At 62.0% G+C, this 57,671-nt stretch carries 43 protein-coding genes and 3 tRNA genes (2 of these 46 only partly in view); 28 read left to right on the plus strand and 18 right to left on the minus strand.

All coding sequences use genetic code 11. From position 1 onward, the window contains the following. Together AC07X6_RS02855 and AC07X6_RS02860 are read left to right on the plus strand one after the other, a co-directional pair. Positions 1-53 carry the final stretch of an NAD-dependent epimerase/dehydratase family protein gene (locus tag AC07X6_RS02855; protein WP_494790044.1) on the plus strand. Its footprint begins 913 nt before the window's first position, so only the last 53 of its 966 coding nucleotides appear in the window; the start codon falls outside the window, past its left edge; the stop codon is at positions 51-53. A gap of 48 nt (positions 54-101) precedes the next feature. Further along, the gene (locus AC07X6_RS02860) at positions 102-1,514 is read left to right on the plus strand and encodes an L-serine ammonia-lyase (protein WP_230538156.1); all 1,413 of its coding nucleotides are present in this window, start codon (positions 102-104) and stop codon (positions 1,512-1,514) included. Positions 1,515-1,680: 166 nt separating this feature from the next. On the opposite strand, the gene AC07X6_RS02865 is transcribed toward AC07X6_RS02860, so the two are convergent. Further along, entirely contained in the window at positions 1,681-2,421 is a 741-nt protein-coding gene (locus AC07X6_RS02865; protein ID WP_494790045.1) for an AAA family ATPase, read from the minus strand. 94 nt (positions 2,422-2,515) lie between these two features. Next, a complete protein-coding gene (locus tag AC07X6_RS02870) occupies positions 2,516-3,988 on the minus strand; it encodes a hypothetical protein (protein ID WP_494790046.1) in 1,473 nt (490 codons plus the stop codon). Between the two features lie 237 nt (positions 3,989-4,225). On the opposite strand from AC07X6_RS02870, the gene thrC reads away from it, so the two are divergent. The 3 genes from thrC to moaD are packed head-to-tail and all read left to right on the plus strand — an operon-like array spanning position 4,226 to position 7,225. Next, on the plus strand, positions 4,226-5,722 hold the full coding sequence (gene thrC, locus AC07X6_RS02875; protein WP_494790047.1) for a threonine synthase: 1,497 nt from the start codon (positions 4,226-4,228) through the stop codon (positions 5,720-5,722). Further along, positions 5,722-6,948 (plus strand): molybdopterin molybdotransferase MoeA, encoded by a 1,227-nt coding sequence (locus AC07X6_RS02880; RefSeq protein ID WP_494790048.1) that lies wholly within the window; start codon positions 5,722-5,724, stop codon positions 6,946-6,948. The genes thrC and AC07X6_RS02880 overlap by 1 nt, the downstream gene beginning before the upstream one ends. Positions 6,949-6,958: 10 nt before the next feature. Beyond that, positions 6,959-7,225 carry a molybdopterin converting factor subunit 1 gene (gene moaD / locus AC07X6_RS02885; RefSeq protein ID WP_474291051.1) on the plus strand — a complete coding sequence of 89 codons (267 nt, stop codon included), beginning with the start codon at positions 6,959-6,961 and terminating at the stop codon, positions 7,223-7,225. 47 nt (positions 7,226-7,272) lie between these two features. Here moaD and AC07X6_RS02890 read toward each other — a convergent pair whose 3' ends face one another. Next, positions 7,273-7,506 carry a hypothetical protein gene (locus tag AC07X6_RS02890; protein WP_077403942.1) on the minus strand — a complete coding sequence of 78 codons (234 nt, stop codon included), beginning with the start codon at positions 7,504-7,506 and terminating at the stop codon, positions 7,273-7,275. Between the two features lie 154 nt (positions 7,507-7,660). Here AC07X6_RS02890 and AC07X6_RS02895 point away from each other — a divergent pair, with 154 nt between their 5' ends. Continuing rightward, the gene (locus AC07X6_RS02895; protein WP_494790049.1) at positions 7,661-8,902 is read left to right on the plus strand and encodes a TIGR03862 family flavoprotein; all 1,242 of its coding nucleotides are present in this window, start codon (positions 7,661-7,663) and stop codon (positions 8,900-8,902) included. A gap of 168 nt (positions 8,903-9,070) precedes the next feature. Here the strand turns inward: AC07X6_RS02895 and AC07X6_RS02900 are convergent, their stop codons facing one another. The 6 genes from AC07X6_RS02900 to hpnC form a co-directional block, all read right to left on the minus strand. Next, on the minus strand, positions 9,071-9,877 hold the full coding sequence (locus AC07X6_RS02900; RefSeq protein WP_494790050.1) for a head GIN domain-containing protein: 807 nt from the start codon (positions 9,875-9,877) through the stop codon (positions 9,071-9,073). Between the two features lie 10 nt (positions 9,878-9,887). After that, complete coding sequence (locus AC07X6_RS02905) at positions 9,888-10,670, minus strand: DUF1700 domain-containing protein (RefSeq protein ID WP_494790051.1); 783 nt, start codon at positions 10,668-10,670, stop codon at positions 9,888-9,890. Between the two features lie 24 nt (positions 10,671-10,694). After that, positions 10,695-10,850 carry a hypothetical protein gene (locus AC07X6_RS02910; protein WP_230538144.1) on the minus strand — a complete coding sequence of 52 codons (156 nt, stop codon included), beginning with the start codon at positions 10,848-10,850 and terminating at the stop codon, positions 10,695-10,697. Between the two features lie 125 nt (positions 10,851-10,975). Next, complete coding sequence (hpnE, locus tag AC07X6_RS02915; protein ID WP_494790052.1) at positions 10,976-12,346, minus strand: hydroxysqualene dehydroxylase HpnE; 1,371 nt, start codon at positions 12,344-12,346, stop codon at positions 10,976-10,978. Between the two features lie 7 nt (positions 12,347-12,353). Beyond that, positions 12,354-13,187, minus strand: a complete 834-nt coding sequence (gene hpnD / locus AC07X6_RS02920) for a presqualene diphosphate synthase HpnD (RefSeq protein ID WP_139092815.1) — start codon at positions 13,185-13,187, stop codon at positions 12,354-12,356. A 46-nt stretch (positions 13,188-13,233) separates the two neighbouring features. Then, the gene (gene hpnC, locus AC07X6_RS02925) at positions 13,234-14,115 is read right to left on the minus strand and encodes a squalene synthase HpnC (protein ID WP_474291057.1); all 882 of its coding nucleotides are present in this window, start codon (positions 14,113-14,115) and stop codon (positions 13,234-13,236) included. Between the two features lie 253 nt (positions 14,116-14,368). Here hpnC and AC07X6_RS02930 point away from each other — a divergent pair, with 253 nt between their 5' ends. From AC07X6_RS02930 to AC07X6_RS02940, 3 genes are all read left to right on the plus strand, one after another. After that, positions 14,369-15,532: an efflux RND transporter periplasmic adaptor subunit gene (locus AC07X6_RS02930; RefSeq protein WP_494790053.1), complete on the plus strand. Its 1,164-nt coding sequence runs from the start codon at positions 14,369-14,371 to the stop codon at positions 15,530-15,532. Further along, positions 15,529-18,627, plus strand: coding sequence for an efflux RND transporter permease subunit (locus AC07X6_RS02935; protein WP_494790054.1), 3,099 nt, complete (start codon positions 15,529-15,531; stop codon positions 18,625-18,627). Before AC07X6_RS02930 ends, AC07X6_RS02935 begins: the two co-directional genes overlap by 4 nt. Before the next feature lie 187 nt (positions 18,628-18,814). Then, positions 18,815-18,897 (plus strand) — tRNA-Leu (locus tag AC07X6_RS02940). Between the two features lie 65 nt (positions 18,898-18,962). Here the strand turns inward: AC07X6_RS02940 and AC07X6_RS02945 are convergent. After that, on the minus strand, positions 18,963-20,480 hold the full coding sequence (locus AC07X6_RS02945) for a hypothetical protein (protein WP_494790055.1): 1,518 nt from the start codon (positions 20,478-20,480) through the stop codon (positions 18,963-18,965). Between the two features lie 12 nt (positions 20,481-20,492). Further along, entirely contained in the window at positions 20,493-20,675 is a 183-nt protein-coding gene (locus AC07X6_RS02950) for a hypothetical protein (protein WP_230538138.1), read from the minus strand. A 599-nt stretch (positions 20,676-21,274) separates the two neighbouring features. Between AC07X6_RS02950 and tig the strand changes: the two genes are divergently transcribed. From tig to AC07X6_RS02990, 8 genes are all read left to right on the plus strand, one after another. After that, positions 21,275-22,615 (plus strand): trigger factor, encoded by a 1,341-nt coding sequence (tig, locus tag AC07X6_RS02955; protein ID WP_494790083.1) that lies wholly within the window; start codon positions 21,275-21,277, stop codon positions 22,613-22,615. 85 nt (positions 22,616-22,700) lie between these two features. Next, complete coding sequence (gene clpP, locus AC07X6_RS02960; protein ID WP_369811567.1) at positions 22,701-23,318, plus strand: ATP-dependent Clp endopeptidase proteolytic subunit ClpP; 618 nt, start codon at positions 22,701-22,703, stop codon at positions 23,316-23,318. 199 nt (positions 23,319-23,517) lie between these two features. Next, entirely contained in the window at positions 23,518-24,786 is a 1,269-nt protein-coding gene (gene clpX, locus AC07X6_RS02965) for an ATP-dependent Clp protease ATP-binding subunit ClpX (protein WP_494790056.1), read from the plus strand. Positions 24,787-25,062: 276 nt separating this feature from the next. Further along, positions 25,063-27,474, plus strand: coding sequence for an endopeptidase La (gene lon / locus AC07X6_RS02970; RefSeq protein WP_494790057.1), 2,412 nt, complete (start codon positions 25,063-25,065; stop codon positions 27,472-27,474). A 204-nt stretch (positions 27,475-27,678) separates the two neighbouring features. Then, complete coding sequence (locus tag AC07X6_RS02975) at positions 27,679-27,951, plus strand: HU family DNA-binding protein (RefSeq protein ID WP_010398442.1); 273 nt, start codon at positions 27,679-27,681, stop codon at positions 27,949-27,951. Between the two features lie 125 nt (positions 27,952-28,076). Continuing rightward, positions 28,077-28,153: transfer RNA gene (locus AC07X6_RS02980), tRNA-Asp, on the plus strand. Positions 28,154-28,170: 17 nt separating this feature from the next. Further along, positions 28,171-28,247: transfer RNA gene (locus AC07X6_RS02985), tRNA-Asp, on the plus strand. A 411-nt stretch (positions 28,248-28,658) separates the two neighbouring features. Continuing rightward, complete coding sequence (locus AC07X6_RS02990) at positions 28,659-30,584, plus strand: SurA N-terminal domain-containing protein (protein ID WP_494790058.1); 1,926 nt, start codon at positions 28,659-28,661, stop codon at positions 30,582-30,584. A 70-nt stretch (positions 30,585-30,654) separates the two neighbouring features. Here the strand turns inward: AC07X6_RS02990 and AC07X6_RS02995 are convergent, their stop codons facing one another. After that, complete coding sequence (locus AC07X6_RS02995; protein WP_494790059.1) at positions 30,655-31,344, minus strand: arylesterase; 690 nt, start codon at positions 31,342-31,344, stop codon at positions 30,655-30,657. A gap of 133 nt (positions 31,345-31,477) precedes the next feature. Between AC07X6_RS02995 and AC07X6_RS03000 the strand changes: the two genes are divergently transcribed. Then, positions 31,478-32,125: an ABC transporter ATP-binding protein gene (locus tag AC07X6_RS03000; protein ID WP_070218863.1), complete on the plus strand. Its 648-nt coding sequence runs from the start codon at positions 31,478-31,480 to the stop codon at positions 32,123-32,125. Between the two features lie 8 nt (positions 32,126-32,133). Here AC07X6_RS03000 and AC07X6_RS03005 read toward each other — a convergent pair whose 3' ends face one another. Further along, on the minus strand, positions 32,134-33,675 hold the full coding sequence (locus tag AC07X6_RS03005) for an NAD(P)H-hydrate dehydratase (RefSeq protein WP_494790060.1): 1,542 nt from the start codon (positions 33,673-33,675) through the stop codon (positions 32,134-32,136). A gap of 133 nt (positions 33,676-33,808) precedes the next feature. On the opposite strand from AC07X6_RS03005, the gene AC07X6_RS03010 reads away from it, so the two are divergent. Continuing rightward, the gene (locus AC07X6_RS03010) at positions 33,809-37,381 is read left to right on the plus strand and encodes a hydantoinase B/oxoprolinase family protein (protein ID WP_494790061.1); all 3,573 of its coding nucleotides are present in this window, start codon (positions 33,809-33,811) and stop codon (positions 37,379-37,381) included. Here AC07X6_RS03010 and AC07X6_RS03015 read toward each other — a convergent pair. After that, the gene (locus tag AC07X6_RS03015; RefSeq protein WP_494790062.1) at positions 37,363-38,310 is read right to left on the minus strand and encodes an AraC family transcriptional regulator; all 948 of its coding nucleotides are present in this window, start codon (positions 38,308-38,310) and stop codon (positions 37,363-37,365) included. The genes AC07X6_RS03010 and AC07X6_RS03015 overlap by 19 nt on opposite strands. Positions 38,311-38,483: 173 nt before the next feature. Between AC07X6_RS03015 and AC07X6_RS03020 the strand changes: the two genes are divergently transcribed. The 3 genes from AC07X6_RS03020 to AC07X6_RS03030 all read left to right on the plus strand — a co-directional run bounded on the left by AC07X6_RS03020 (position 38,484) and on the right by AC07X6_RS03030 (position 42,927). Beyond that, a complete protein-coding gene (locus AC07X6_RS03020) occupies positions 38,484-39,530 on the plus strand; it encodes an NAD(P)-dependent alcohol dehydrogenase (RefSeq protein ID WP_230538132.1) in 1,047 nt (348 codons plus the stop codon). A 308-nt stretch (positions 39,531-39,838) separates the two neighbouring features. Further along, on the plus strand, positions 39,839-42,265 hold the full coding sequence (locus AC07X6_RS03025) for a membrane-bound PQQ-dependent dehydrogenase, glucose/quinate/shikimate family (protein ID WP_494790063.1): 2,427 nt from the start codon (positions 39,839-39,841) through the stop codon (positions 42,263-42,265). Positions 42,266-42,276: 11 nt separating this feature from the next. Further along, positions 42,277-42,927 carry a TetR/AcrR family transcriptional regulator gene (locus tag AC07X6_RS03030; protein ID WP_494790064.1) on the plus strand — a complete coding sequence of 217 codons (651 nt, stop codon included), beginning with the start codon at positions 42,277-42,279 and terminating at the stop codon, positions 42,925-42,927. Between the two features lie 36 nt (positions 42,928-42,963). Here AC07X6_RS03030 and AC07X6_RS03035 read toward each other — a convergent pair whose 3' ends face one another. Beyond that, complete coding sequence (locus AC07X6_RS03035; RefSeq protein WP_494790065.1) at positions 42,964-44,415, minus strand: serine hydrolase; 1,452 nt, start codon at positions 44,413-44,415, stop codon at positions 42,964-42,966. A gap of 251 nt (positions 44,416-44,666) precedes the next feature. On the opposite strand from AC07X6_RS03035, the gene AC07X6_RS03040 reads away from it, so the two are divergent. The 3 genes from AC07X6_RS03040 (at position 44,667) to AC07X6_RS03050 (ending at position 46,743) form a co-directional block, all read left to right on the plus strand. Beyond that, positions 44,667-44,969 (plus strand): HNH endonuclease, encoded by a 303-nt coding sequence (locus AC07X6_RS03040; RefSeq protein ID WP_230538128.1) that lies wholly within the window; start codon positions 44,667-44,669, stop codon positions 44,967-44,969. Between the two features lie 75 nt (positions 44,970-45,044). Then, complete coding sequence (locus tag AC07X6_RS03045) at positions 45,045-45,527, plus strand: MarR family winged helix-turn-helix transcriptional regulator (protein ID WP_494790066.1); 483 nt, start codon at positions 45,045-45,047, stop codon at positions 45,525-45,527. 121 nt (positions 45,528-45,648) lie between these two features. After that, the gene (locus AC07X6_RS03050; RefSeq protein ID WP_494790067.1) at positions 45,649-46,743 is read left to right on the plus strand and encodes a S41 family peptidase; all 1,095 of its coding nucleotides are present in this window, start codon (positions 45,649-45,651) and stop codon (positions 46,741-46,743) included. 222 nt (positions 46,744-46,965) lie between these two features. Here AC07X6_RS03050 and AC07X6_RS03055 read toward each other — a convergent pair whose 3' ends face one another. Beyond that, positions 46,966-48,591, minus strand: a complete 1,626-nt coding sequence (locus AC07X6_RS03055) for a response regulator (RefSeq protein WP_494790068.1) — start codon at positions 48,589-48,591, stop codon at positions 46,966-46,968. A gap of 347 nt (positions 48,592-48,938) precedes the next feature. On the opposite strand from AC07X6_RS03055, the gene AC07X6_RS03060 reads away from it, so the two are divergent. Both AC07X6_RS03060 and purL read left to right on the plus strand, forming a co-directional pair. Next, a complete protein-coding gene (locus tag AC07X6_RS03060) occupies positions 48,939-50,003 on the plus strand; it encodes a GGDEF domain-containing protein (RefSeq protein ID WP_230538124.1) in 1,065 nt (354 codons plus the stop codon). Positions 50,004-50,202: 199 nt separating this feature from the next. Then, complete coding sequence (gene purL, locus AC07X6_RS03065; RefSeq protein ID WP_494790069.1) at positions 50,203-54,240, plus strand: phosphoribosylformylglycinamidine synthase; 4,038 nt, start codon at positions 50,203-50,205, stop codon at positions 54,238-54,240. A gap of 117 nt (positions 54,241-54,357) precedes the next feature. Here the strand turns inward: purL and AC07X6_RS03070 are convergent, their stop codons facing one another. Further along, entirely contained in the window at positions 54,358-56,028 is a 1,671-nt protein-coding gene (locus AC07X6_RS03070) for a hypothetical protein (RefSeq protein ID WP_494790070.1), read from the minus strand. Between the two features lie 31 nt (positions 56,029-56,059). Then, a complete protein-coding gene (locus AC07X6_RS03075; protein WP_494790071.1) occupies positions 56,060-56,866 on the minus strand; it encodes a lipid II flippase Amj family protein in 807 nt (268 codons plus the stop codon). A gap of 357 nt (positions 56,867-57,223) precedes the next feature. Between AC07X6_RS03075 and AC07X6_RS03080 the strand changes: the two genes are divergently transcribed. Beyond that, a protein-coding gene (locus AC07X6_RS03080; protein ID WP_230538120.1) for a tellurite resistance TerB family protein crosses the window boundary here: on the plus strand, positions 57,224-57,671 show its 5' portion. It continues 8 nt past the right edge of the window; only the first 448 of its 456 coding nucleotides appear in the window; the start codon lies at positions 57,224-57,226; its stop codon lies beyond the right edge, outside the window.

Below are 57,671 nucleotides of genomic sequence, written 5' to 3' on the forward strand. Positions count from 1 at the left end.
TCACGGACATGCTGGCCAATGTCGATGCGGGGCAGGCGGCCAAGGCGGCCTGAGTCCTGTACCGGCATTCATAAAAACATACTAATATAAAGAGACACCATATGGACATGAGCGTATTCGACCTGTTTAAAATCGGCATCGGGCCGTCGAGTTCCCACACGGTGGGGCCGATGGCGGCGGCGCGGCGTTTTCTGGTCGAATACGGTCCGCTGGACCAGGTGGTGGGCGTCGAGGCGGCCCTGTATGGCTCGCTGGCGCTGACGGGCGTGGGCCATGCCACGGACAAGGCCGTCATTCTGGGCCTGATGGGCGAAACGCCGCAAGACGTGGCGCCCGATGCCGTCGACAGCAAGCTGGCCGCCATCGAGGCGGCCGGCGAGATCGCGCTGCTGGGCACGCATGTGGTGCCGTTTACGGCGGCCACGGGCTTGATCTGGCACAAGAGCGAGTCTTTGCCCGAGCACCCGAACGGCATGCGCTTTACGCTGAAACTGGCGGACGGCAGCCGTGCTGACAAGGTGTATTACTCGATCGGCGGCGGTTTTATCCGCGAAGCGGGCGAAGTGCAAGCTGAGACCCAGGCCGAAGCGGCCGTGGAATCGGCCGCTGCTGCTCGCGTCGTCTTCCCATTCGATACCATGGAGCAACTGCTGGCGCACGGCGTGGAAAGCGGCCTGTCGATCCCGGAAATGCTGCGCGCCAACGAATGCGTCAAGCGCAGCGAGACGGAACTCGATGAAGGCCTGGACCGCATCTGGCACGTCATGCGCGACTGTATCGCGCACGGCCTGGAAACGACGGGCAACCTGCCGGGCGGCTTGAACGTGAAGCGCCGCGCCGCGAAATTGTGGCGCCTGGCGCAGGAAGCGAAAGCATCCGACAACCGCGCCAACGACTTGCCGCACGACGCCGTGCATCTGGTCAGCCTGTACGCGATGGCCGTCAACGAGGAAAACGCGGCCGGCGGGCGCGTGGTGACGGCGCCGACCAACGGCGCCGCGGGCATCATCCCGGCCGTGCTGCGCTACTATGCGCAGGATTGCCGCCCCAGCGACCCGGTCGGCGGCGTGCGCCGCTTCATGCTGACGGCAGCGGCCATCGGCATGTTGTGCAAACGCAATGCCTCGATCTCGGGCGCGGAAGTGGGTTGCCAGGGCGAAGTGGGCGTGGCCTGCGCCATGGCGGCGGCTGGTCTGGTGGCGGCCCTGGGCGGCACGAACGAGCAGATCGAGAACGCGGCTGAAATCGGCATCGAACATCACCTGGGCATGACCTGCGACCCCATCGGCGGCCTGGTGCAGATCCCCTGCATCGAGCGCAACGGCATGGGTGCCGTGAAAGCCATTACGGCCGCCTCGCTGGCGCTGAAGGGCGACGGCACGCACTTCGTCAGCCTTGACGAAGTCATCGAAACCATGCGCCAGACGGGCGCGGACATGCAGGACAAGTACAAGGAAACGTCGCTGGGCGGCCTGGCTGTCCACGTGATTACCGTCAATCACGCAGCTTGCTGATGGCGACGCGATAAACCTACTGCGCAGCCCACTCTCGCGTCGGCGTTGCTCGCTGTACCCTGGTACAGCTGCGCTACTCAACGCGATATCGGGCTTGCTCGCTACGGTTTCTCGCGCCGCCGTTACGTCCCGGGCGCTGATAAAGGCGGAATCGCCTTAGTTTTCCTTAATCTTCCTCAAACAACTGCTCCAGCCGCCTCGGGTAGTTATTCAAAAAATCGCGCGTCACGGCGTAGTGTTCCGTGTCTTCATACGCCACTTCATGGATGCCGCCGCCCGTGAACATCAGGATTTTCGCGTTCGGGTAGGCGAGCAGAATCGGCGAGTGGGTGGCGATGATCAGCTGCGAATCGTCCTGCACCAGCTGGTGGATCACCGATAATGCCGCCAGCTGGCGGCTCGGCGACAGGGCCGCCTCGGGTTCGTCCAGCAGATATAAGCCCTTGCCGCGCAGCTTGTTGATCAGGGTCGCCATGAACGCTTCGCCGTGCGATTGCGCGTGCAGCGACTTGCCGCCGTAGCTGGCCAGGTATTCGGGCATGTCGTCCATGTAGGTGGCGACGTTGAAAAAGCTCTCGGCACGCAAAAAATAACTGTCGTCCGGCTTCTTGTAGCTCTTGCTCAGGCGCAAGTGTGCGTGCAATCCCGATTCCTCGTCCGAGGGCAGGGCGATGCGCACGTTGCGCGTGCCGCCATCCTTGCCGAAGCCCAGCCCCACGGCCAGCGCTTCGAGCATGGTCGACTTGCCGCTGCCGTTCTCGCCCACGAAAAACGTCACGTCGCGGTGGAAATCCATGTGCACGAAGTCGCGGATGGCGGGAATGGTGAACGGATAGTGGTCGAGGTCGACGACGGCGTCAGCGCGCAACGCAGCGCTTTGCAGATACGGTTTTTTACTCAGCGACATGACCGCTTCCATGAATGACCCGCAGGCGGGCCGACAAACACCAGTGTGGCGCAAATCGGGCGCACGCGCCAGCACGGGCGCCTGATTTTTTGACTTAGGACTCGCGCATGCAATCGCCGAAGTATTCGTGGTAGAAGGCGGTAGGACGATATTTCCCGTCCAGCAGGCCGAAATGACGGCCGACCTGGCGTCCGACCGTCATCAGGGTGTTGACAGCATTTTTCGTTCCCGCATAGCCTTTTTGCAGCAGCCATGCGGTGCGCACCGGGGGCCGCATGTCCGCCGTGCGTCCGACCAGCAGGGCGTCGACCAGGCAGATTCGCTCGCGCTCGGCGTCTTCCGCATATGCTTCCGTGCTCCCCACTGCCGCATACAGTCCTTCTTTTCCACCTTGGACAATGGTGCTCAGCCGTTCTTCACTGCTGCCAAACAGATCGAATTCGCTTTTGGTATACGGGAAGCAGTAGGCCCTGGCCGTTTGCAGGGGTGTGTTCTGGGTCATGGCGTACCACTTGGCGAAGGTGGCAAGATCATCTTCTTCCTGTCCCCGCCGGAATTGCGCGTATAGAGGAAGGACGTTCTTGAATGAGCAGCCAGTCGGCACCCAGCCCCTTTGCGGCACGCCGTCCTTTGCAACCCTTTCTTTTGCCATAGCGGCTTCCGCAGTTGCCTCTGCCTCTGCAAAACACCGCAAGTCATACCCGAGCATGAACAGACACGCTTCGAAGGCATGGCAGCGGGCGGCCATGTCGGCGCCGTCCGCCTTGAACCAGTCGCAGCGTTCCAGCACGGCGCGCAGGATCCAGCCCAGCTTGACTTGCCATTGCGCCCAGTCCTGGCACGACACGGCCCTGCCGAAGAATTGCGGTGCGCCGGCAAAGCCGCTGTCGATACCCTTGGGATTGCGGATCTGCTTGCCGCGCGCGGCGCCCGAGGGGAAGGCCAGCCAGTGTTTTCTTGCCAGCTTCTTGCCTGCCTGGCTGCGGTATTGCGCGTACAGCATGGCCATGGCGGCGCCCACGCGGGTGTCGTAGATGGGCGAGCCGCTGTCGTCAAGCAGGGCGTGGATCTTGGTCAGGCCCGCGTCGAAGCGTTCCACGCTGTCCGTGTCGAGCGCGTCCAGCGAGGCGTCCGAGTCGAGTGCCATCAAGGGCGCCAGGCGCCTGAAGTAGGCGACCAGGCGGCCTTGCGCGTGCAGGCGCTTGAGGAAGACGATGGCGCCGCGCACGCCGCCCCATTCGAGGACGGCCAGGCAGGCCGCCAGCGCCTGGTCTTCATCGCCGTGCGCGATGGCGGTCTTCAGCCAGTTGCGCAGCAGGCCCAGCGAGGCGCGCGTTTCCTGCCAGTTGCCCGAGACGACAGCCTTGCCTTGCGCATCGGTCCAGCGCGTGCTCCACACGTAGTGGCCCAGCACCGCTTCCAGGCCCGTCGCCTGCACGTCCAGGCCGCCCGGCACGAAGCGGCTGCGCGCCATCTTCAGGTGAAAGGGCCTGTCTGGCAATGCGGCCGCCAGCCAGTCGATAAAGTCCCGCACATCGTCCTGCTTGAGAAAATCGTCGCGTTTCATGTGGCATGGCTGTGGCATGGTCGTCGTGGGCGGGCTGGCGTGCCCCGCTAGTCTGGAAAGCGGCCATGATACAGTTGCCGTGCGACAAGGTGTGTCGTTTGACAACAGACGCCCCTCGCGCCGGACGGCTGACGCCCGGGCGAACGCGACGGATTCGCCTTGGGCGCCGCCTCGCACTATAATATCCGCTGCCATTCATGATCAACCGCACTCAGCTCAACTGGACTCTTCAAATCTATGCATTACGTGTCTACCCGCGCTGATAAAGCGCCATCGCAATCGCAACAAGCATCTTTGCAGCAATTTTCCGACATCCTCCTGGGCGGCCTGGCCCCCGATGGCGGACTGTACCTCCCTGAACACTACCCGCAAGTCACTGGTGCCGAGCTCAACGCCTGGCGCACATTGTCGTATGCCGACCTGGCCTGCGAAATCCTGAAGAAGTTCGCCACCGATATCCCGGCCGCGGACCTGAAGGCATTGACGGCGAAAACCTATACCAAGGCAGTCTACAAGAACGCCCGCGCCGGCGAAAACGCGGCCGACATCACGCCGCTGCGCGTGCTCGAAGAAAACGTCGTCAAGGGCGGATCGACCACCCTGATGCTGCAGGCGCTGTCGAACGGCCCGACCCTGGCCTTCAAGGACATGGCCATGCAGCTGCTGGGCAACCTGTTCGAATACACGCTGGCCAAGCACGACGCCGAACTCAATATCTTCGGCGCCACGTCGGGCGACACGGGCAGCGCGGCCGAATACGCGATGCGCGGCAAGAAGGGCATCCGCGTCTTCATGTTGTCGCCGCACAAGAAAATGAGCGCCTTCCAGACGGCGCAGATGTTCAGCCTGCAAGACCCGAACATCTACAACATCGCCGTCGAAGGCGTGTTCGACGATTGCCAGGATATGGTCAAGGCCGTGTCGAACGACTTGCCGTTCAAGGCGCAACAGAAGATCGGCACCGTCAATTCCATCAACTGGGCGCGCGTCGTGGCGCAGGTCGTGTATTACTTCCGCGGCTACCTGGCGGCCACCACCAGCAACGAGCAAAAAGTGTCGTTCACGGTGCCGTCTGGCAACTTTGGCAATATCTGCGCCGGCCATATCGCCCGCATGATGGGCTTGCCGATTTCGAAACTGGTGGCCGCGACGAATGAAAACGACGTGCTCGACGAATTCTTCCGCACGGGCGTCTACCGCGTGCGCAAGTCGGCCGAAACCTACCACACGAGCAGCCCGTCGATGGATATTTCGAAAGCGTCGAACTTCGAGCGCTTCGTCTACGACCTCGTGGGCCGCGACAGCGACCGCGTGCGCGCCCTGTTCACGAAAGTGGAAACGCATGGCGGCTTCGATTTGTCCGGCAAGCCGGGCAGCGACGGCGACGAGTTCAAGCTGGTGGCCAAATACGGCTTCAAGTCGGGCAAGTCCACGCACCAGGACCGCCTCGACACCATCCGCGACGTGGCCGACGACTACGGCATCACCATCGACACGCACACGGCGGACGGCATCAAGGTGGCGCGCGAGCACCTGGAGCCGAACGTGCCGATGATCGTGCTGGAAACGGCGCTGGCGGCCAAGTTCAATGAAACCATCCTCGAAGCGCTGGGCGTGGACGCCGAGCGCCCGGCCGGCTTCGAAAACATCGAAGACTTGCCGCAAAAGTTCGTTGTGATGGGCACGGACGTGGAAAAAATGAAGGCGTATATCGCCGCCAATACGGGATTGTGATGACGGACGCCAGCACTGTACGTAAACCCATGCTGTCGGTGGCCGAGGCGCAAGCCTTCATGCTGGGCGCGGCGCGTCCGGTGGCCGAAGTGGAGCACATTGACACCATGCGCGCCAACGGCCGCGTGCTGGCGGCCGCGCAAACGTCGACCCTGAACGTGCCCGAGCGCGACAACACGCAGATGGATGGCTATGCCGTGCGCGCCAGCGATTGCGCCAGCGGCGCGGCCAGCCTGCCCGTGTCGCAGCGCATCGCGGCCGGCCACGTGGGCCAGCCCCTGCAGCCGGGGACGGCGGCGCGCATCTTCACGGGCGCGCTGATTCCGGACGGCGCCGATTGCGTCGTGATGCAGGAGCAGTGCACCTTGCTTGACGGCGTGGTGACGGTCAATCACGTGCCGCACGCGGGCGAATGGGTGCGCCGCCAGGGCGAGGATATCCGCGCCGGCGGCGAAATCCTCGGCGCGGGCCGGCGCCTGCGCAGCCAGGAAATGGGCCTGGCCGCCTCCGTGGGCCTGGCGCGGCTGCCCGTGCTGCGCAAGCTGCGCGTGGCCGTGTTCTTCACTGGCGACGAACTGGCCATGCCCGGTGAGCCTTTGGCGCCGGGCGCCGTCTACAACTCGAACCGTTTTACCTTGCGCGGCCTGCTGGAAAATCTCGGTTGCGAGATCACGGACCTGGGCATCGTGCCTGACAGCCTGGAAGCGACGCGCGCCGTGCTGCGCCAGGCGGCGCAGGGCAATGACCTGATCATCACCTCGGGCGGCGTGTCCGTGGGCGAGGAAGACCATATCAAGCCGGCCGTGGAAGCGGAAGGGCGGCTGAACATGTGGCAGATCGCCGTCAAGCCGGGCAAACCCCTGGCCTTCGGCGAAGTGCGGGACGCCTTCTTTATCGGCTTGCCCGGCAATCCCGTCTCCAGCTTCGTCACCTTTTTGCTGTTCGTGCGCCCGTTCATCCTGCGCCTGCAGGGCGTGGCGGGCAGCCTGGCGCCGCGCAGCTACAAGCTGCCGGCCGCGTTCGAGCGCCTGAAGGCGGACAAGCGCAACGAGTTCCTGCGCGCCAAAGTGAACGATGACGGCGAGCTGGAACTGTTCGCCAACCAGAGTTCGGGCGTGCTGACGTCCACCGTGTGGGGCGACGGCTTGATCGATTGCCCGCCGGGGCTGTCGATCGCGCGCGGCGACATGCTGCGCTTTATCCCGTTTAACGAATTGCTGTACTAAGGAAGTCTTGATGAAGATCAATCTGCGATTTTTTGCCAGCGTGCGCGAGCTGGTGGGCACGGGCCAGGAGGTACTGGAGGTGGACGAAGCGGCCGCTCCACGGCTGACGGTGGGCCAGGTGAGAACCCTGCTGATCGCCCGCGGCGGCAACTGGGAACATGCGCTGGCGCAGGGCCGCGCGCTGCGCATGGCGCATAATCAGGTGATGTGCGATGCCGATACCGCCATCGGCGAAGGCGACGAAGTGGCGTTCTTCCCGCCCGTGACGGGCGGCTGATCCCGCTTGCCAAATGAGACGGCCACTTCATCGAAGTGGCCGTTTTTTCATGAAGACCTGGTTTTCGGTTTGTCTCCGCTGCACGTGGCGCAGGCGATGGCCTTCTTGTAGCGCCAGTATTTCGAACCGATGAAGATGGCCGATGCCACCAGCGACCAGGCCAGCGCGCTGAGGATGTCGGCCTGGCTGGTGGTGCCCTTGCTGTACTCGACCACCGTCAGGATGATGAATAAGATCGAGCTGGCCAGCAAATAACGGGAAATCCAGAATCCTGCGCCCATGTGTTTCTCCTCTTGTCGTCGCGTTGTCGCGTGAAGTCAAAGTGCCGATCGCTGCAGCATGTCCGCGCAGTATGCATCATTTTTCGGCATTCTTGCCATCCGCTGGCCTTATCTCGACTAAAATGCCGGGGTTTTCACCGTCTTCCAGCATGCCATGACCCATTCCAGCCTTTCTCCCTTCCACATCGCCGTCATCGGCGGCGGCCCCGCCGGCCTGATGGCCGCCCAGGCGGCCAGCGAGCAGGGAGCCAGGGTGGAGCTGTTCGACGCCATGCCGTCCGTCGGCCGCAAATTCCTGCTGGCGGGGCGCGGCGGCATGAATATCACGCACGCGGAAGGCTACCAGGCTTTCGTCTCGCGCTACGGCCGGCAGGCGCACAGCGTGAAACCGGCGCTGGACCAGTTCGGCCCGCAAAAGGTGCGCGACTGGGTGCACGGCCTGGGCGTCGACACCTTCGTCGGTTCCTCGAACCGCGTCTTCCCCACCGATATGAAGGCGGCGCCGTTGCTGCGCGCCTGGCTGCACCGCCTGCGCGAAGCGGGCGTGCAATTTCACATGCGCCACCGCTGGACGGGCTGGCAGGACGGCCAGCTGGCGTTTGCCACGCCGGACGGCGAACGCCTGCGCGCCTTCGACGCCGTGATCCTGGCCCTTGGCGGCGGCAGCTGGGCGCGGCTCGGTTCCGATGGCGCCTGGGTGCCGCTGCTGCAAGGGCAGGGCGTGGCCGTGGCACCTTTGGCGCCGGCCAATTGCGGCTTCGACGTGGACTGGAGCGCGCATTTCAGCAGCCGCCATGCGGGCGAACCGCTGACGACCGTGGCCATTTCGGCGCGCGACATCGACGACTGCATGATCAAGCGCCAGGGCCAGTTCGTCATCACGGCGGGCGGCGTCGAGGGCAGCCTGATCTATGCCTTGTCGGCCGCCTTGCGCGAGCAGATCGCGCGCGACGGCCACGCCACCATCTGGCTGGACCTGGCGCCCGACCACAGCCATGAGCGCGTGTTCGCGGAAGTGACGCGCCCGCGCGGCGCCCGCTCCATGTCCAGCCACCTGAATAGCCGGCTGGGAATAAAAGGCGTGAAATCGGGCCTGCTGCGCGAATGCCTGAGCGCCGCCGACTTTGCCGACGAGGCCAGACTGGCGGCCGCCATCAAGCTGCTGCCCGTCACGCTCAAGCGCCCGCGTCCCATCGATGAAGCCATCAGCAGCGCCGGCGGCGTGGATTTTGATGGCATCGACGGCAGCATGCTGCGCGCCATGCCGGGCGTGTTCGTGGCCGGTGAAATGCTGGACTGGGAAGCGCCGACGGGCGGCTACCTGCTGACGGCCTGCCTGGCGCAAGGCAAGGCGGCCGGCGAGCAGGCCGTCAGTTGGCTGGAAGGGAATTTTTGAAATTACAACAGCATTTGATCGTTAGCGCCACGACGCAGTTCACAATCGTAGCGAGCGGCCCCGAGTTGTGGCTGAGAAGCGCAGCTGTACTGAGTACGGGGCCGCCGAGGCAGCGAGCATCGCCAGCCGCAATTCGCGCCGCGCAGTAGATTGTGAACTGCGTCATCATTAATGCCAGATGATGTCGCCCGACCCGCTTTTCTGGGTCTCGCGCTGGCGCGGGTTGCCGTGCACGTGGATGTCGCCGCTGCCGCGCAAGGTCAGGTTGCTGGCGTCGCGCACGAAGACGGTGCTCTCGCCCGAGCCTTGCAGGCTGACGCTGGCCTTGTCTGCCGCCAGGTGTTCGGCATCGATGTCGCCCGAGCCGCTCAGGTCGGCACGCAGGAATTTCGTGTTGCCGCTGGCGGCGATGCGTCCGGAACCCACCATTTCCAGCACCACGCTGTCGCTGTTGCCGGCATTGATGTCGAGGTCGCCACTGCCGTTGACGGTCGCTTGCACCTGCTTGTAGCGTCCCGTAAAACTGACGTCGCCCGAGCCCGTCAATTCCAGTATAAAGCTGTCGCCGGAAAAGCCCGTGATCCTGCTGTCGCCATTGCCGTGCACTTCCAGCCGCGTGAGGGCTGGCAGCACCAGTTCCACCTGCAGCGGCTGGCGATGGTGGAACAGCATGCCTTTCGGGCCGATATGCAGGGTCGTGCCATCGGCCGTCGTGTCGACGTTCGACAGCAGACGCTGCTCGCCGCTCACTTTCAGCGACGGCGTGGCGCCGCGGCGCAGCACCAGGTCGATGGGGCCGGCCAGGTCGATGCTGGTGATGTCGGCGGAGATCGGGCGCGTTTCGCTGCGCACGGCGCGGCCGGCAGCACTGCTGGGATTACTGATCCCCTTGGCGCGCAGCGCCGCATACGACATGGCGATCAGGACCAGGGCCAGCAGGAGCATGGACAGGCCGACTTTGAGTAAGCGTTTCATGGCAGCCTTTCTAGTGACCTTTGAGGAGGGAGACATTCATGGCGATGTAGCGCTTGACGCCGATCAAGGTATAGCGCGTTACCACCAGACTGAGCAGGAAGATGGCGATGCCGCCGAGCAGCATGCCCACGCCGAAGACGGTTTGCGTGGTGCGCGCATCGCGGTCCATGTCGGTGGAGATGCGGATGCCGCCACCGGCCAGCGCTTCGGCCCGCTCCATCACGCGCGAGGAAGCGCTCGGCGCCTCGGGTTCGGTTTTGACGGGGCCGGGCAGGTGGTCGACTTCGATGCCCGTGTCGCCGATGGTGATGCGCGTTTCGCGCCGCTCGCCCCCATCGCCGCCATCGTCGTCATGGATGAAGACGTGGCGCAGGGGGCCGTCGAGCACCAGTTCGTTGGCGCCGGACAAGCCGCTGGCCGTGATGGCGATGCCGGCCAGGTAAAAGCTCAGGCCGACGGCATACAGGGTGGCCAGCAGAGCCGCGTAGACGGCGGCAGGCACGACCATGAACAGGTTGAAGATGGCCAGGCCCACCAGCGAGACGAGCAGGCGCAGCAGGTTGACGGGGGTTTTCTTTTGTTCGAAAGCCTGGCGGTGGGTGCTGCTGCGCAAGGTGAGGGCGATTTTTTTCGGGTCACCCAGGTCCTCGGCGATCTCGTGCTCGCTGCGGCCGGCCGCCGCGCCTTCGATGAAGGTCTGTTCGTAGTAATCGAGCGTCTTGGCCACCAGGTCCGGCGGCAAGCCCACCAGCGCGCGCCGCAGCGCCTCGAGATAATCTTGCTTGTTCATCATATTCTTCCTGTTCCTGCGCGCCGCTTAGCCCAGCGCCGGCAGCAGCATGCTTGCCTGGCTCAGCATCAATGGCGCTTGTGGCGCCTGTTGTCCGTGAATGACGGCCAGGGTGGCCAGCACCACACCCGCCAGCAGCGCCAGGGCTTTCAAGCTGTTTTTCAAGTGCAAGGTGGTGTGCATGGTATTCCTCTGTGGCATGGCCGTTGTCGATGATCGGACTGTACCCAAGCGCACGTGAACGCACCAGCACGGTGCGACAGAATGCAATTTCGCGGGGACCAGCGACACCAGGGGAGGATGCACCGTCAAGTCTGTTTTGCCGCCTTGGCCGTGGTGACGGCCCTGGCGGCCGCCACGCCGCTGCGCACGGCTGCCTCGATGGTGGCCGGATAGTCTTGCGTCCGGTCCTCATTGGCCGTGTAGTCGCCGGCCAGCAACAGGCCCGGCATGCCGCTGGCATTGCCGGGGCGCAGCAAATCCGGCGTGCAGGCAAAGGTGGCGCGCTTTTCCGTGATCAACTGGGTCCAGACGGGTTGCGCCAATTCAGGGCGCTGCAGCACCTGCGCCAGCTGCGCGGCAATCGCCTGCGCCAGCGGCCCGTGGCCTTGCTCGGCGGCAGGACCGGAGGCGCTGATGACGACGGCCAGCAAGCCTGCCTGCTTGCTGTCGAGCTGGCCCCGGTCGAAGACGAACTGGCCCCAGTGCTGTTGCTCCGGCGCATCGACGAGCGCGTAAAACGGCAAGTCCAGGCGCACGCCGGCGTCGTATTGCAGATAGCAGGTGCTGATGGCTTCCGGCGTGAACGCCTGCATGCGGGCAATGGCATCGGCCAGGCGCGCGTCCTGCACGGCATGCAGCAGGCTCGCTGCCTGCACGGACGAGGTGGCCACGATGACGGCGTCAAAGCTGTCCCCGTCATCGACGCCGTCATCAAGCCGCCAGCGGCCATCGGGCAGGGCGTGCAAGGCAGCCACCTTGGCGCCCGTGCGGACTTCTCCGCCATGCCGTTCCACATAGCGGGCGGCCGCGTCGGGCAGCAGGGCGGAGAGGTCCGCCTTCGGGACCAGCATGTCCGAGGCGCGGCGGCGGCTGGCGCCCAGGCTGTCGCGCAGCACGTTGATGAAGACGCGGGCCGAGGCCCGCTCGGGCGGCGTGTTCAGTGCGGCCAGGCACAGCGGGTGCCACATCAGCCGGTTCAAGGTATCCGTCTGGTCGAAGCGCTGCAGCAATTCGGTTACCGTGCAATCGTGGTACAACTGCCAGCCCATCCATCGCATGGCGGTGGAAAATCGCAGCAGGGCCAGCTTGTCGGCGCCTTGTAGACCTTTGGCGCGCAGCAGGGCCCATGCCAGGTGCAACGGCGCGGGCAGGCGCGGCGCGATGAAATCCATGCCGCCTGAGTTCACCGGATAGCGCATCTGCAGGGGCACGGTGAGGATCAGTTCGGCAGGGTCTTGGCCCGCGAGCTTGATCAGGCGCAAGGTTTCCGTGTACGCGCCCAGCAAGATGTGCTGGCCGTTGTCGAGCACAGTATTTTCCCGTTCGACACGGCGCGCGCGGCCGCCCAGGGTGCGCGCCGCTTCGAAGACGCTCACCGAGTGGCCGGCGCGCGCCAGTTCCATGGCCGCCGCGCAGCCGGCCCAGCCGGCGCCGATGACGGCGTAGCGTTGCTTCACGCGAATATCAGCCACGGACCCAGGTCTTCCACGCCAGCCACAGTTTGCGGATCGGCGTGAGCGAGATGCGCTGCTTCAGCACGTGGTAGCCGTCGCGCTCGACTTCATTGAGCAGGGTGCGGTAGATGGCGGCCATGATCAGGCCCGGGCGCTGGGCGCGGCGGTCTTCGGCCGGCAGCAGGGCGAACGCTTCGTCATACGCCTTTTGCGCGCGCGCCACCTGAAAGCGCATGAGGTTTTCAAAGTTTTCGCTGTGGCGCGCGTTCAGCAAATCGGCTGCCGTCACGTTAAATTGCTGCAACTCGCTGATCGGCAGGTAGATGCGCCCCTTGCGCGCATCTTCGCCCACGTCGCGGATGATGTTGGTCAGCTGGAAGGCATGGCCCAGCTTTTCCGCGTACAGCAGGGTTTCCGGACGGGTCGCGCCAAAGATGCTGGCCGACAAGATGCCCACCACGCTGGCCACATGCCAGCAATAGCGGCTCATGGCCTGGTAATCGAGGTAGCGGGTCTGGTTCAAGTCCATTTCCATGCCGTCGATGATGGCCTGCAAATGTTTTTCTTCCAGTTTATAAATATCGAGGTGCGGCTGCAGCGCGCGCATCACGGGATGCGTGGGGTTGCCCTCGTACATGGCCTTGACTTCCTTGCGCCACCACACCAGCTTGGTGCGTGCCACGGCTTCGTCCGTGCATTCATCGACCGTGTCATCGACTTCGCGGCAAAACGCATACAGGGCCGTGATAGCCTTGCGGCGTTCGGCCGGCAGGAACAGAAAGCTGTAGTAGAAGCTGGAGCCGCTCTGGGCGGCCTTTTGTTGGCAGTATTCGTCGGGAGACATAGTCAAAAGAGCAAGGGTTGCAGATCGAAGCCGCTATTCTATCGTCTTACAGAGTGGGCGACGGGGGAAAAGCCGTTTTTACTTGCGTCTCTTGATGCAGGCTTTTGCGCGACATGCGCAGGGCGCGCCAGAAAATGATCAGCCAGTCGCGTTTTTCCAGCTTGGGACGGCGCCGGAACACGTCGTAATTGACGGCTTCAATGGCTTCCAGGATGCGCAGGCCCCCTTGTACCACCAAACGCAGTTCCCAGCCGATGCGTCCCCGCAAACGCAGGGCCAGCGGCGCGCCGGACAGCATCAGGGCGCGCGTGCGGGCCACTTCGAAGCGCATCAGGGCGCTCCACTTGCCGTGCGCTTCGGGCCGCTCGAAAGCGGCGGCGGAGACGGCAAAGCGGCTCAGGTCTTCCATCGGCAGGTAGATGCGTTCCTTTTGCTGGTCGATGGCGACGTCTTGCAAGAAATTAATTAATTGCAAGGCTGAACATATCGCATCGGAATCGCGTACATTCTGTTCATCAGCCGCGCCGTACAGGTGCAGCATCAGCAGTCCCACGGGGTTGGCGGAGCGGGCGCAGTAATCGAGCACGTCGTCATAGCTGGCGTAGCGCGTCGTTTCCACATCCTGTTTGAAGGCCGACAACAGATCGTGGAAGGGCTTCAGCGGCAACTGGAACCGGGCGATGACGGCGGCCAGGCGTTCGAACATGGCGGCGTTCTCGCCGGCATGGCCTTCCTCGCGGGCGATGCGGCCCAGTGCCTCTTCGTAGGCGTGCAAGGCGGCCAGGCGTTCGGCCGGCGTGGCGTCGCCTTCATCGGCCAGATCGTCGGCACTGCGGGCGAAGGCATAGATGGCTTCGACGGCGGGCACCAGGCGGCGCGGCAGTAAAAATGATGCTACAGGAAAATTTTCGTAATGGTCTACAGGCATTGAACACGCTTCTTTAGTCTTGCAGTTTTTTAATCTCGAGATTAATGACGCAAAAGTCACTAAAAACTTTTACGCACGATTATAATTAATAACCAGAAAGTCATTAGCGGGAAATCGTTCCCCGCCATGACCAAGCTGATATTGTCACAAATTTAAGGATATCGCGTGCGAAAAAGTTTGGCTTGGCCCAAAGGGCAAGCAAAAAGTTTCTCCGCATAAAAATATTACAGCCCGCATAGTAAAGGAAAATACCTTGTTTGCCCTGAAAACCCTGCGCCGCGAGACCGGCGCACCTGCACTGCCCGCCCTGCGGCTGATTGCTGCCGCCGCCCTGGCGCTGACCCTGGCGGCCTGTTCCAAGCCTGCCGTCAAAGTGGAAGACGTGCGCCCCGTGCGCGCGATTGTGTTGTCTAGCAGTAATGTCGACGTGAGTGCCGAGCTGGCGGGCGAGGTCGTGCCCCGCGTCGTGTCGCAGCTGGGTTTCCGCGTGGGCGGCAAGATCGTCGCGCGCAAGGTTGACGTGGGCGCCAGCGTGACAAAGGGGCAAGTGCTGATGCAGCTCGATCCCGCCGACTTGCAGCTGTCGCAGGCGCAGGCCAAGGCGTCGCTGGTGAGCGCGGAAACGAGCCGCGACCTGGCGCGCGCGGAACTGAAGCGCTACCAGGATTTGCGCGAGAAGAATTTCGTCAGCCAGGCCGTGCTCGATGGCAAGGATGCCACCTACAAGGCGGCCCAGGCGAACGTGGAAGCGGCGCAAGCCCTGTACCGTGGCCAGGCCAACCAGTCCGGCTATGCCAGCTTGGTGGCTGACGTCGATGGCGTCGTCACGCGCATCGAGGCCGAAGTGGGGCAGGTGGTGGCGCCAGGCGCGCCCGTGGTGCAGGTGGCCAAAAGCGGCGAGAAGGAAATCGTGATCGGCATTCCCGAAGACAAGGTCGAGACCTTGCGCAAGGTCAAGGATGTCACCGTGCGCCTGTGGGCCGATCCGAAGCAGGGCTTGCCGGGCAAGATACGCGAAGTGTCGCCCGTGGCCGATGCCGCCACGCGCACCTACCTGGCCAAGGTCAGCATCCCGGACGCGCCGCAGGCACGCCTGGGCATGACGGCCGTGGTGCAGTTCGCCTCGCAAACGGCCACGCCGCAGATCAAAGTGCCGCTGACGGCCCTGTTCAACGAAAAATCGCAAAGCTCCGTGTGGGTGGTGGAAAACGGCGCCGTGAAGCTGGTGCCGGTGACGGTGGGCGGCGTGGCGGGCAATGAACTGCTGCTGACCTCGGGCGTGAAAGCGGGCCAGACCGTGGTCACGGCCGGCGTCAACCTGCTCAAGCCAGGCCAGAAAGTGACCATCCTCGGCGCCGGACTGGCCAGCAAGCCGGATGTCGCCGCTGCCCCTGTCAGCGTGGGTGCGGCCAAATGAAGGGCGGCTTCAATCTGTCGCGCTGGGCCCTCGAACACATCCCGCTGACGCGCTACCTGATGGCCGTGCTGCTGATCGGCGGCATGCTCAGCTATGCCAGCCTGGGCCAGGATGAAGATCCCCCGTTCACCTTCCGCGCCATGGTGCTGCAAGCCTACTGGCCAGGCGCCACGGCCTTGCAGATGGCCGAGCAGGTGACGGACAAGCTGGAAAAGAAGCTGCAGGAAACGCCGTACATCGACGAAATCACCAGTTATTCGAAGCCCGGCGAAACCTTGATCCTGCTGGAGCTGCGCGAATCGGCGCCGCCCAAGGAAACGGCTGCCGCCTGGTATCAGGTGCGCAAGAAGATCGGCGACATCAAGGGTACCTTGCCGGCCGGCGTCGTGGGCCCGTTCTTCAATGACGAGTTCGGCGACACCTACGGTTCCATCTTCGCCCTGTCCGGCGACGGTTTTACCTACGCGGAAATGAAGGATTACGCGGACAAGGTGCGCCAGGAATTACTTTCTGTTGGGCAGGTATCGAAGGTGGAACTGTTCGGCGTGCAAGATGAAAAGATCAATATCATCTTTTCGCACAAGAAATTCGCCCAGTTGGGCATTCCTTTCGATGCCATCGTGCAGCAATTGTCCGAGCAAAACAGCATCAACGCCACGGGCGTGCTGGTGACGCCGACGGACAACCTGCAGGTGCGCGTGACGGGCGCCATGCTGACCGTCAAGGACCTGGAAAATCTGGAATTGCGCGCCAACGGCACCACTTTCCGCCTCGGCGACTTTGCCACCGTGAAACGTGAATTCGTCGATCCGCCGAAGGACAAGATGCGCTTCAACGGCAAGGAAGTGATCGGCCTGGGCGTATCGATGGAAAAGGGCGGCAACATCATCGACATGGGCAAGGCCTTGCAGGCAACGGTGACGCGCATGAAGAGCGAATTGCCGGTCGGCATAGAGCTGCAGCGCGTGTCGAACCAGCCGGAAGCCGTGTCCGCGTCCGTGGGCGAGTTCGTGCATACCCTGATCGAAGCCATCCTGATCGTGCTGGCCGTCAGCTTTGTCGCGCTGGGCTTGCACACGAAGCCGCTGCGCATCGACGTGCGTCCCGGCCTGGTGGTGGCGCTGACCATCCCGCTGGTGCTGGCCGTCACCTTCCTGTGCATGCGCCTGCTTGACATCGACTTGCACAAGATTTCGCTCGGCGCCCTGATCATTGCCCTGGGCTTGCTGGTCGACGACGCCATCATTGCCGTCGAGATGATGGTGCGCAAGATGGAAGAGGGCTTCTCGCGCTTTGACGCGGCCACGTTCGCCTACACGTCGACGGCCATGCCCATGCTGACGGGCACCCTGATCACGGTGGCCGGCTTCTTGCCCATCGGCCTGGCCAAGTCGGCCGCCGGCGAATACACGTTTTCCCTGTTCTCCGTCAATGCGCTGGCCCTGATCATTTCGTGGGTGGTGGCCGTCGTCTTCACGCCCTACATCGGCTACGTCTTGTTGAAGGTCAAGCCGCACGCGCATAACGACCATGAATTGTTCGATACGCCGAACTTCCGCCGCTTCCGCCGCACCGTGGCCTGGTGCGTGGAATGGCGCAAGACGACGATTGCCGCCACCCTGGCCATCTTCGCGCTCGGTATCTATGGCTTTAACTTTATTGAAAAGCAATTCTTTCCCGATTCCAGCCGTCCGGAACTGATGGTGGAACTGTGGTCGCCCGAAGGCACGACGTTCGCCGCGAATGAAAAGCAGGTCAAGAAGTTCGAGGCGTTCGTCGGCAAGCTCGACGGCGTGGAAAGCGTGACCAGCTATGTGGGCACGGGCAGTCCCCGTTTCTATTTGCCGCTGGACCAGATCTTTCCGCAGACCAACGTGTCGCAAGTGGTGATCCTGCCGAAGAGCCTGGCGGACCGCGAGCAGCTGCGCCAGAAGATCATCGACGTCTTCAAGAAGGATTTCCCGGAAGTGCGGGGCAGGGTAAAACTGTTGCCGAACGGACCACCGGTGCCGTATCCCGTGCAATTTCGCGTCACGGGGCCGGAAGTGGCGGGTGTGCGCGCCATTGCCGACCAGGTCAAGGATATCCTGCGGGCCAATCCGAACACCGTGGGCGTCAATGACAACTGGAATGAATCGGTGAAAGTGCTGCGCCTGGACCTGGACCAGGACAAGATGCGCGCGCTGGGCGTCACCTCGAAAACGGTGATGCAGGCGGCCAATACGATACTGTCGGGCACCGTCATCGGCCAGTTCCGCGAAGACAACAAGCTGATCGATATCCAGGTGCGCCAGCCGCTGGAGGAGCGGGCGACGATTTCCGTGCTGAACGACACGAATATCCCGACGTCAACGGGCAAGTCCGTGCCCATCTCGCAGCTGGCCCGCGTGCATTTTGTGTGGGAACCGGGCGTCGTCTGGCGCGACAAGCGCGAATGGGCCATTACCGTGCAATCGGACGTGGTCGACGGCATCCAGGGCGCCACCGTATCGACGCAACTGGCGCCGCAGCTTGACGCCTTGCGGGCCAAAATGCCGGACGGCTACCGCATCACCGTGAAAGGCGTGGCGGCCGACAGCGGCGAGGCGGAAGCGTCGATCGCGGCGAACTTGCCGCTGGCCATCTTCATCATCTTCACCTTGCTGATGCTGCAGCTGCACAGTTTCTCGCGTTCGCTGCTGGTGTTCCTGACGGGGCCGCTGGGCGTGGCGGGCGCCGCGTTTGCCTTGCTGCTGCTGCACCGTCCGCTGGGCTTCGTGGCCAACCTGGGCGTCATCGCGCTGTTCGGCATGATCATCCGCAATTCCGTTATCCTCGTCGACCAGATCGAGCAAGACATCAAGGATGGCTCCACGCCGTGGGACGCCATCATCGACTCGGCCGTGCGCCGCTGCCGCCCCATCGTGCTGACGGCGGCAGCCGCCGCGCTGGCCATGATCCCGCTGTCGCGTTCGGTTTTCTGGGGCCCGATGGCCGTCGCCATCATGGGCGGCCTGATCCTGGCGACGGCCTTGACCCTGCTGTTCCTGCCGGCCCTGTATGCGGCCTGGTTCCGGGTCAGGAAGCCGGAGCCGGTGACTGCAAAAGAAGGCTAGGAGCCAGCGCCAAGGTGCAGTCATAAAAAAGGCGGCATTCCTCTGGGAAATCCAGTAGAATGCCGCCTTTGCTTTACCGAGCGCTTGCTCCGGGCTTGCTCAATGAGTCCGCGGTAGCCAGATCGCTCCCGAGTTGTTAAAATCAGGGGCGGCAGCCGGTGGCAAGTAGCACAAAGTAGTACAAAATGCGGATGTGGTGGAATTGGTAGACACGCTGGTCTTAGAAGCCAGTGCTTCGGCTTGGGAGTTCGAGTCTCCCCATCCGCACCAATCCGGGTTGTTCCAGCCCGGACGTGCAGCACCATCAAGATTTTCCCTGATTTCCCCTCAATGTATCATCCCAGTGCGCCCAGTGCCGCCAGTTGCCTGCTCGACTGTTGCACCATCCGCATGATCAGCGCCTGCGCCTGCGGGTAGCCAGTATTACTCATCAGTGTTTCATCCGCGGTCAGCGGCCAGAGTGCCTGCAAGACGCGCTGCCGCGCCTGCGGCCAGTCGTGCTCCTGCGCCGTGGGCGCAGGCGGCAGTTCCCGGTCCAGCATGTGCAGCGCCTGCCGCGTCATTGCCAGCTCTTGCTCCGCCAGCGCGGCCAGCGCGCCGCTGCGCGGTGGCGGCTGCTGCAGGAGAAACGTGTCGAGCTTGCGGCTCTGGCGTTCGTACAGGTCGAGCAGCAGGTGCAGGGTGGCGCCGGCAGGCCGCCGTTGCGTGTCGAGCGCATCGAGTACGTCCAGCAGCCAGCGCGTCATCTGGCGTCCGGCCAGTCCCAGCTCCGGCCAGGTAGTGCTGTGCAATTGTTCGCCCAGGTAGCGGGCGCGGTCGATGGCGCGCCGGCTGCCACTCATGTGCTGGCCGATGGGGCCGTACCGGGGCGCCAGCGTTGCTTCCTGCCGCTCGGCCTGCAGGCACAGCAAGGCCAGATGGACGTACACGTGGAAGGCGGCCAGGGTGCGGTGGGCATCCCAATAGTGATTATTGTCGTCATCGGGCGCATTCCATAGCGAGCAGACCCTGGCGCCATCGTCGCGCGCATAGTCGGGGGCCAGCAGACTATGGCCGTGGCGGAAGTCGTACAGCTTCTGGTGCAGCGACTCGTGCAGCAAGTGCTCGGCCAGCCACCAGGGATTGCCGATCAGTTCCTGGTTCAGGAACACGCTGCCATTGACGCGGAATTGCGAAATCGATGCCTTGCCGCGCCACGTGCCCAGCTTGGGAAACAGGGCGATCAATTGCACGTGAGACAGCGCGCTGGCCGTCAGACGGGGCAGCAGGGTTTCCAGCAGGTGCAGGCCGCGGCGCAGCAGAACCCGTTCCTGCGGCGTGGGCGTGGCCAGCGGCGCGCCATAGTTATCTTCCATTACGGCAAGAAAGGCGCGCGCATATGGCGTGCCTTCCTGCCAGGCATGCCATATATAGGTGTCCTCGCTCTGCGGGCCGCCCTCGTCGTGCAGCCGGGCCAAAGGCGGCAGATGGGCCACCAGCGGCCCGCCGGGCAAGCCCGCGCGCAAGTGCTCGCCCGCCGCCTGGAACAGCGCCGCGCATTGCGGCAGGGGCAAGCCGTAGTCGTCGCCCAGGTGCAACTGGCGCATGGCGTGCTGGACGGCGCAGCGCAGCACCGTGTCGCCCAGCAACTGGCGCTGGCGCGCGGGCGGCGCCGCATCGAGCTGGCGAGCCAGGCTTTCCGCCTCGGGCAGGCTGTGGCCCAGTTTGTGCAGCCGCCGCCGGTAGGCGACGGCCAGCTGGTCGCGGATGTAGCCGCTGTCGCCAAAGGCACGGTGGGTCACCAGTGCCGTTTCCACGGCGCCCAGCACGCCGGTGTCCGCTGGTGCGGCGCGCAAGCTGTGAACGGGCTGCACGGCGCGGCCGGGTCAGGCGACGGTGGGGTGGTCGTGGTCGTGGTGACCATCGCCCTTCATGCGCAATTCCATTTCATCAACTTCCGTCTGGATTTTTTGCAGGTCGTCATCTGTTACGCCGTCGAGCAGGCGGCTGAGGACCATTTGCAGCTTGGCTTTGGCGTTGCTGGAACCGCCGGGTGCGCTATCGCTCATGATGTTTTCTCCATTAAATGCACTTGGAGAGGGGCGAAGCGGCTTAGGTTTGCCTGAAAAATGGCCAAATTGAGGTAAATCAAAGGTTTTTTGGCCGAAATCTTCGCCAAGAGCGCATTTCTTTGTTTCGGACGGGGCGACAGTTCGCATATACTAATGAACGAAGCAGGCTGGAAAGCCTGTCTCTGGCGAAATAAAGAATGCCGGGGCAAGAGTAAAGACAGGGCCACCCAGGCTGTAGCGACTCGTTCGCCGCCGCTGGTATCCTCTGTGGCCGGGCTGCAAAGCCAGCCACTTTCCCGAAGTCCTTTGTTATAATGCCACGCTTTACCGAATGATGGCCGGCCCTGCATTTACTGAGAAGCGGGGCTGGACGCTCGGAGCCCTGTCGCAGTACTGGAAGCGGCGGATTGTTTGGTGCCTGGTGCGGGTTTTCCCTCAGCCGGGTAGACCAGGTCCATTGTCCTGCTTGCAGTGCTTTTACAGATGAATATGCGAGCGAGTGAAGCTGGACCCATGTCTTGCCGTCAGCGATGGCGCAAGGGGTCGGGTCTTCTTTTCTCGCACCAACAGTGTTTATTTTTTGGACGATTTTTTACATGGCAACTGCAGTCGAAACCTTGGGCAAACTCGAACGTCGTATCACGATCTCCTTCCCGCTGACGGACGTCCGCACGGAAGTTGAGAAGCGCCTGAAAGTGCAAGCCCGTACGGCTAAGGCACCGGGCTTCCGTCCGGGCAAAGTGCCGTTGAAAATGGTCGCAGCACAATACGGCTACCAAATTGAATCGGAAGTGCTGAATGACAAAGTCGGCCGCGCGTTCAACGACGCCGCCAACGAAAACAATCTGCGCGTGGCCGGTTTCCCGAACATCGTGCCGAAAGAAGAAGCAGCCGAAGGCCAGCTGGCTTTCGACGCAACGTTCGAAGTGTATCCGGAAGTCGCCATCGGCGACCTGACGGCCGTTGAAATCGAAACCGTGCAAGCCGACGTGTCGGAAGCCGAAATCGACAAGACCATCGACATTCTGCGCAAGCAGCGCGTGCACTTCCACACCAAGGGCGAAGCTGGCGAACACGGCGACGGCGGCGAGCCGATCGCTGCCAACGGCGACCGCGTGACCGTCGACTTCGTCGGCTCGATCGACGGCGTTGAATTCCCAGGCGGCAAAGCTGAAGGCTACGCTTTCGTGCTGGGCGAAGGCCGCATGCTGCCGGAATTCGAAGCAGCGACCCTGGGCCTGAAAGTGGGCGAGTCCAAGACTTTCCCATTGTCGTTCCCAGAGGACTACCACGGTAAAGACGTTGCCGGCAAAACCGCTTCGTTCACCATCACGCTGCAAAAGCTGGAATGGGCGCACCTGCCGGAAGTCGATGCCGAATTCGCAAAGTCCCTGGGCGTTGCCGATGGCGACCTGGCCAAAATGCGCGAAGACATCAAAGTCAACCTGCAGCGCGAAGTCGCTGGCCGCGTGAAAGCACGCAACAAGGAAGCCGTCATGGACGCGCTGATCAAAGTTGCTGAGCTGGACGTGCCAAAAACGCTGATCGCTCAGGATTCCGAGCGTCTGGCCGAAATGACCCGCCAGGACATGGCGCAGCGCGGCATGAACGTCAAGGACGTGCCTTTCCCAGCAGAACTGTTCGCGGAAAAAGCCGAGCGTCGCGTACGCCTGGGCCTGATCCTGTCGCAGCTGGTAGGCGACAACAAGCTGCAGGCTACGCCTGAGCAAGTCAAGGCGCAAATCGAAGATTTCGCCCAAAGCTACGAAGATCCACGCGAAGTGCTGAAGTACTACTACAGCGACCGTCGTCGTCTGGGTGAGATCGAAGCCCTTGTATTGGAAGAAAACGTCGTCACTTACGTGTTGGGCCTGTCGAAAGTCACGACGAAAGCAGTTGCTTTCGACGAACTGATGGGAAGCAACGCACAAGCGTAAACCAGTTGGTATCCGGATGCCGCTCCCGGCCGCAAGGCCGGGGCGGCGCCCTCTAACTGCTTCACAAGGAAATGAAATGACAGGTATGAACCGTAATCCGGCGCTGGACACAGAGATGCTCGGCCTGGTGCCGATGGTGGTGGAACAAAGCGGTCGCGGCGAGCGCTCGTATGATATTTACTCGCGCCTGCTGAAGGAACGCTTGATTTTCATGGTCGGCCCGGTCAATGACCAGATGGCCAACCTGGTTGTCGCCCAGCTGCTGTTCCTGGAAAGCGAAAATCCGGAAAAGGAAATCTCGCTCTACATCAACTCGCCAGGTGGTTCGGTCTCGGCCGGCATGGCCATCTACGACACCATGCAGTTCATCAAGCCGGACGTCTCGACCCTGTGCACGGGCATGGCTGCCTCGATGGGCGCTTTCCTGCTGGCCGCTGGCGCCAAGGGCAAGCGTTTCTCGCTGCCGAACTCGCGCATCATGATTCACCAGCCGTCCGGTGGTTCGCAAGGCATGGCGTCCGATATCGAGATCCAGGCGAAGGAAATCCTTTACCTGCGCACCCGCTTGAACGGCATCATGGCCGAGCGCACGGGCCAGACGATCGAACAGATCGCCAAGGACACCGACCGCGACCGTTTCATGTCCGCCGACGAGGCCGTTGAGTATGGTTTGATCGACAAAGTGTTGACCAGCCGCGCTTGATGAGCCCCTACCGGTATTGCTAAGTACGTAAGTAAACGCCCGGGCGATCAAACGTTCGGGCGTTTCGCTTTTATTTCGGGTAGCATGGAGCTTGTGCACGTTGTTGACTTGCACCATGGGTAGCTGCCTTTCCGGCAACTACCTCACTCCGGCTTGCGATTTTGCAATATTGTTAATGCAGTTCCAACCAAAATGCCTTATGTCAGACAAAAAATCCTCTAGCGGCGAAAAATTACTGTATTGCTCGTTCTGCGGCAAAAGCCAGCACGAGGTGAAGAAACTCATCGCCGGCCCGTCCGTGTTCATTTGCGACGAGTGCATCGACCTGTGCAACGACATCATCCGTGATGAAACGTTGAGCATCGAGACGGTGACCGGTACCAAATCCGACCTGCCGACGCCGCAAGAAATTGCCGCCTTGCTCGATCAGTACGTGATCGGCCAGCAGACTGCCAAGCGCATCCTGTCGGTGGCGGTGTACAACCATTACAAGCGCCTCAAGCACCTGGGCAAGAAAGACGACATCGAACTGGCCAAGAGCAACATCTTGCTGGTCGGTCCTACCGGCTCGGGCAAGACCCTGCTGGCACAGACCCTGGCGCGCATGCTCAACGTGCCGTTCGTGATCGCCGACGCCACCACCCTGACCGAAGCCGGTTACGTGGGCGAAGACGTGGAAAACATCATCCAGAAGTTGCTGCAAAGCTGCAACTATGACGTCGAGAAAGCCCAGCGCGGCATCGTCTACATCGATGAAATCGACAAGATTTCGCGCAAGTCCGACAATCCGTCCATCACGCGCGACGTGTCGGGCGAGGGCGTGCAGCAAGCCTTGCTCAAGCTCATCGAAGGCACGATGGCTTCCGTGCCGCCACAAGGCGGCCGCAAGCACCCGAACCAGGATTTCGTGCAGATCGACACGACCAACATCATGTTCATCTGCGGCGGCGCCTTCGACGGCCTGTCGAAAGTGATCGCCAACCGTTCCGAAAAGAGCGGCATCGGCTTCTCGGCCACCGTGCGCAGCAAGTCGCAAAGCTCGGCCAGCGAACTGATGCTGCAAGCGGAACCGGAAGACCTGGTCAAGTTCGGCCTGATCCCGGAACTGGTGGGCCGTCTGCCCGTCATCGCCACCCTGGCGGAATTGACGGAAGAGGCGCTGATCCAGATCCTCGTCGAGCCGAAGAATGCGCTGATCAAGCAGTATTCGAAGCTGCTGGAGATGGAAGGCGCGGAACTGGAGATTCGTCCGGCCGCCCTGCATGCCATCGCCCGCAAGGCGCTGGCGCGCAAGACCGGTGCCCGTGGCCTGCGTTCCATCCTGGAACATGCTTTGCTGGACGTCATGTACGAACTGCCGAGCGAACAAAATGTGGTGAAGGTCGTCATCGACGAAAATACCATCACCAGTGGCGCCAAACCTTTATTGATTTATCAAGAGACTGCCAAGGCCTCCGGAGAAAATTGATTACTGCTGAGACAAATGCATAAAAAGGGTTTTGATTCCTTAAAGCATGGCAGTACAATTTAAATCAATGAGTGCAGGCTTCAATCGGAAAGCCACTCGCGGCGCTTAGCTGCGCGTGGCTTTTTTACTGTGAAAACTGCATTTATTACCGTCATGCGGGTGTGTTTTGCGAAATAGACAGAAAAATGTTTGTTTCACAGAATTATTTATTCTCGCCGGTCTTGTGTTTTGGCAGCGAGCGCCAACATCGTAAACACGCTTTCTATAAGGTACGCCATGACAACTTCCAAATTAACTGAGCAAACTCAACTGCCGTTATTGCCGTTGCGGGATGTCGTCGTTTTCCCGCATATGGTGATACCGCTGTTCGTTGGCCGTCCAAAGTCGATCAAGGCGCTGGAAGCTGCGATGGAGCAGGGCAAGAGCATCATGCTTGCCGCTCAAAAAGCAGCCGCGAAGGACGAGCCGTCTCCTTCGGATATCTATGAAATTGGCTGCGTTGCCAATATTCTGCAAATGCTGAAGCTGCCCGATGGCACCGTCAAGGTGCTGGTCGAAGGCGCGCAGCGTGCCCGTATCAACCACATCAGCGATGCGCCGACGCACTTCATCGCCGACCTGACGCCGCTCGAGTCCGAGCCGGGCGACGAGTCGGAAGTCGAAGCCATGCGCCGCGCGATCGTGCAGCAGTTCGACCAGTACGTCAAACTGAACAAAAAGATCCCGCCGGAAATCCTTGCTTCGCTGTCGGGTATCGACGATGCCGGCCGCCTGGCCGACACGGTGGCCGCGCATCTGCCCCTGAAGCTTGAGCAAAAACAAGTCATCCTGGAAATTTTCAGCGTGGCCAAGCGCCTCGAGCACCTGCTGGGCCAGCTCGAAGGCGAGCTCGACATCCTGCAGGTGGAAAAGCGCATCCGTGGCCGCGTGAAGCGCCAGATGGAAAAGTCGCAGCGCGAGTACTACCTGAACGAGCAAGTCAAGGCGATCCAGAAAGAATTGGGCGAGGGCGAAGATGGCGCCGACCTCGACGAGCTGGAGAAAAAAGTCGCTTCGGCCAAAATGCCGAAGGAAGCGCTCGACAAGGCCACCAACGAGCTGAAGAAGCTGAAACTGATGTCGCCGATGTCGGCCGAAGCTACCGTCGTGCGCAACTACATCGACACCCTGGTCAACTTGCCTTGGAAAAAGAAATCCAAGGTCAACAATGACCTGTCGAATGCGGAAAAAGTGCTCGAAGGCGACCACTACGGCCTCGACAAGGTCAAGGAACGCATCCTGGAATATCTCGCGGTGCAACAGCGCGTCGACAAGCTGAAAGCGCCTATCCTGTGCTTCGTCGGTCCTCCGGGCGTGGGCAAGACCTCGCTGGGCCAGTCCATCGCCCGCGCGACGAACCGCAAGTTCGTGCGCATGGCCCTGGGCGGCGTGCGCGACGAAGCCGAGATCCGCGGCCACCGCCGCACCTACATCGGCTCGATGCCGGGCAAGATCTTGCAATCGCTGTCGAAAGTCGGCGTGCGCAATCCCTTGTTCCTGCTCGATGAAGTCGACAAGATGGGCGCCGATTTCCGTGGCGATCCGTCGTCGGCCCTGCTGGAGGTGCTGGACCCGGAACAGAACCACACGTTCTCCGACCATTACATCGAAGTCGATTTTGACTTGTCTGACGTGATGTTCGTGGCCACGTCGAACTCGTACAATATTCCGCCGGCCTTGCTTGACCGCATGGAAGTGATCCGTTTGTCCGGGTACACGGAAGATGAAAAGACCAGCATCGCGCAGCGTTACCTGTTGCCGAAGCAGATCAAGAACAATGGCTTGAAGGAAGACGAAATTTCGGTGGCCGAGTCGGCCCTGCGCGACATCATCCGCTACTACACGCGCGAAGCCGGTGTGCGTTCGCTCGAGCGTGAAGTGTCGAAGATCTGCCGCAAGGTGGTCAAGATGCTGCTGCTGAAGAAATCCGACAAGAAAGTCATCGTCAACTCGAAGAACCTGGATAAATTCCTCGGCGTGCGCCGCTACGATTTCGGTGTCGCAGAGAAAGAAAACCAGGTGGGCCAGGTGGTCGGTCTGGCATGGACGGAAGTGGGCGGCGATCTGCTGACCATCGAAGCCGTGTCGATGCCGGGCAAGGGCGGCATCATCCGCACGGGTACCCTCGGCGACGTCATGAAAGAGTCGATCGAGGCAGCCCGCACGGTGGTGCGCAGCCGGGCACAGCGCCTGGGCATCAAGGCGGACGTGTTCGAGAAGAGCGACATCCACATCCACGTGCCGGAAGGCGCGACACCGAAGGACGGTCCTTCGGCTGGCGCGGCCATGACGGTGGCGATGGTGTCGGTCTTCACGGGCATCCCCGTGCGCGCCGATGTGGCGATGACGGGCGAGATCACCTTGCGCGGCGAAGTGTTGCCGATCGGCGGCTTGAAAGAAAAGCTGCTGGCGGCCCATCGCGGCGGCATCAAGACGGTCCTGATTCCAGAGCAGAATGTGAAAGACCTTGCCGAAATTCCGGACAACGTCAAGAACAAACTGGAGATCGTTCCCGTACGCTGGATCGACAAAGTGCTGGAAATCGCCCTCGAACGCATGCCGGAAGCACTGGCTGAAGTGGCTGCGGTGGAGGCTGTCACGGCCGCCGCGGCGAAGCCTGATGCGGCTGGCGAGGTGGTAAAACACTAACGTTTTACCCCTGTTTTCCCCAAACAAGCGCTTTTAGAGCGCTTGTTTTATATTGAAACGTGAATTGCGCCCCCAAAGCGCTTGACACATATACAGTGTGGCTTGTTTAATACGCCTGCACATTTTTTTCGCCGGACAGCTGTGGTGCCAAAAGTGCCGCAACGATACGGTAAACGTTTTATACCTTTGTAATTGGGGATGCTAGTGAACAAGACTGAATTGATCGACCACATTGCTGAAAAAGCTGACATTTCCAAAGCCGCCGCTGCGCGCGCACTCGACGCTGTTATCGGCGGCGTGACGGAAACTTTGAAAAACAACGACAGCGTGACGCTGGTTGGTTTTGGCACTTTCTCGGTCAGCGAACGCGCTGAACGTACCGGCCGCAATCCGCGTACCAAAGAAGCGATCACGATCGAAGCAGCAAAAGTTCCAAAATTTAAAGCTGGTAAAGCTTTGAAGGATGCTGTAAACTAACGGACTTCGGTGAGGTGACAATCACCGGAAACATTTGGCGGCGCCTCCGGGTGCCGCGATTTCAGGGTTGAGGTTCTTCGAATAACAGCCCTGGATACAAATGCAAGCAGTACTGTGTATTTTTCGGAGTGGTAGTTCAGTTGGTTAGAATGCCGGCCTGTCACGTCGGAGGTCGCGGGTTCGAGTCCCGTCCGCTCCGCCAAAAAAATACGCTCTTAAGGAGTGGTAGTTCAGTTGGTTAGAATACCGGCCTGTCACGTCGGGGGTCGCGGGTTCGAGTCCCGTCCGCTCCGCCAGAATATAGAAGCCCGCGCTGCTGAATAAGTAGCGCGGGTTTTTCTTTTTCAGCGACCGATTATCTCGGCGCACCTGCATTCTAAAATCCCTTCCTGCCGTTTTGAATAAAAACACCTGCGTTTAAATCCCCTTTAAGCTGCGCCGGGTTAAATGCCCGGATCCGGCGCCTTGCCGTCCCTGCGGCGCCAGGGCAGGGCGCGCGCCCTGATTTACCCTTGCTATAGCGCTATGGGCATTGTAGAATCAGGAGATAATGGCTTGGGCGTCAGAATCCTGCTTTAGTTCCAGCGCCAAGTTGTTGAATCTAAAGGGGAAGTGGACATCTGTCCCGTCCATTCCGCCGAAGAAATCAAGGCGAACGCATGTTCGCCTTTTTTTATAGTGATCCACTCATCCCGAATTGGCTGACCATGTTTGAATTTATTCGTACCCATCGACGCTTGATGCAGTTTCTCTTGATGCTGGTCATCGTCCCGTCTTTTGCACTGGTCGGTATCAGCGGCTACCAAAGCTTCGGCGACGGCGCGAACACCATCGCCAAGGTCGGCGACCAGGTCGTTACGCAGCAGCAATATGAAGAAGCGCAACGCCAGCAGATCGACCGCTACCGCCAGATGATGGGCGAGCAGTTCGACCAGAAAATGTTCGATACGCCGGAAGCGCGCCAGAGCATCCTCGACAACCTGATCGCCGAGCGCGCCGTGGCTGCCGAAGTGGGCCGTAGCCACCTGGTCATCAGCGATGCCGTGCTGCAAAAGGAAGTGCTGGAAATTCCAGGCTTGACCTTGCCGGACGGTAAATTCGACCTGGAACGCTACAAGGCCATGCTGGCTGCCCAAGGCATGACGCCGCAGATGTACGATGCGCGCCGCCGCAGCGACCTGGCCCTGCAGCAACTGGCCGGCGCCGTGCAAGGCACGGCCTTCGCGCCGAACACCGTCTCCAAGCGCCTGTCCGACATTACCTCGGAAGAGCGTGAAGTGCAGGAATTGCTGCTGCCGATCGCCCAGTACGTGCCGGAAGTCAAAGTGACGGACGCCATGATCAAGGCTTTCTATGACAAGAACAGCAAGTTCTTCGAAATCCCGGAACAAGCGAAGATCGAATACGTCGTGCTGGACGACAGCGCTGCCGGCGAGCAAGTCGACGTCAGCGACGCCGACGTGACCGCCTACTACGCGAAGAACCAGAAAGCCTACACGACGCCAGAAGCGCGCCAGGCCAGCCACATCCTGGTAGCCGTCAAGAAAGACGCCTCGGCCGCCGACAAGGCAGCCGCGAAGGCCAAGGCGGAAGCCATCCTGGCTGACGTGCGCAAAACGCCTGCCAGCTTTGCCGCCGTAGCCAAGGCCAAGTCGGAAGACCCGGCATCCGCCGAGCAGGGCGGCGACCTGGGCGAGATCGGCAAGGATGGCTTGCCGGCACCGCTGCTGAGCGCCGTCAGCAAGCTCAAGCAAGGCGAAATCAGCGACGTCGTCGCTTCCGATTTCGGTTACCACATCCTGACCGTCACCTCGCTCAAGCCACAGCACGTGCGTGCGCTGGACGAAGTGCGCGGCGAAATCACGGCCGACCTGCGCAAGCAATTTGCTGCCAAGAAATATTCGGAAATGGCGGAAACCTTCACCAATACCGTGTACGAGCAATCGGACAGCCTGAAACCGGTGGCCGACAAGCTGAAGCTGAAAGTGGAAACCGCCGCCAACCTGTCGCGCACGCCGTCGCCGGCACTGGGCAAGGCGCCGTTCAACAACGCCAAGTTCCTGTCCGCCATCTTCTCGAACGACTCGCTGAAGGACAAGCGCAACACGGAAGCCGTCACCGTCGCGCCGAACGTGCTGATCGCCGGCCGCGTGGTGGAATTCAAGCCCGCCTCGAAGCGTCCGCTGGCCGAAGTCGAAGCGATGATCCGTCAGCGCGTGACGCTGGAAGAAGCGGAAAAGCTGGCCAAGAAAGCGGGCGAGACCAAGCTGGCCGCCTTGAAGGCTTCGGGCGACGCGACCGGTTTCGGCGCCGCCCAATGGGTATCGCGCAGCAAGCTGGACGGCATCAACCGCGCCGCCATCGCGCAAGTCATGAAGGCGGACACGAGCAAGCTGCCAGCCTATGTGGGCGTGGACTTGCCAGCCCTGGGCTACGGCATCTACCGCATCGCCAAGGTGCAGCAGCCGGCGCAAGTGGACGCGGCGCGTCGCCAGCAAGAGAAAGACCAGATCAGCGGCATCCTGGCACAACAGGAAATGTTCGATTACGTCGAATACCTGAAAGCCAAGGCCAAGGTGAAGATCGTCAAACCGGTCACCGCCCCAGCCGCCGCAGCGCCGGAAGCGCCGTAAGATTTAGTTTCCACGCATAAAAATAGCCGCTTTCGAGCGGCTATTTTTTTTGTCTGCTGAATCGACAGGCTTACTTGGCTTTCAGCAACGGCGCCAGTTGCGGCCAGATGTTTTTCAGGATGGTCGGATGCGCCTTGGCGTTCGGGTGCATGCGGTCGGCCTGGAACAGCTGCGGCTGGTCGGCGATGCCTTCGAACATGAAGGGCACGAGCGGCGCCTTCCATTCCTTTGCCAGCTTGCCGTACACGCCATAAAACTGCTCGCCGTAGGCGCGGCCATAGTTGGGCGGCATGCGCATGCCCACCAGCACCACTTGCGCCCCCGTCTTTTTCACGGCGTCGCCCATGGCGCGCAGATTCGCTTCGGCGGCCGCCACAGGCAAGCCGCGCAAGCCGTCGTTGGCGCCCAGTTCGATCAGCACGACGTCGGGCTGGTGCTTGGTCAGCAGGGCCGGCAGGCGGGCGCGGCCGCCGCTCGTGGTCTCGCCGCTGATGCTGGCGTTGACGATGCGCGTGTCGTTCTGCTGCGCGGCCAGCCGCTGTTCCAGCAGCGCCACCCAGCCCGTGCCGCGTGCCAGTCCATACTCGGCCGAGAGACTATCGCCGAGCACCAGCAGCGTTTTTGGTGCAGAATAGGCGTTCGACATGCCTGACACCAGGAGCAGGGCTGCCGCAGGAAGCAAGGACAGGGTGCGCCGCCGTGCGCGGTTGGCGTCCTGGATACTTATTTGTTCACGAAATTTTTTAAGATAGATCAGCATGCCCGAATTCCCTAAAGCGACTTCCACCAGTTTTCTCCCGTCAGAGACAGCCGCACGGCGAGCGGACCAGCGGCCCGCCGCAAGCAACAGCCAAAACAGTCAAAACAGCCAAAATGCCCGGCCAGCCATCGAAGTGGTTCAGCTGGCCAAGCGCGTACCCGATGCCGATGGCGAGCTGACCATCCTGCATCAAGTCGATTTTACCGTGCAAACGGCGGAGACGCTGGCCATCGTCGGCGCCTCCGGTTCCGGCAAGTCGACGTTGCTGGGTTTGCTGGCGGGCCTGGACACGCCCAGCGACGGCAAGGTGGTACTCGATGGTACCGATATCTTCGCCCTCGATGAAGACGGCCGTGCCGGTTTCCGCAAGGAAAAGCTCGGTTTCGTGTTCCAGTCCTTCCAGCTGCTGGCCCACCTGACGGCGCTGGAAAACGTCATGCTGCCGCTGGAATTGCGCGGCGACCCGGACGCGAAGGAAAAGGCGCAAGCCATGCTGGGCAGAGTCAACCTGGGCAGCCGCCTGAAACATTATCCGAAATACCTGTCCGGCGGCGAGCAGCAGCGCGTGGCCCTGGCGCGCGCGTTCGTCACGGAGCCGCCGCTGCTGTTCGCCGACGAGCCGACGGGCAGCCTGGACGCCGCCACCGGCGAAGCCGTGATCCAGCTGATGTTCGAGCTGAACCGCGAACGGGGCTCGACCCTGGTGCTCGTCACGCATGACAGCTCGATCGCGGCCCGTTGCGGCCGGACGATTACGATTGCCGCAGGGCGGCTGGTATAGCGTTTTAACTATGCCGACAAGGCATTGATCAACCTGCGTATCGCCGGTATCAATTCCCCCGCCGTCAAGCCGATAGGGCCGCTGCCTGCCGCCACCAGCGCGTCCGCCGCCGCGCCGTGCAGCCACACGGCGCCGAGCGCCGCTTCCCATTCCGGCCAGCCCTGCGCCAGCAGGCTGCCGCACAGGCCGGACAGCACGTCACCCGTGCCGGCCGTCGCCAGCGCGGGGCCGCCCGTGTTGTTGACGACGACGCTGCCATCGGGCGCGGCGATCACCGTGCCCGAACCCTTGAGTACCACGATCACGCCCAGCTGCGCCGCCAGCTGGCGCGCCGCGCCCAGGCGGTCGGCCTGCACCTCGGCCACCGTCAGGTCGAGCAGGCGCGCCGCCTCCAGCGGATGCGGGGTCAGGATCGTCGCTCCCGCGCCCGTGCGCACGGCCAGCGCCGATTGCAGCTCCGGCTCGGCCGCCATCAGGTTCAGCGCATCGGCGTCGAGCAGCAGGGGGCTGTCGCTCTCGAACGTGCGCTGCAGCAGCTCCACCGTATCGACGTCGTCGCCCAGGCCCGGCCCCGCCACGAGCGCGGCAAAGTGCAGGCCCGAGAAATCCACGTCCTGCGCGCGGCGGCACATCAGTTCCGGCTGGCCGCTGTCGAAGGCGGGCGGCGCGTCGGGAAAGGCGATGTACACTCTTCCCGCGCCCGCATGCAGGGCCGTGCGGGCCGCCAGGATGGGCGCGCCCGCCATGCCTTGCGCGCCGCCGATGACAGCCACGCTGCCGTAGCTGCCCTTGTGCGTGTTCTGCCGGCGCGGCTGCAACTGGCGGGCGAACAGGTGCAGGCCGCCCAGCTGGGCCCTGGCGGGCGGCAGCAGCGATGGGTCGATGGCCAGCGCCGCCACTTCCACTTCACCCGCATAGTCGCGGCCATTTGCCGTGTGCAGGCCCGGCTTGTCGCCGATGAAGGTGAGCGTATGCGTGGCGCGGATGGCGACGCCGTCGATGGCGCCCGTGTCCGCATGCAGGCCGCTGGGCACGTCGAGCGCCAGCACGGGGCAATCGAGATTGTTGACCAGCTGCGCCATGTCGCGGCATTCGCCATCCAGGGGGCGCGAGGCGCCGATGCCGAACAGGCCATCGATGACGAGGTGCCAGGGCGCCGCGCCCACGGCGGCCGACGCCATGGACGTTGCCGCGTCCATGAAGCGCGCGGCGCTGTTGCGGGCGCGGCTCAGGGCCTGTTCGCGTTCGGGCGAGGTGGCTTGCGCCTCGGGCGCCAGCCATATCAGCACCTCGGTGCCACTGCCGGCCAGGTGCGCGGCCGCTTCCAGCGCATCGCCGCCATTGTCGCCGGGGCCGGCCAGCACCAGCACGCGCCGGTGGCCCGCGTCGCCGTCTTCCTGCCCGTGCAGCAGCTTCAGGGCGGCACTGGCGGCGGCCTGGCCCGCGCGCTGCATCAGCAGCCCTTGCGGCAGGTCGCGCAGGGCGGCTTGTTCGATGGCGCGCAGTTCGGCGATGGCGTACAGCGGTGTTGCGGAGTCGATCAGTGTCATGGCGCGTGTTCCGTTAGTCAGCATGTCTTCAACATAAGGCCGAAGCGGGCGAAAGGCAAGGCGCGCACGCCTGAAACGCGTCCCTGTTTGGCGGCTACAATAGCCATCTCGCTTAAGACTGGGGGGCAGGACGATGGACTGGCAATTCTGGATCGACCGGGGCGGCACCTTTACGGACATCGTGGCGCGCCGTCCTGACGGCAGCCTGGCCACGCACAAGCTGCTGTCGGAAAACCCGGGCCAGTACCGCGACGCGGCGCTGGCCGGCATGCGCCAGCTGATGGGCCTTGCGCCCGGCGCGCCGCTGCCCGTGGAGCAGGTGGGGGCCATCAAGATGGGCACGACGGTGGCCACCAATGCGCTGCTCGAACGCAAGGGCGAGCCGACCGTGCTGGCCATCACGCGGGGTTTCCGCGACGCCTTGCGCATCGCCTACCAGAACCGCCCGCAGCTGTTTGCGCGCCAGATCATTTTGCCCGAACTGCTGTACGGCGACGTGATCGAGATCAATGAACGCATGGGCGCCCATGGCGAGGTGGTCACGCCGCTCGACGAGACGGCCGCCCGGGCCGCGCTGGAACAGGCTTACGCGCGCGGCATGCGCGCCATCGCCATCGTGCTGATGCACGGCTACCGCCATCACGCGCACGAGGCGCGGCTGGCGCAGCTGGCGCGCGCGGCCGGTTTTACGCAGGTGTCCGTGTCGCACGAGGTCAGCCCCATGATGAAACTGGTGGCGCGCGGCGACACCACGGTGGTCGACGCCTACCTGTCTCCCATCCTGCGCCGCTACGTCGACCAGCTGGCGATGGAGCTGCCCGGCGTGCACCTGCAATTCATGCAGTCGAACGGCGGCTTGACGGATGCGCGCGCCTTCCAGGGCAAGGACAGCATCCTGTCCGGCCCCGCGGGCGGCATCGTCGGCATGGTGCGGGCCAGCGCGCTGGCCGGTTTCGACAAGGTCATCGGCTTCGACATGGGCGGCACGTCCACCGACGTGTCGCATTACGCGGGCGAATTCGAGCGCGTGTTCGAGACGCAGATCGCCGGCGTGCGCATGCGCGCACCGATGATGAGCATCCACACGGTGGCGGCGGGCGGCGGCTCCATCCTGCATTTCGACGGCGCCCGCTACAAGGTGGGGCCGGACAGCGCCGGCGCCAATCCCGGCCCCGCCAGCTACCGGCGCGGCGGCCCGCTGGCCGTCACCGACTGCAACGTCATGCTGGGCAAGCTGCAGCCCGCCTTCTTCCCCCGTGTCTTCGGCCCCGGCGCCGATGAGGCGCTGGACGCGGCCACCGTGCGTACCCAGTTTGAGGCCCTGGCGCGCACGGTGAACTCGACGCCGGAGCAGGTGGCCGAAGGCTATGTCGCCATCGCCGTGGGCAATATGGCCAACGCCATCAAGCAGATTTCCGTGCAGCGGGGGCACGACGTCACCGAATATGCGCTCACCAGCTTTGGCGGCGCGGGCGGCCAGCACGCCTGCCTGGTGGCCGACGCGCTGGGCATGCGCACGGTCTTCATCCACAGCCTGGCGGGCGTGATGTCGGCCTACGGCATGGGCCTGGCCGACCAGAGCGCCATGCGCGAGCGGGCCATCGAAGCGGCACTGGGCGTGGACCTGGCGGGCGATTTCGCGGCCTTGGGCGAACTGGCGCGGCGCGACTTGCTGCGCCAGGGCGTGGCGGGGGAGCGCATCGCGCTCGTGCACCGCGTGCACCTGCGCTATGAAGGCACGGATACGGCCCTCATCGTGCTGTCCGATACGCTGGCCGGCATGCAGGCGCAGTTCGAAGCGGCGTACAAAAAGCGCTTTTCGTTCCTGATGCCGGCGCGCGCGCTGATCGTCGAAGCCATTTCCGTGGAAGCCATCGGCGCCTCCGATGCGCCGGAACCGGCCGCGCCCGCGTATGCGTCCCGTGAAGGCGCACTGGTGCCCGTGCAGACGGTGGCCATGTACTGCGCCGGAGCATGGCGCGACAGCGGCCTGTATGGGGCGGACAGCCTGCGTCCCGGCGACGCCATCGATGGCCCGGCCATCGTCAGCGACGCCAACGCCACCACCGTGATCGAACCGGGCTGGCGCGCGGAAGTGACGGCGCACGGCCATTTGATCTTGCGCAGAGTCGTCGCCGTGCCGGAGCGTGTCGCCATCGGGACGAATGCCGATCCCGTCATGCTGGAAATTTTCAATAATCTGTTCATGTCGATCGCAGAGCAGATGGGCCTGCGCCTGCAGAATACGGCCCATTCCGTCAACATCAAGGAGCGGCTCGATTTCAGCTGCGCCATCTTCGACGCCCAAGGCCATTTGATTGCCAACGCGCCGCACATGCCCGTGCACCTGGGCTCGATGGGCGAGAGCATCCGCACCGTCATGACGCGCAATGCGGGCGCCATGCGGCCCGGCGACGTCTTCATGCTGAACGACCCGTACCACGGCGGCACGCACTTGCCCGACGTGACGGTGATTTCTCCCGTGTTTGACGAAAACGGCGCTGCCATCCTGTTTTACGTGGGTTCGCGCGGCCACCATGCGGACATCGGCGGCACGACACCAGGCTCGATGCCGCCCGACTCCACGCGCATCGAGGAAGAGGGTGTGTTGATCGACAATTTCAAGCTGGTCGACGGCGCCACGGGCACGATGCGCGAAGATGCAACCCTGGCCCTGCTGGCGGGCGCCAGCTGGTCGGCGCGCAACCCGCAGCAGAATGTGGCCGATTTGCGCGCCCAGGTGGCGGCCAACCAGAAGGGGGCGGAAGAGCTGCGCAAGATGGTGGCGCATTTCGGCATCGAGGTCGTGCAAGCCTACATGGGCCATGTGCAGGACAACGCCGAGGAAGCCGTGCGCCGGGTCATCACCACCCTGAAGGATGGCAGCTACGCGCTGAACCTGGACAACGGCGCGCAGATCAAGGTGGCGGTTTCGGTCGACGTGGCCGCACGCAGCGCCGTCATCGACTTCACGGGCACGTCCGCCCAGCTGCCGAACAATTTCAATGCGCCGTCCGCCGTCTGCATGGCGGCCGTGCTGTACGTGTTCCGCACCCTGGTCGACGACGAGATTCCGCTGAACGCGGGCTGTCTGAAGCCTTTGACCGTGATCATCCCGCCCGGCTCCATGCTCAATCCGCAGTACCCGGCCTCCGTTGTGTCGGGCAACGTGGAAACCTCGACCTGCATCACCAACGCCCTGTACGGCGCGCTGGGCGCGATGGCCGCCTCGCAGGGCACGATGAACAATTTCACGTTCGGCAGCGAGAAATACCAGTACTACGAGACGATTTCGGGCGGATCGGGCGCCGGTCCCGGTTTCGACGGCACGGACGTGGTGCAGACGAACATGACCAATTCGCGCCTGACGGACCCGGAAATTCTGGAATGGCGCTTTCCCGTGCGGCTGGACAGCTACAGCATCCGTGCCGGTTCCGGCGGGGCGGGGCGCTGGCATGGCGGCAATGGCGGCGTGCGCCGCGTGCGCTTTCTGGAACCCATGACGGCGGCGATTTTGTCGAACAACCGCATTATTCCCCCGTTCGGCATGGATGGCGGCGAGGCGGGCGCGCTGGGGCGCAACTACGTCGAGCGCGTGGACGGCACGGTGGAACAGCTGGCGCACATCGGCAAGACCGATATGTGCCCCGGCGACGTGTTCGTCATCGAGACGCCGGGCGGGGGCGGTTACGGCAAGTTGGAGTAAGCCGTGCCGGCGCCGCTCAGCTGCGCCCGCACCTGGCCCACGTCGCGCATGGGGGCGCGGCCGAACTGGCGGCTGTATTCGCGGCTGAACTGCGATTCGCTGGCGTAGCCGACGCGGTAGCCGGCCGTGCCGGCGTCGATCTGCTCGACCAGCATCAAGCGCCGCGCTTCCTGCAGGCGCAGCAGCTTCTGGTACTGCATCGGCGTCATGGCCGTAATCGCCTTGAAGTGGTGGTGCAGCGACGACATGCTCATGTTCGCCATGCCGGCCAGGTGCTCGATGCGCAGCGGCTGCGCGTAATGGTGCCTGATCCAGTCGATGGCTTGCGCCACCTGGTGCGACTGGCTGCTGGCCAGCGCCATGTGGCGCAAACGCGCGCCCACGGGGCCATTGAGCAGGCGATACGTCAGCTCGCGGCGGATCAGGGGCGCCAGCGCGGCGATTTCGCCCGGCTTGTCGAGCAGGCGCACGAGGCGCAGCATGGCGTCGAGCAGTTCGGGCGACACGTCGCTGACGGAAATGCCGCGCGTGGCGGGCAGGATCTTCTGCTGCGCGCTGCCACCCGTGCCAGCTGCGCTTTCGCCGTCGAGCAGCGCCGCCACGTCGGCGATGTCGATGCCCAGCACCACGCACAAATGCGGCTGTTCTTCGCTCGCCTGCGCCACGCGCACCTGCACCGGCAGGTCGACGGACGTCAGCAGGTACTGCATGCGGCTGTAGTGGAAGGTTTCGCTGCCCAGTGTGACGTCTTTCGCGCCCTGCGCGATGATGGCCACGCTGGGGCGCGCCGCATGGAACAGCGATTCCGTGACGGACGACTGGCGGTGGAACGTCAGGTTGGCGATGGCCGTCGCATAGTCGCCGTTGCGCGGCGCGTGGCGGCTGATCAGGGCGGCGATTTCATCTTGCGGGGGAATTGGTGCGGGCATGGTGCAGTACGCGTCAGGCGAGGAGGGCGGGGCTTGATCTTACGCAGATTTGGAGGATCGTGCAAAGGTCTTGCAGGATCGCGGTAACGGACACCGGGCATCTGGGGCACACTTGTGCAATCGCATGCACGGCACGCGTTCCCCGCCACACACCTATAGATACAGGAGTTTTCATGACCACCATCGCCAAAGGCTACGCCGCATTCGGCCCGACTTCCGCACTGCAACCGTTCACGTTCGAGCGCCGCGCCCCGCGCGAAGACGACGTGGCCATCTCGATCAAATACTGCGGCGTGTGCCATTCCGACATCCACCAGGCGCGCGACGAATGGGGCGGCGCCGCCTTCCCCATGGTGCCCGGCCATGAAATCGCCGGCGTCGTCACGGCCGTCGGCGCCAATGTGAGCAAGTTCAAGGTGGGCGACCACGTGGGCGTGGGCTGCTTCGTCGATTCCTGCACCACTTGCAAGACGCGCAACGTGGACCTGGAACAGTACATGCCAGGCCTGATCCAGACCTACAACGGCCTGGAAGCGGACGGCAAGACGGCCACGCAGGGCGGCTACTCGGACAGCATCGTCGTCAAGGAAGGCTATGTGCTGTCGATTCCCGACAATCTGCCGCTGGACGCGGCCGCGCCGCTGCTGTGCGCCGGCATCACCCTGTATTCGCCGCTGAACCACTGGAAGGCCGGTCCTGGCAAGCAGGTCGCCATCCTGGGCATGGGCGGCCTGGGCCACATGGGCGTCAAGATCGCCCACGCCATGGGCGCCGAAGTGACGGTGCTGAGCCAGACCCTGTCGAAGCGCGAAGACGGCCTGCGCCTGGGCGCCGACCATTATTACGCCACCAATGACGCGGAAACGTTCAGCAAACTGGCCGGCACGTTTGATCTGATCATCTGCACGGTGGGCGCTTCCATCGACTGGAACCAGTACATCAACCTGCTGAAAGTGGACGGCAACATGGTCATCGTCGGCATCCCGGACGGCGCCGTGCCGCCCGTGAACGCCTTCGGCCTGGTGGGCGCGCGCCGCAGCCTGTCCGGCTCCATGATCGGCTCGATCAAGGAAACCCAGGAAATGCTGGATTTCTGCGGCAAGCACAATATCGTGTCGGACATCGAGATCATCCGCATCCAGGATATCAATGAGGCGTTCGAGCGCGTGGTCAAGAGCGATGTGCGCTATCGCTTCGTCATCGATATGGCCTCTTTGTAACGCTCGAGAAAAAGCCCAGGGCGTTGTTGCCGCGTCTCGCCGTACATTCGTACTGTCTTCGACGCGGCGCCTAGCCCTGGGCCTTTTTCGAGCGTTCCATGAACGCTACCCGAAAAGCCAGGACCGGATTCGGTTCGCCAGACTTTCCCCATTCCCGCCAAAAATCAAGCTCCTGCATCAATTTTTCTTTCCTTGCGTCAAAAATCGGCATAAAATGAAACCGTACAGTACAGTTTCACTACGTAGATTTAAAAAATCAGCCATCCCCGGCGTGTTGGCCTGGGCAGGGGAGGCGTCATGGATAAAAAATGGACACTTCAGTAAATAAAGGCGCGCCGGCGATCCCGGCGGTCTTCAGGGGCAAGCGGCTTGCCCTGACGGTTTTCGGTATCTTTCTTGGTTTTTCCGGCCTGGCCCTGGCGGCAGGCGGCATCGAACTGATTACCCTCGGCGGTTCCTGGTATTACCTGCCGGCAGGTCTCGGCTTGCTATTGGCCGGCGTGCTGTATTGGCGCCGCAAACCGCTGGCCAGCGGCGTCATCGCGGCGCTGCTCATCGCTACCCTGGTCTGGGCCGTGTGGGAAACCGGCTTCGCCTTCTGGCCCATGGTGCCGCGCCTGGCGCCGTTCCTCGTCATCGGCCTGGTGGCCGCCTTGCTGCATCCGTGGCTGGCCGGTCGCAGGCACAATGGGCAGTCGCGCGGTTTCGCGGCCCTGTTCGCCGTCGTGCTGGCAGCCGGTTTCGCCTCGATGTTCAAGCCGCATGGCGTGACGGAAGCGACCGCGCAGCCGCAGCAGGATGCCGTGACGGCGATCAATGACGGCAGCGCCAATTGGGCGCATTATGCAAATGGGCCGAAGGGCACGCGCTTCGCGCCGTACACGCAGATCGACAAGGCTAACGTCGACCAGCTGCAAGTGGCGTGGACCTACCGCTCGGGCGAACTGGCCGAAGGCGCGTCCGAATCGCAAAACACGCCGCTGCAGATCGGCGATACCATCTATACGTGTACGCCGACCAGCAAGGTCATCGCGCTCGACGCGGACACGGGCAAGCAGCGCTGGATCTTCGATCCCAAGCCGGTCAATACCAAAACGTGGAACCGCTGCCGCGGCGTGGGCTACTACGAGCCGGCGAAAGTGACAAAGCCGTTCCAGTTCGAGGGCATGCAGGCGGCCGGCGCGCCGCAAGCGGGCGCCTGCGCCAGGCGCATCGTGCAAGTGACCATGGATGCGCGCCTGATTCAGATCGACGCGCAGACGGGCAAGCAGTGCGAAGGCTTCGGCGACAAGGGTTCCGTCGACCTCACCGCCGGCCTGGGCAAGGTCAAGATGAACGTGCCGTACTACGCCTACACCTCCGCGCCGACTGTGGCGCGTAACCTGATCATCCTGGGCGGCTGGGTCTTCGACGGCCGCTCCACCGATGAACCGTCGGGCGTCGTGCGCGCCTACAGTGCCGATACGGGTGAACTGGTATGGGCCTGGGACCTCGGCAATCCCGCCATCACGAAGCTGCCGCCGGAAGGGCAGACCTACACGCGCAGCACGCCGAACATGTGGTCGGCGCCCGCTTTTGATGATGCACTGGGCCTGGTCTACCTGCCGACGGGGAACGAGCAGCCCGATTTCTGGGGCGGCAAGCGTCCGCCGCTGACGGAGAAGTATTCGTCGGCCATCGTCGCCCTCGACATGGCCACGGGCCGCGAACGCTGGACGTATCAGACCGTGCATCACGATATCTGGGATTACGACGTGGCCGCGCAGCCGGCCCTGTACGACGTCCCGGACGGCAAAGGTGGAAAAATTCCCGCGCTGGTGCAGCTGACCAAGCGGGGCCAGATATTCATGCTGGACCGCCGCACGGGCAAGCCGATTGCCGAAGTCACGGAAAAAGCCGTGCCGCAGGAGCACGCGGCCGGCGACTGGGTGGCCAAAACGCAGCCATATTCGACCGGCATGCCGGCCCTCGGCGCGGAAACGCTGACGGAGCGCGATATGTGGGGCGCCACCTTCTTCGACCAGCTGGCGTGCCGCATCAGCTTCCGCAAGCTTAATTACCAGGGCGAGTTCACGGCGCCGAGTACGCGCGAGACCTTGATCTATCCGGGCTACTACGGCGGCTTCAACTGGGGCGGCGCGGCCGTCGATGAAAGCAATGGCTATATGTTCGTCAACGATATCCGCATGCCGCAAGTGGTCAGGCTGGTGCCGCGCGACACCGTGGACGTGGCCAAGCTGACGGCTGGCCACGGCGTGGGCAGCACCTATCCGATGGATGGCACGCCGTTCGTCATCGACCACAAGGCCTTCAATTCGCCGCTGGGCATACCTTGCCAAAGCCCGCCGTGGGGCGTGTTTGCCGCCATCGACCTGAAAACGCGCACCAAAGTGTGGGAGCGTCCGGCCGGCACGGTGCAGGACGCCGTCATTAACGGCGTGCGCGCGCGCCTGCCCATCCCGCTGGGCATGCCCACCCTGGGCGGCGGCGTGAGCACGGCGTCGGGCCTGGTGTTTTATGCGGGCACGCAGGATTATTATCTGCGTGCCATGGATATCGCCACCGGCCGCGAAGTATGGAAGGCGCGCATGCCCGTCGGTTCGCAAGGCACGCCGATGACGTATGTGTCGCCCACGTCGGGCCGCCAGTACGTGGTGGTGGTGGCGGGCGGCGCCCGCCAGAGTCCGGACCGGGGAGATTACGTGATAGCATACGCGCTTCCCAGGACACAGTAAGAGTTTGCTTCATGCCCCAGTTGCGCACCGTTCCAGCTTCCCCGAGTACCCGAAGCGAGGAGCGGCGGCGCAAGCTGCTGGTGGCGGCGGCGGACCTCTTCCTCGCCTCCGGCTATGACGGCGTCAGCATGGACGCCATCGTGGCCGAGGCGGGCGGCTCGAAAGCCACCGCCTACCGCTACTTCGGCAGCAAGCAGGAACTGCTGGTGGCCGTGGTGGAATACCTGTGCGCCGACTTCATCATCGCGCTGCGCCGGCTCGATACGTCGCAGGTCGGCCTGGAACAGGGCTTGCAGCTGATCCTCGATGAACTGGTGGCCGTCGTCACCAGCCCCCGCCACGTAGACTTTTATCGCCTCGTCGTCACGGGCGCGGCCGCCGTGCCGGCCGTGGGCCAGACCTGGTACGAACACGGCCCGCAAGTGTGGCACGCATTGATATTGCGCCTGCTGGAGCAGCAGCGCGCCCATGGCCGTATCGCGCCCGACACCGCGTTGTCCAACCTGCCGCAAATCCTGTTCGACGCCGTCTTTTCACACCTGACCACGCGCACCGTCATGCTGGGACAGGGCGGCGATGCCGCCACGTTCCGGCCCTTGATTGCGGAGCTGATCGAGCTGGTGGTGGCGCGGGTGGAACGCAGGGCGGAGTCGGCCCGATAGGGCCATAATCCGGGAATAGTCTGTTGGCCGGTGGTCTCAGGGATTTGTGCGCCGGAGCTTTTCCAGTTCTTCAGTCGCGTGGCGGTTGCCTGGATCCAGGGCCAATACCCTGGCATAGCCGGCGCGGGCGCCTTCGCGGTCTCCCGATGCAAGCAGGGCTTCAGCCAGGCTGTCGTGGACATTATGGCTAAGGGGATAGGCTTCCGCATTCCAGCGGAAGACCTGGATGGCAGCTTCCGGCTGGCCCTTGCGCAACAGGCTATAGCCAAAAGCGTTGAGTGCGGATTCGCTCACATCGTATGTTGCGGACTCGCGTGCTCCCAGGCGGAGGTAGGCGGCACGCATTGCATCCAGGCCCTCGCGAAACAAGATCGGACTGAGGGCAGCCTGCAGGCTGCGTCGCGGCAAGGCCACCGGCTTGCCGTGCACAAGGTCGGCAATGTCTCTTGCCATCGCGACCACCGTCGCTCCCTGCCAGGCATTGTCAAGAATGACGATCGCCACCTGATCGGATAGCGAGCGCACAAATATGCTCTGGTAGCCAGGGACGCTTCCCGTATGCAGGACAACGGGAAGTGGCGTATCTTTTCGTACGGCCCAGTCCTCGACCTCCCAGCCGTAACCATAGCCCTTGCCCCTGTTGGTGAACATTTCGCGCTGGGACGTCTGCTTGAGCAGGCGGCCGCCGGCCAGCGCAGCGTCAAAGCGCACCAGGTCGAGCGCCGTCGCATACAGGCCGGCCGCGGAATAAGATACGGATGGATCGATATAGGGGGGCATCACGCGCGTGCCATCGTCGGTCTGCACGGTTCCCTGTGCAAGTTTCGCGATAATTGCGCGGCCATCGAAGACGCCGCTGTCCTGCATGCCCGCCGGCGCAAAGACATATTGTTTCATATTCTCGGCATAGCTTTTCCCGGTGGCCGCTTCAACTATCATTCCGAGCAAGTAATAGCCGTTGTTGTTGTAGCGCCAGGTCCCGGGTTCGCTTGCCAGTGCGCCAGGAATCCATTCGCTTGCGAATTCTTTGGGCGTGTAATGACGGCGCGCGTCCTTGCTCCAGAATGGATCGGTGTAGCGGGATGGCAGATCGGCCAGGCCGGACGTATGCGCCAGCAGCTGTCGCACCGTTATTTTCCCCGCAGCAGTACCTGCATACGCCGCCGGGAGGTAGGTACCGACGGTTTCATCGAGGTTGATATGGCCAAGCTCCGCGAGCCGCATGACCAGGGTCGCAGTGAGCGGCTTGCTGAGCGAACCGATACGAAAGACGCTATCGTTGGTGACGGCTACCTTCCAGGCCGGCTGCGCGATGCCAAACGCGGCCTGGTAGATGGGCTGGCCATCGCGCGCGACCAGCACGACCCCGCTAAAGTCGCGCTGTTCAGCGTAAGCGCGCACGAGTTCGTCAAGCGTGCTTGCCTGGACATTGACAGCGGCGCTCAAGGCGAATACGAGCGCAGCTATCAGACCTATCTTCTTTTGCATTGTTTCCCCTTGTTTGGCAGCGTGCTACCCGCCGCTCATGATAAAGGCTTAACAATACGCTGTGATTTTTCACCGCTTGACAGGCATGCGACGGACCGCCCGAAAAGAGGTGCAGAACGCACACTGGCCAGATATATGGAGCGGGTCTATTGCGCAATTGCGTAGGGCAGCTTCTGGTTGCTATGTTAACGTGATGCCGCCAAGGGGCGGATGATATAGTGGCGGGAATGTATACACTGAAAGAAACTGCCATGAAAAACGACGCAACCGCGCGCCCGCCCGCCAGCCAGGCACCTGCCAGGCTCAGTAAAGGGGACTTCGTCACCGCATTGCGCAAACTGCTGCAAGAAGAGGGAAAGGCCGGCAAGACCAGTGTGGACGTGCGCGCTGCGAACCTGCACACCGACGTTGGCGTGTATCCGGCGCGCGGCCACTCGATGCCGACCTGTTGCACGGTGATGTATGAAGAGATGCAGCCCGGTGATGAGATACTGCTGACGCCATCCGGCGGGAAGGGGCCTACGCTGCTGGTACGGTACAAATTGCCGCGCTGACAATCGCGAATCAAAAGTTTTCAAAATAGAATAATTTTAGATAAGTCCTTATGTAAATAGTGCTACCATGGTGACATGAAACCTGGACTCGGCACACAATTACGACATCTCATCGAACTGCTGGACGGCGCGGTCGAGCAAGCCTATGTGGAAGCGGGGCTCGATTACCGGCCGCGCTACACGCCGGTCATGCGCGTGCTGGCCGAGCAGCCAAGCGCCACCATCGGCGAGCTGGCGGCCGTGGGCGGCCTCACGCAGCCGGCCGCGACGCAGACGGTGGCCTTGATGGTGAAAAAGGGCCTGTTGACGGTGGCCGCCGGCGGCGCGGACGGCCGGCAGCGCGTGGTGCGCCTCAGCGCCGATGGCGAAACGCTGCTGCCGCGCCTGCGCGTGTGCTGGCAGGCGACCAAATCCGCGGCCGACAGCCTTGATGCGGAACTGGCGTTTCCCTTGTCCGCCTGCCTCGAACAGGCGATCGCCGTACTCGAGACGCGCTCCTTCGGCGCGCGCATCCGCGACGCCAATTTGCGGCGGCACCCTGACGAACCCCCCGAATGATGCAAGCACGCCTGACTGAACGCCGATTCGATGACGTTCCCTGGCGGGGGCGCATTGCGCACATTTTTTTTCCACAGCTATCAAACGTTTCGTAGCTTCGCAGTCCAACCTGGAGGAATGTATGTCAGGCAGAAAGAAGTTTGTCGCAGCAGCCGTATTGGGCACCTTGTTGTCGTTGCATGCCTTCGCGGCGGAGGACACGCCGTTGAACGCGTCCGCTCGCGCTGCGATCGTGCAGACGCTGGTCACGAAAATGAACGCGAATTACATCGAGCCAGCGGTGGCTGAACGGGTCGGCAGTGCGATCGCCAGGAAAAATGCCGAAGGCGGCTATGCGAGCGCCGCCAACGTGAAGGCGTTCAGTGCGGCGCTGGCGCAGGACTTGCGCGAATTGAGCGGCGACTTGCATTTCGGCGCCGCGTTTTATGCAGGTCTTCGCGAGCGCAGCGACACCGCCGAACTGCCCAGCCGTGCCAAGATGGACGAATGGCGCGAACAAGCCGCGCGGCGCGGCTTTGACATCGAGAAGATCGAACGTCTTCCCGGCAACATCGGCTATATCGAGCTGCGCGGCTTCGGAGGCCCGGAATTCGTCGGCGCGGCGTACACGGCGGCGATGTCGCTCATGGCGGGAACGGATGCGCTGATCCTCGACCTGCGCCGCAATGGCGGCGGCAGCCCGGCCAGCGTGGCTTACCTGATGAGTCATTTCTTCCCGCTCGGCGACGAGCGTCACCTGATCGACATGTACGATCGCCCGACCGATACGACGCGGCAGTTCTGGACCGTGAAGACGGTCGCACAGCGTTACGACAAGCCCGTGTACGTGCTGACCTCGGCCCGCACGTTTTCCGCAGGGGAAGATTTCTCCTATGGCATCCAGGCGCAGAAGCGCGGCACGGTGGTCGGGGAAACCACGGGCGGCGGCTCCAATCCCGTGAGCTGGTATAACCTGGGGCAGGACATCATTGTCTCGATCCCCACCGCGCGGGCGACCAATGCCGTCACCAAAACCAATTGGGAGCACGTCGGCGTGAAACCGGACATCGCCGTGCCCGCGGCGCAGGCGCTGCAGGCGGCGCATGTCGCCATCCTGCGCACGCTGGTGTCATCGGCCAAGGAGGGCAACGAGCGCCAGGAACTGCAGCGCGTGCTGGCAATGGCGGAAAAAGGGGAGTCCGACAAGCCGGTCTACACGCTCAGGGGGGAGCGTTGATACAAGCCACCGAACGTGCCCGCGAAGAAGCGCGCGCCGCTCGCTAATCCGACCTGCGTGACTGACCTGCGCGTTTTTGACGCCAACGCACGTCACGACGCCTCTGAAAACCGTAGCGAGCAAGCCCAATGTCGGGTTGAGTAGCGCAGCCGTACTTTAGTACGGTGAGCAACGCCGACCCGAGAGTGGGCTGCGCAGCAGGTTTGCAGTGCGTCCCTCAAATCAAGTAGCAATACCATACTTGTGCTGCGTGGCCTCATACTGCTGCTTCAAGGACTCCAGCTGCGGATGCCTGGGGTCGATCTTGCGGATCACTTGCATCTGGTGCTGCGCCTGTTCGGCCAGCGGGGCTTCCCAGCCCAGCATGTTGAGCTGGCGCAAAATGGCCTCGACGGAGGCGAACAGCACGGGCAGGTTGCCCGGCGTCTTGCGCAGGGCCTGGCGCAGCACGAAGACTGCCCCCTTGAGCTCGCCGCTTTCCGACTTGCTGGCCGCATCCTGCATCAGTTCCTGCACCTGGTGCGTGATTTGCTGGCCCATGCCTTGCGCCAGATCATGCCGTCCCGCTTTTTCAAACACGTCCACGGCCGCTTCCATCGTCACGTCGCTGTCGGCCTCGTTGACGAGCTTCATCATGACCTCGGACGCGGCCTGCTCCAGGTTGTTCTTCAGGCAGCTTTGCACGAGGCCCACCTTGAGCTGGGTCGACAGGCCGCGTGCGTCGTCCAGGGCGGCGGCGGCCAGCTGCAGTTCGGTGGCGGCGGCGATGTCGTTGCCCGACAATTCATGCAGCATGGCGGCCGAGATGGCGCGGCACGCTTCCACGTTGGCGCCGCCGCGCAGCGAGCGCTCCATGTCGCGCAGCACGCCGCTCGCCTGCGGCGCATCGCCCTTTTTTACCAGCGTTCTGACCAGGTTGACGTGGTCTTCCGGGTCGCGGAATTCGGAATACTTCGCCTTCGTCACGACCTGTTTATATGCTCGTTCGGCCGCGCCGATGTCGCCCGTGTCGTAGGCGATGCCGCCCAGGTGGCGCAAGCGGCGCACCATGTGCGGTGAAATGGCCACGGCGTCCTCGAGGATTTTCTTGGCCTGCACCTGCTGGCCCATGGCTTCATGGTTTTGCGCCAGCAAGTCGTAGGCGGCCATGAAGCGGGGATAGGTTTCCACCAGTTCCAGCAGCGCGTCCTGCGCTTCTTCGTGGCGCTGCTGTTCGAACAGGGTGCGCGCCAGGCCCAGGTGGGCCCAGGCCATGGGCCGCGTGGCCAGCATGTCTGCGTACAGCTGTTCCGCTTCCTTCCATTCGTCCAGGGCGAGGTGCAGTTCGGCGCGCAGGCGGGCGAAATCGGCGGCCAGGCGCGGGTGCTGCAGCTCGGCCGCGCGGCAGCTTTTCACGGCTTCGCGCAAGTCGCCCTTGTCGATCAGCTGATAGGTGGGCAGGAAAATGGCGCGCCGCTCGATGGCGCGGGCGATGCGCCCGCTCAGCACGTCGACGGTGAACGGTTTCAATATGTAGTCGGACGGGGTCAGTTCGGCCGCGCTGATCACCTTGCTGTGGATGGCTTCCGAGGTCAGCATGATGAAGATCGTCCACAGGCCGATCAGCTTGTGATGGCGCAAGTCTTCCAGTAATTGCTGGCCATCCTGGCCGTCCGTGCCGCTGCCCAGGTCGTATTCGCACAGGATGATGTCGAACGGTTTCTTCGTCAGCAAGCGGATGGCCGTGCCGGAATTGACGGCATATTCCACCTTGGTGATGGCCGCCTGGTTCAGCATATTGTGCAGATTGCCCCGCATGCTGGGGTTCGGGTCGACGATCAGGACAGATAAGTCGCTAGTTTCTGGCATTGTTCAGCTCTCGTTCATCTGTTCGGTCATTTGCGGGAACTCTTCTTATATGTATCTGCCTGGCGGCAATATTTTTTATCAGCATACTGCAAAGCCGGGCGACACTGCCAGCAAAATGCATGCAATCGGGCGCGGGGCAGGGCGCCGGGCGCGTCCGGCGGCGCGCGCCGTTGTATTTCGTGGCGCCGCCGGCCTGCGCGCGGGTGCCGGCGCCGCATAATTCAGCAAATAGTTGACTAGCATGATAGTATCCTAATTACAACTAATGTTGGATGCCGCGCAATTGCGCGGCCAGGCATGCGCAAGGCTGTACCGGGCGCTTTCTTCTTTCTGGTGTCGATACCCGTATGCGCATTCCTGACCTTTCCTCCCTGCGGCGCATCGCCGTCCCCCTGGCATTCGGCGGCAACAGCGAACAGCAGCACACGTATTTCGCGGAATTGCACCGGGTCGGCATGGTCACGCAGCTGCTGGGCATCATCGCCTTCAGCCTGACCTGGCTGCTGATGCCGGCGCCGTATCATCCGAACCAGGCGCACGCCGTGCTGGCGCTGCTGGGCATGTTGACGAGCCTGGTGGTGCGCTACCGCTGCACCACCTTGCCCGTGCTGACCATTACGGGCGCCTGCGCCGTGCTGACCCTCACTTTTGGCTTGCGCACCATGGCCGACGCCATCGATCACGCCAGCTTCTGGGTCTTGCCCGTGGGCGTCTTCATGACCCTGGCCATCGCTTCCATCTTCAACGGCGGCCTCAGCTACCTGGCCGTGGTGGCCGGCGTGTGGTGGAACGTGGGCCACGGCCTGTATCCCGTGAATGCGGGCTTGCCCGACCAGTCGTGGGCGCCGCTGATGATCGCCGTCAGCGTGCTGTTCGGGCTGGCGCTGAATGTCAGTTTCAGCCTATTGCGTTTACGCAACTATCACTCCAAGGTGGAATTGACGCGGCTGGCCTTCCAGGACAGCCTGACGGGCTTGAACAACCGCCGCATGTTCACGCAGCGCGCCCAGCAGATGCATGGCGCGCCGCAGGGCGGCATGCTGCACTTCCTGATGATCGATATCGACGATTTCAAGATCATCAACGACCAGCAGGGCCACGATGCGGGCGACGAGGTGCTGGTGCGCACGGCCGCCATCATCGCCGGCAAGGCGCAAGGCCATCTGTGCGGGCGCCTGGGCGGCGAGGAATTCGGCATCGTCTACGCGGGCAGCCGCGAGGATGCGGGCGCCTTTGCCGGCGCCCTGGTCGAGGCCGTCAGCCAGGCTTTCCATGCGGCACAATTCGTCTCGATCAGCGTGGGAGTGGCCGAGCTGGACCGGGGCAGGGAACTGGGCCACAGCTACCGGCTGGCCGACGAAGCGCTGTACCTGGCCAAGCGGCAAGGCAAGAACCGCTACGTGATCGCCTGATGCTCGCTCGCGCGGGCTGGTTGTTGCAAGTTGGCAAAAACTGCCGGTTTCAGGGGCAAAATGGCCCGGAAGCCATAAGTTCCGGTCATAAAGCAGGGGTAAAACGGGTATAATGCGCGCAAAGGAAATTTGCCGTACGAAAGATATTGTCATACCTACCTTTAACCCGCAGCCACGCTGCATCAACCACCTTCCAATCATGTTGATACTGCCGGGTTCCAATGCCCTGTCCCATTTCCGTAGCCACCGTCTGTTAAGCCAACTGCAAGCCGTCTCGCCTGCGATTGTTGCCGTACAAGCACGCTATGTCCATTTCATCGATGCCAGCGCGCCTCTCAGCAACGACGACAGCACGCGCCTTGGCGCCTTGCTGACGTACGGCGAGCCGGCCCACGCTGACAATACGGAAGGCGCTGCCGAAGAATTCTTCGTCATCCCCCGTTTCGGCACGATTTCGCCGTGGGCTTCGAAAGCCACCGACATCGCGCACAACTGCGGCATGGCGCACATCAAGCGCGTCGAACGCGGCGTCGCTTTCCGCATCAACCTGAAATCGGGCATCCTGGGCAGCGCCATTGGCGCCGGGAAATTGTCGGACGAGCAAGTACAGGCCGTGGCCGACCTGCTGCACGACCGCATGACGGAATCCGTGCTGCGCAGCGCCGACGATGCCAAGGACCTGTTCCGCACCCTGGAAGCGCGTCCGCTGGAATCGATCGACTTGCTGGGGCAGGGCAAGCGCGCGCTGGAAACGGCGAACACGGAACTGGGCCTGGCGATGTCGGAAGACGAAATCGACTACCTGGACGCCGCCTTCACCAAGGCCGGCCGCAACCCGACGGACGTGGAACTGATGATGTTCGCGCAGGCGAACAGCGAGCATTGCCGCCACAAGATCTTCAACGCCGACTGGACCATCGACGGCGTGGCGCAGCCCAAGTCGCTGTTCGGCATGATCAAGAACACGCACGAACTGCAGCCGAAGGGCACCGTCGTCGCCTACAGCGACAACTCGTCCATCATGGAAGGCGCCACCGTGTCGCGCTTCTACCCGCGCGGCGCCAGCCACGAATACGCGGCTTCCACGGAACTGACGCACACGCTGATGAAGGTGGAAACGCATAACCACCCGACGGCGATTTCTCCCTTCCCCGGCGCCTCCACGGGCGCGGGCGGCGAGATCCGCGACGAAGGCGCGACGGGCCGCGGCGCCAAGCCGAAGGCTGGCCTGACGGGTTTCACCGTGTCGAACCTGTCGCTGCCGGATGCCGTGCGCAGCTGGGAAACGGCCGCTTCCGTGACGGCGCCGCTGGCGTCGCGTACTGATGCGGATCAATACGGCAAGCCGGAGCGCATCGCGTCGCCGCTGCAGATCATGATCGAAGGCCCATTGGGCGGCGCCGCGTTCTCGAACGAATTCGGCCGTCCGGTCCTGGGCGGCTACTTCCGCACGTATGAGCAGAACGTCGGCGCAGACAAAGATGCCGTATTCGGCTACCACAAGCCCATCATGATCGCGGGCGGCATCGGCAATATCTCGGCGCAGCACACGCACAAGAACGACATCCCCGTCGGCAGCCTGCTGGTGCAGCTCGGTGGCCCGGGCATGCGCATCGGCATGGGCGGCAGCGCCGCCTCGTCGATGACCACCGGCAGCAACACGGCCGACCTGGACTTCGATTCCGTGCAGCGCGGCAATCCGGAAATGGAACGCCGTGCCCAGGAAGTCATCAACGCCTGCTGGCAAATGGGCGCGGACAACCCGATCATCTCCATCCACGACGTGGGTGCGGGCGGCTTGTCGAACGCTTTCCCGGAAATCACCAACGATGCCAAGCGCGGCGCGATTTTCGACCTGCGCAAGATCCCGCTGGAAGAATCGGGCATGGCGCCGAAGGAAATCTGGAGCAATGAATCGCAGGAACGCTACGTTCTCGCCATCGCGCCGGAAAGCCTGCCACTGTTCAAAGCCATGTGCGAACGCGAACGCTGCCTGTTCGCCGCCGTGGGCGTGGCCACCGAAGAGCGTCAACTGAAATTGATCGATCCGGAACTGGGCAATGAACCGGTCGACATGCCGATGGATGTCTTGCTGGGCAAGCCGCCGAAGATGCAGCGCGACGTGGTCCACGTGGCCAACGATTTCCCGGCGATTGACCTGACGGGCATGGACCTGGTTGATGTAGCGCAAAAAGTGCTGCTGCTGCCGACCGTGGCCGACAAATCGTTCCTGATCACCATCGGCGACCGCAGCGTGGGCGGCATGACCGTGCGCGACCAGATGGTGGGACCATGGCAAGTGCCGGTGGCCGATTGCGCCGTCACCACCATGAGCTTCGAGGGCTACCTGGGCGAAGCGATGGCCATGGGCGAACGCACGCCGCTGGCCGTCATCGACGCGGCAGCTTCCGGCCGCATGGCCGTGGGCGAAGCCGTCACCAACATCGCCGCCGCCGCGATTGCCGACATTTCCGACATCAAGCTGTCCGCCAACTGGATGGCCGCCTGCGGCCAGCCTGGCCAGGACGCGGCCCTGTACGACACGGTCAAGGCCGTCGGCATGGACCTGTGCCCGGCGCTGGGCATCAGCATCCCAGTCGGCAAGGATTCGCTGTCGATGCGCACGACGTGGAAAGACGAGGGCACGGGCGCGGCGAAATCCGTCACCTCGCCGGTCTCCCTGATCGTTTCCTCGTTCGCGCCAGTGACGGACGTGCGCAAGTCGCTCACGCCACAGCTGAAGACGGACCAGGGCGACACGTCCTTGATCTTGATCGACCTGGGCCGCGGCAAGAACCGCCTGGGCGCCTCTGCGCTGACGCAAGTCATGGGCCAGCTGGGCAATGAAACGCCGGACGTGGACAGCGCGGAAGACCTGAAAGGCTTCTTCGCCGCCATTCAAAAGCTCAACAGCGACGACAAGCTGCTGGCCTACCATGACCGTTCGGACGGCGGCCTGTACGCCACCCTGACGGAAATGGCCTTCGCCGGCCACACGGGCATGTCCGTCAACCTGGACATGCTGACCATGGAAGGCGAGCATTCGAGCGACTGGGGCGACGCCAAGAACTGGACCGGCCAGGTAGCGGAACGCCGCAACGAACTGACGCTACGCGCCTTGTTCAGCGAAGAGCTGGGCGCCGTCATCCAGGTGCGCGCGGAAGAAAAGTCGCTCGTCATGGACGTGCTGCGCACGTTTAATTTGGGCGCCTGCAGCCATATCATCGGCAAATTGAACGACCGCGACGTGATCGAATTCACGCGCGACGCCAAGCTCATTTACACCCAGCCGCGCGCGGACCTGCACCGCCTGTGGAGCGAAACGAGCTGGCGCATCGCCCGCCTGCGCGACAACCCGGCCTGCGCGGACGCCGAATACGACCGCCTGCTGGACGTGCAAGACCCGGGCATGTCGCCTATCGTTACGTTTGACCAGAACGACAACATCGCCGCGCCATTCATCGCCACCGGCGTGCGTCCCCGTGTCGCCATCCTGCGCGAGCAGGGCGTCAACTCGCACATCGAGACGGCCTACGTGATGCACCAGGCAGGCTTCACGGCCGTCGACGTGCACATGAGCGACCTGATTGCGGGCCGCGTGAAACTGGACGACTTCCAGGGCGTCATCGCCGTGGGCGGCTTCTCGTACGGCGACGTGCTGGGCGCGGGCGAAGGCTGGGCGAAAACGATTCTGTTCAACGCCAGCCTGGCGGAACAGTTCGCGCGCTTCTTCAACCGCACGGACAGCTTTGGCCTCGGCATCTGCAACGGCTGCCAGATGATGAGCAACCTGAAATCGATCATCCCCGGCGCCCATGCCTGGCCCAAGTTCACGCGCAACAAGTCGGAGAAATTCGAAGGCCGCTTCGCCATGGTCGAAGTGATGGATTCCCCATCGATCTTCTTCAACGGCATGGCCGGCACCCAAGCCGGCATCGCCATCGCCCACGGCGAAGGCTACGCCGACTTCTCGCAAACGGGCGACATCACCCAGGTCACCAAAGCCATGCGCTTCGTCGACAACAAGGGCGCCGCCACCGAAGCGTATCCATACAACCCGAACGGCTCGCCGGAAGGCATCACCTCCGTCACCACGCCAGACGGCCGCTTCACCGTGCTGATGCCGCACGCGGAGCGCGTGTTCCGCAGCGTCCAGCAGTCGTATCACCCTGAAGCATGGGGCGAGGACTCGCCATGGATGCGCATGTTCAGGAATGCACGGAAGTTTGTGGGGTAATTAGTTCGCTAGCAGGGCAGCGCTGGAGTTCAAGGCGCTGCTGCTGGGGTAGGAATGAGAAAGCCGCTGTCGGGAGACAGCGGCTTTTTGCATTATGTTTGAGTGCTAAATTTTAGTTTATATTTTCGGCCCCAATGCATTTAGTTCATCTTTATAAGCCATAATTGGTGTATATAATTTATGAAAAGATCGTCCGATAGCTCCAGAGAAAAGTTCCATATATGGATCTGAAGTTCCTCCTTCCAGAATGTGGCTTATAGATATTCCAGGGTAAGGATCTATGTAATATATTCTTTCAATTCCTAGTTGATATGCTTTCTTTGCGCATAGTTCGCATGGGCTGGCTGTGGTAAATAAGAATCCGCCATAAACTCCTTGGCCTCCATATTTCGATATTTGGAGAAAGGCATTTTCTTCTGCATGCAATGAACGGGTGTGTACTTGATTATTCTTTCCGTCTATGGAATTGTATTCTGACTTAAAGAAATATGATACATTTCTACCTGTCTCGGCTATCTTTATATATCTAATGTTTCTTGTTCTGAAATTCTCTAGATACTTTTCGTTATTTTTTTCGTAATTGCTATATGCTTTTCCATCTAATCCGTTAAGTAAGTCGTCTCGATTCCGCAGATTGCATGGAACCTGTCCGTGAGGAGTATCATTCCAGCCAATAGCCTTCACGGAGAAATGCTTGTCAGTCACCAATGCACCCACTTGTCTAGATATGCAGCCAGAGTTTAACTTTGCGGTATATGCTATTTGCATACACCGTTCTAGTGCGGTAGGTGTAATAATTCCAGGACGCTTCATTAGCGAAATTAACCTAACTATTTGGTTCGTTAGATTTAGTAACATGCCAACTTTGCTATCTCCATCTGCATTGCTTAAGTAAATATCTGCACGTTGAAGGCATCCTTGGATATCTTGCATCGAGTAGGTTTTATCCGCCTCTATGTCGCTATCAGTATATTCAATGTCATCTATAGATTTTATTTGACTGGCTGAGAAATTCTGCGATGCTAATCTGTTTAGTCTTTGGTCCTCTGGGCAAGATACTGCAACGAGATGGAAGTTTGTAATTCGATCTTGTAGAAAAATTGCCTCAAGAGGATTTCTAATGGCGTCCACGACAATTAATGATTTAATTCCCTCAATGCTATTGCATTTTGTGAGCTTTATTATTATTTCATTTATTTTCTTTGATAATGAAAAAAATGCACGCTCGACGGTTTCTTCGTTAAATGGATGTCCAGATAGGCGTATATTTTTCCCTATTATTTGATATAGGGGGACCATTATGGTTTCCCCTAGTGATACTTTTATTTCTTCGCTTTTTACAGGTAAATATCTCGTGTAAAAATCTATAATTTCTAATGAATTTTCACTTTTTGATATGTTATCTGATTTTTCTTTTAATTCTATGAGAATATCTTTTGTTGTTGTGTATGCTTCATCATTTCCTGAAAAATTTTTCTTTATGAACTCTATGGCTAAATCTACGTCATTTTCAACTAATAACAAGCTTATAATTGAGCGTACCTGAATTAATTGAAATGGTTGCCAAGTTCTGATCAGGTGGCGATAGATGATTTTTTGCTTTCGCTCATCATTACTTGTTGGATTGTCGCCTTTGTGTAGGGAGTGATGTAGATCCTCCAACTTGCTTTGTAGGATTTTTGCTACTGTTGAGCATCCACTGCCAGTTCTCCCAGTCAATCCAATAACTATATGATCATTTTCACCTTCATAGATCATTTTTATTGCTGAGTCAATATACTCACCCATAGTATTTTCCCCCTATTTTATATTTTAATATTTATAGCGCGCTGGCAAACCTGCTTATAATCAGCGCCGACGGCACCAGCAAAAACTGCGCAATCAGCGTCCCCGCCAATCTGCTCCCCACCAGCCATACCACCGCCCGTCTGAACTGCGATTCTTCGATCTTTCCTTCGATGACGTCATCCGTCATGCCCGACATGTGCGGGTCGATGAAGACGGCCATCATGATGGTGGCGCCGCCGTTGATGATTGATGACAGGGTGCTGGAGGTGACGCGCACGCTGGGGTCGAGCACGCCTGCGTACAGGGCCGCGAAGACGCCTACCGTCCACAGGGCTGTGGCGATGACGTTCATGGCTGTCATGGAGATGGAAACGCCTGATTTTTGGCGCAGGCCCGTGACGTTGGCGGGCTTGGGCAGGCTGGCGGAGGTCTTGAGGTAGGACAAGCCGCCCTTGAAAACGGCGTGCAGCAGCAGTTTCGGCACCGACCTGTGCACCTGGAAGTGTTCGACGGCGCGGCAAAAGGCGCGCTGGAAGGTGGGGATCAGGATGGCGCCCAATATCGTCGCCAGGCTGGCGGAGCACAGCAGCCAGCGGAAGTCCAGCAATAGCGTGCTGGCGGCAACATGCTGGTCGATGCCCGTTTCCACGCGCTTGGCCAGGAATGGCCCCAGGAAAGAGTTCGAGGTGCGCGACAGCAGCATCAGAATGCTGAACAGGGCCAGCGAGACGGCGATGCGCCGCGTGCGGATGCCGGCGATGCGCACGGAGTAGGCTAGGGTGCCGATGAGGTGGATGATGAACGTCAGTGCGCAAATCAACAACAATTGCTTGTCCATCACAACCTTGCAGTAAAGAAAATGTAATTCCATGCTGCCATGAAGTTACTTATTTTTCAACTGCAAAGAAGTTAATTTTCGTGTTAATTGGGTTTCGTGGTGTTTTGTGTGTTTGTAGGCAGTCGGCTGTCTTTCACCCCAAGGCAGAAACTGGGGTCAGACCCTACAGGGGTAATGTCTCCCAATGGGGGACATTACGATCACGAAGTGACTGACCCCGGCCCTTGCTCTGGGTTTTGCCATGCTTTCATCGGAGGCAAGGCTTGTTCCCGCCGCTTGCAATTCAGGCATGCGCCCTCAGTTGGGTGGGAGTGGCAGCGTAGCGCTGCCGCACCCACACCAACCCGGAGGTACACCATGAGTTTCGATTCCTTTTTGTCCAAGCTGAAGTCCAAGGCAAGCGAACTGAAAACCGAGGCCTTGAAGTACAAGAACAAGGATTTCCTGAACGCCGCGATGGCGGGCTCGGCCCTGATCTCGATGGCCGACGGCAGCGTCAGTGCGGAAGAGAAGCAGAAGATGGTGAAGTTTATTGAAAGCAATGACGCGCTATCCGTGTTTACCACCAGCGATGTCATCAAGGCTTTCCAGGAGTATGTCGGCCAGCTGGAGTTCGACAAGGATATCGGTGAAGCCAAGGCCTATCAGGCGCTGGGCAAGATGAAGTCGAATGTGGAGGCGTCGCGCCTGCTGGTGCGCATGATTATCGCCGTCGCTTCGTCGGATGGCAATTTCGACGCCAACGAGCAGCGCGTGGCCAGCAAGATCGCGCGCGAGCTGGGCTTGACTCCGGCGGAGTTCGAGC

The sequence above is a fragment of the Janthinobacterium sp. GW460-12-1-14-LB5 genome (assembly GCF_059423585.1).

Excerpts from the sequence above, each read along its gene's own strand:
- AC07X6_RS02935 (WP_494790054.1), top strand. The coding sequence starts at position 15,529 with ATGAAGGGCGGCTTCAATCTGTCGCGCTGGGCCCTCGAACACATCCCG.
- purL (WP_494790069.1), top strand. The coding sequence starts at position 50,203 with ATGTTGATACTGCCGGGTTCCAATGCCCTGTCCCATTTCCGTAGCCAC.
- AC07X6_RS03055 (WP_494790068.1), bottom strand. The coding sequence starts at position 48,591 with ATGCCAGAAACTAGCGACTTATCTGTCCTGATCGTCGACCCGAACCCC.
- tig (WP_494790083.1), top strand. The coding sequence starts at position 21,275 with ATGGCAACTGCAGTCGAAACCTTGGGCAAACTCGAACGTCGTATCACG.
- AC07X6_RS03010 (WP_494790061.1), top strand. The coding sequence starts at position 33,809 with ATGGACTGGCAATTCTGGATCGACCGGGGCGGCACCTTTACGGACATC.
- moaD (WP_474291051.1), top strand. The coding sequence starts at position 6,959 with ATGAAGATCAATCTGCGATTTTTTGCCAGCGTGCGCGAGCTGGTGGGC.
- AC07X6_RS03025 (WP_494790063.1), top strand. The coding sequence starts at position 39,839 with ATGGACACTTCAGTAAATAAAGGCGCGCCGGCGATCCCGGCGGTCTTC.
- AC07X6_RS02905 (WP_494790051.1), bottom strand. The coding sequence starts at position 10,670 with ATGATGAACAAGCAAGATTATCTCGAGGCGCTGCGGCGCGCGCTGGTG.
- thrC (WP_494790047.1), top strand. The coding sequence starts at position 4,226 with ATGCATTACGTGTCTACCCGCGCTGATAAAGCGCCATCGCAATCGCAA.
- AC07X6_RS02880 (WP_494790048.1), top strand. The coding sequence starts at position 5,722 with ATGACGGACGCCAGCACTGTACGTAAACCCATGCTGTCGGTGGCCGAG.
- AC07X6_RS03020 (WP_230538132.1), top strand. The coding sequence starts at position 38,484 with ATGACCACCATCGCCAAAGGCTACGCCGCATTCGGCCCGACTTCCGCA.
- AC07X6_RS03070 (WP_494790070.1), bottom strand. The coding sequence starts at position 56,028 with ATGGGTGAGTATATTGACTCAGCAATAAAAATGATCTATGAAGGTGAA.
- lon (WP_494790057.1), top strand. The coding sequence starts at position 25,063 with ATGACAACTTCCAAATTAACTGAGCAAACTCAACTGCCGTTATTGCCG.
- AC07X6_RS03040 (WP_230538128.1), top strand. The coding sequence starts at position 44,667 with ATGAAAAACGACGCAACCGCGCGCCCGCCCGCCAGCCAGGCACCTGCC.
- AC07X6_RS02860 (WP_230538156.1), top strand. The coding sequence starts at position 102 with ATGGACATGAGCGTATTCGACCTGTTTAAAATCGGCATCGGGCCGTCG.
- AC07X6_RS02910 (WP_230538144.1), bottom strand. The coding sequence starts at position 10,850 with ATGCACACCACCTTGCACTTGAAAAACAGCTTGAAAGCCCTGGCGCTG.
- AC07X6_RS02870 (WP_494790046.1), bottom strand. The coding sequence starts at position 3,988 with ATGAAACGCGACGATTTTCTCAAGCAGGACGATGTGCGGGACTTTATC.
- clpX (WP_494790056.1), top strand. The coding sequence starts at position 23,518 with ATGTCAGACAAAAAATCCTCTAGCGGCGAAAAATTACTGTATTGCTCG.
- AC07X6_RS03075 (WP_494790071.1), bottom strand. The coding sequence starts at position 56,866 with ATGGACAAGCAATTGTTGTTGATTTGCGCACTGACGTTCATCATCCAC.
- clpP (WP_369811567.1), top strand. The coding sequence starts at position 22,701 with ATGAACCGTAATCCGGCGCTGGACACAGAGATGCTCGGCCTGGTGCCG.
- AC07X6_RS02865 (WP_494790045.1), bottom strand. The coding sequence starts at position 2,421 with ATGTCGCTGAGTAAAAAACCGTATCTGCAAAGCGCTGCGTTGCGCGCT.
- AC07X6_RS02995 (WP_494790059.1), bottom strand. The coding sequence starts at position 31,344 with ATGCTGATCTATCTTAAAAAATTTCGTGAACAAATAAGTATCCAGGAC.
- hpnC (WP_474291057.1), bottom strand. The coding sequence starts at position 14,115 with ATGCCTGTAGACCATTACGAAAATTTTCCTGTAGCATCATTTTTACTG.
- AC07X6_RS02900 (WP_494790050.1), bottom strand. The coding sequence starts at position 9,877 with ATGAAACGCTTACTCAAAGTCGGCCTGTCCATGCTCCTGCTGGCCCTG.
- AC07X6_RS03030 (WP_494790064.1), top strand. The coding sequence starts at position 42,277 with ATGCCCCAGTTGCGCACCGTTCCAGCTTCCCCGAGTACCCGAAGCGAG.
- AC07X6_RS03060 (WP_230538124.1), top strand. The coding sequence starts at position 48,939 with ATGCGCATTCCTGACCTTTCCTCCCTGCGGCGCATCGCCGTCCCCCTG.
- AC07X6_RS02890 (WP_077403942.1), bottom strand. The coding sequence starts at position 7,506 with ATGGGCGCAGGATTCTGGATTTCCCGTTATTTGCTGGCCAGCTCGATC.
- AC07X6_RS02895 (WP_494790049.1), top strand. The coding sequence starts at position 7,661 with ATGACCCATTCCAGCCTTTCTCCCTTCCACATCGCCGTCATCGGCGGC.
- AC07X6_RS03045 (WP_494790066.1), top strand. The coding sequence starts at position 45,045 with ATGAAACCTGGACTCGGCACACAATTACGACATCTCATCGAACTGCTG.
- AC07X6_RS02950 (WP_230538138.1), bottom strand. The coding sequence starts at position 20,675 with ATGAGCGATAGCGCACCCGGCGGTTCCAGCAACGCCAAAGCCAAGCTG.
- AC07X6_RS03015 (WP_494790062.1), bottom strand. The coding sequence starts at position 38,310 with ATGCCCGCACCAATTCCCCCGCAAGATGAAATCGCCGCCCTGATCAGC.
- hpnD (WP_139092815.1), bottom strand. The coding sequence starts at position 13,187 with ATGTCTCCCGACGAATACTGCCAACAAAAGGCCGCCCAGAGCGGCTCC.
- AC07X6_RS03005 (WP_494790060.1), bottom strand. The coding sequence starts at position 33,675 with ATGACACTGATCGACTCCGCAACACCGCTGTACGCCATCGCCGAACTG.
- AC07X6_RS03035 (WP_494790065.1), bottom strand. The coding sequence starts at position 44,415 with ATGCAAAAGAAGATAGGTCTGATAGCTGCGCTCGTATTCGCCTTGAGC.
- AC07X6_RS02990 (WP_494790058.1), top strand. The coding sequence starts at position 28,659 with ATGTTTGAATTTATTCGTACCCATCGACGCTTGATGCAGTTTCTCTTG.
- AC07X6_RS03050 (WP_494790067.1), top strand. The coding sequence starts at position 45,649 with ATGTCAGGCAGAAAGAAGTTTGTCGCAGCAGCCGTATTGGGCACCTTG.